This is a genomic window from Mesorhizobium sp. B3-1-9, from assembly GCF_006439595.1.
Classification (GTDB): domain Bacteria; phylum Pseudomonadota; class Alphaproteobacteria; order Rhizobiales; family Rhizobiaceae; genus Mesorhizobium.
This window is the reverse complement of record NZ_VFTJ01000028.1, coordinates 1-57,671: the sequence shown is the minus strand read 5'-3', so window position 1 is coordinate 57,671 and position 57,671 is coordinate 1. Positions and strand designations below refer to the sequence as shown.

At 64.3% G+C, this 57,671-nt stretch carries 49 protein-coding genes and 2 tRNA genes (1 of these 51 running past the window's edge); 32 read left to right on the top strand and 19 right to left on the bottom strand.

The window, feature by feature from the left end; all coding sequences use genetic code 11:
- The 6 genes in view from hydA to FJW07_RS29685 are tightly spaced (at most 7 nt apart) and all read left to right on the top strand, a layout consistent with a single transcriptional unit that may run on beyond the window.
- A protein-coding gene (gene hydA, locus FJW07_RS29710) for a dihydropyrimidinase (RefSeq protein WP_140859700.1) crosses the window boundary here: on the top strand, positions 1-715 show its 3' portion. The gene continues 716 nt to the left of window position 1, outside the view; the window shows 715 of its 1,431 coding nt (coding positions 717-1,431); its start codon lies off the left edge, out of view; its stop codon occupies positions 713-715.
- The gene (locus FJW07_RS29705) at positions 700-1,614 is read left to right on the top strand and encodes a nitrilase-related carbon-nitrogen hydrolase (protein WP_140859699.1); all 915 of its coding nucleotides are present in this window, start codon (positions 700-702) and stop codon (positions 1,612-1,614) included. Before hydA ends, FJW07_RS29705 begins: the two co-directional genes overlap by 16 nt.
- A 7-nt stretch (positions 1,615-1,621) precedes the next feature.
- Positions 1,622-2,941, top strand: coding sequence for a Coenzyme F420 hydrogenase/dehydrogenase, beta subunit C-terminal domain (locus FJW07_RS29700; RefSeq protein WP_140859698.1), 1,320 nt, complete (start codon positions 1,622-1,624; stop codon positions 2,939-2,941).
- Positions 2,938-4,098 carry an FAD-binding oxidoreductase gene (locus FJW07_RS29695; RefSeq protein ID WP_140859697.1) on the top strand — a complete coding sequence of 387 codons (1,161 nt, stop codon included), beginning with the start codon at positions 2,938-2,940 and terminating at the stop codon, positions 4,096-4,098. The genes FJW07_RS29700 and FJW07_RS29695 overlap by 4 nt, the downstream gene beginning before the upstream one ends.
- Entirely contained in the window at positions 4,095-5,378 is a 1,284-nt protein-coding gene (locus tag FJW07_RS29690; RefSeq protein WP_140859696.1) for a Zn-dependent hydrolase, read from the top strand. The genes FJW07_RS29695 and FJW07_RS29690 overlap by 4 nt, the downstream gene beginning before the upstream one ends.
- A complete protein-coding gene (locus tag FJW07_RS29685; protein WP_140859695.1) occupies positions 5,375-6,040 on the top strand; it encodes an isochorismatase family protein in 666 nt (221 codons plus the stop codon). The genes FJW07_RS29690 and FJW07_RS29685 overlap by 4 nt, the downstream gene beginning before the upstream one ends.
- On the opposite strand, the gene FJW07_RS29680 is transcribed toward FJW07_RS29685, so the two are convergent.
- Genes FJW07_RS29680 through FJW07_RS29640 form a run of 9 tightly spaced genes read right to left on the bottom strand, consistent with a single transcriptional unit; the run spans position 6,025 to position 17,326 of the window.
- Positions 6,025-7,515, bottom strand: coding sequence for a D-aminoacylase (locus tag FJW07_RS29680; RefSeq protein WP_140859694.1), 1,491 nt, complete (start codon positions 7,513-7,515; stop codon positions 6,025-6,027). The two genes, FJW07_RS29685 and FJW07_RS29680, sit on opposite strands and share 16 nt — an antisense overlap.
- An 11-nt stretch (positions 7,516-7,526) precedes the next feature.
- The gene (locus FJW07_RS29675; RefSeq protein WP_140859693.1) at positions 7,527-9,068 is read right to left on the bottom strand and encodes a trimethylamine methyltransferase family protein; all 1,542 of its coding nucleotides are present in this window, start codon (positions 9,066-9,068) and stop codon (positions 7,527-7,529) included.
- Between the two features lie 20 nt (positions 9,069-9,088).
- Positions 9,089-10,057, bottom strand: a complete 969-nt coding sequence (locus FJW07_RS29670; RefSeq protein WP_140859692.1) for a D-2-hydroxyacid dehydrogenase — start codon at positions 10,055-10,057, stop codon at positions 9,089-9,091.
- Positions 10,058-10,064: 7 nt separating this feature from the next.
- Positions 10,065-10,973 carry a dihydrodipicolinate synthase family protein gene (locus FJW07_RS29665; RefSeq protein WP_140859691.1) on the bottom strand — a complete coding sequence of 303 codons (909 nt, stop codon included), beginning with the start codon at positions 10,971-10,973 and terminating at the stop codon, positions 10,065-10,067.
- A complete protein-coding gene (locus FJW07_RS29660) occupies positions 10,970-11,557 on the bottom strand; it encodes a sarcosine oxidase (RefSeq protein WP_140859690.1) in 588 nt (195 codons plus the stop codon). Before FJW07_RS29660 ends, FJW07_RS29665 begins: the two co-directional genes overlap by 4 nt.
- The gene (locus FJW07_RS29655) at positions 11,558-14,413 is read right to left on the bottom strand and encodes a 2Fe-2S iron-sulfur cluster-binding protein (RefSeq protein ID WP_140859689.1); all 2,856 of its coding nucleotides are present in this window, start codon (positions 14,411-14,413) and stop codon (positions 11,558-11,560) included.
- Positions 14,410-14,676, bottom strand: a complete 267-nt coding sequence (locus tag FJW07_RS29650) for a sarcosine oxidase subunit delta (RefSeq protein ID WP_140859688.1) — start codon at positions 14,674-14,676, stop codon at positions 14,410-14,412. Before FJW07_RS29650 ends, FJW07_RS29655 begins: the two co-directional genes overlap by 4 nt.
- Before the next feature lie 2 nt (positions 14,677-14,678).
- Positions 14,679-15,920 (bottom strand): FAD-dependent oxidoreductase, encoded by a 1,242-nt coding sequence (locus tag FJW07_RS29645; protein WP_140859687.1) that lies wholly within the window; start codon positions 15,918-15,920, stop codon positions 14,679-14,681.
- Positions 15,921-15,928: 8 nt separating this feature from the next.
- On the bottom strand, positions 15,929-17,326 hold the full coding sequence (locus FJW07_RS29640) for an MmgE/PrpD family protein (RefSeq protein WP_246680900.1): 1,398 nt from the start codon (positions 17,324-17,326) through the stop codon (positions 15,929-15,931).
- Between the two features lie 170 nt (positions 17,327-17,496).
- On the opposite strand from FJW07_RS29640, the gene FJW07_RS29635 reads away from it, so the two are divergent.
- From FJW07_RS29635 to FJW07_RS29625, 3 genes are all read left to right on the top strand, one after another.
- Entirely contained in the window at positions 17,497-18,384 is an 888-nt protein-coding gene (locus FJW07_RS29635; RefSeq protein ID WP_140652546.1) for a LysR substrate-binding domain-containing protein, read from the top strand.
- Positions 18,385-18,568: 184 nt separating this feature from the next.
- The gene (locus FJW07_RS29630; RefSeq protein WP_140859686.1) at positions 18,569-20,224 is read left to right on the top strand and encodes an ABC transporter substrate-binding protein; all 1,656 of its coding nucleotides are present in this window, start codon (positions 18,569-18,571) and stop codon (positions 20,222-20,224) included.
- Positions 20,225-20,370: 146 nt separating this feature from the next.
- Entirely contained in the window at positions 20,371-22,788 is a 2,418-nt protein-coding gene (locus tag FJW07_RS29625) for an FAD-dependent oxidoreductase (protein ID WP_140859685.1), read from the top strand.
- A gap of 49 nt (positions 22,789-22,837) precedes the next feature.
- Here the strand turns inward: FJW07_RS29625 and FJW07_RS29620 are convergent, their stop codons facing one another.
- From FJW07_RS29620 to FJW07_RS29595, 5 genes are all read right to left on the bottom strand, one after another.
- The gene (locus FJW07_RS29620) at positions 22,838-23,755 is read right to left on the bottom strand and encodes an allantoinase PuuE (protein WP_246680899.1); all 918 of its coding nucleotides are present in this window, start codon (positions 23,753-23,755) and stop codon (positions 22,838-22,840) included.
- Between the two features lie 27 nt (positions 23,756-23,782).
- Positions 23,783-24,859, bottom strand: coding sequence for a histidinol-phosphate transaminase (locus FJW07_RS29615; RefSeq protein ID WP_246680898.1), 1,077 nt, complete (start codon positions 24,857-24,859; stop codon positions 23,783-23,785).
- 492 nt (positions 24,860-25,351) lie between these two features.
- Positions 25,352-25,609 (bottom strand): hypothetical protein, encoded by a 258-nt coding sequence (locus tag FJW07_RS29610; RefSeq protein WP_181181747.1) that lies wholly within the window; start codon positions 25,607-25,609, stop codon positions 25,352-25,354.
- A gap of 528 nt (positions 25,610-26,137) precedes the next feature.
- Complete coding sequence (locus FJW07_RS29605) at positions 26,138-26,332, bottom strand: hypothetical protein (RefSeq protein ID WP_140652541.1); 195 nt, start codon at positions 26,330-26,332, stop codon at positions 26,138-26,140.
- Between the two features lie 814 nt (positions 26,333-27,146).
- Complete coding sequence (locus FJW07_RS29595; protein WP_140648186.1) at positions 27,147-27,326, bottom strand: hypothetical protein; 180 nt, start codon at positions 27,324-27,326, stop codon at positions 27,147-27,149.
- 711 nt (positions 27,327-28,037) lie between these two features.
- Here FJW07_RS29595 and FJW07_RS32325 point away from each other — a divergent pair.
- The gene (locus FJW07_RS32325) at positions 28,038-28,169 is read left to right on the top strand and encodes a hypothetical protein (RefSeq protein ID WP_264295969.1); all 132 of its coding nucleotides are present in this window, start codon (positions 28,038-28,040) and stop codon (positions 28,167-28,169) included.
- Positions 28,170-28,375: 206 nt separating this feature from the next.
- Positions 28,376-28,528, top strand: coding sequence for a hypothetical protein (locus FJW07_RS31840; RefSeq protein WP_181182756.1), 153 nt, complete (start codon positions 28,376-28,378; stop codon positions 28,526-28,528).
- Positions 28,529-28,909: 381 nt separating this feature from the next.
- Here FJW07_RS31840 and FJW07_RS29585 read toward each other — a convergent pair.
- Positions 28,910-28,984: transfer RNA gene (locus tag FJW07_RS29585), tRNA-Asn, on the bottom strand.
- A gap of 208 nt (positions 28,985-29,192) precedes the next feature.
- Here FJW07_RS29585 and FJW07_RS29580 point away from each other — a divergent pair.
- The 9 genes from FJW07_RS29580 to FJW07_RS29540 all read left to right on the top strand — a co-directional run bounded on the left by FJW07_RS29580 (position 29,193) and on the right by FJW07_RS29540 (position 40,564).
- Positions 29,193-29,453, top strand: a complete 261-nt coding sequence (locus FJW07_RS29580; RefSeq protein ID WP_140646690.1) for a hypothetical protein — start codon at positions 29,193-29,195, stop codon at positions 29,451-29,453.
- A gap of 164 nt (positions 29,454-29,617) precedes the next feature.
- A tRNA-Cys gene (locus tag FJW07_RS29575) sits at positions 29,618-29,691 on the top strand.
- A 93-nt stretch (positions 29,692-29,784) separates the two neighbouring features.
- Complete coding sequence (locus FJW07_RS29570; protein ID WP_140646691.1) at positions 29,785-30,459, top strand: protein-L-isoaspartate O-methyltransferase; 675 nt, start codon at positions 29,785-29,787, stop codon at positions 30,457-30,459.
- A gap of 186 nt (positions 30,460-30,645) precedes the next feature.
- Complete coding sequence (locus FJW07_RS29565; RefSeq protein WP_140646692.1) at positions 30,646-32,028, top strand: TolC family outer membrane protein; 1,383 nt, start codon at positions 30,646-30,648, stop codon at positions 32,026-32,028.
- A 285-nt stretch (positions 32,029-32,313) separates the two neighbouring features.
- Positions 32,314-33,111 (top strand): PopZ family protein, encoded by a 798-nt coding sequence (locus FJW07_RS29560; protein WP_140783916.1) that lies wholly within the window; start codon positions 32,314-32,316, stop codon positions 33,109-33,111.
- Between the two features lie 235 nt (positions 33,112-33,346).
- Positions 33,347-36,130: a valine--tRNA ligase gene (locus tag FJW07_RS29555; protein ID WP_140783915.1), complete on the top strand. Its 2,784-nt coding sequence runs from the start codon at positions 33,347-33,349 to the stop codon at positions 36,128-36,130.
- Positions 36,131-36,492: 362 nt separating this feature from the next.
- Positions 36,493-37,722, top strand: coding sequence for an OmpP1/FadL family transporter (locus FJW07_RS29550; protein ID WP_140783914.1), 1,230 nt, complete (start codon positions 36,493-36,495; stop codon positions 37,720-37,722).
- Between the two features lie 291 nt (positions 37,723-38,013).
- A complete protein-coding gene (gene ilvD / locus FJW07_RS29545) occupies positions 38,014-39,738 on the top strand; it encodes a dihydroxy-acid dehydratase (protein ID WP_140783959.1) in 1,725 nt (574 codons plus the stop codon).
- Positions 39,725-40,564 (top strand): tetratricopeptide repeat protein, encoded by an 840-nt coding sequence (locus FJW07_RS29540; protein WP_140646696.1) that lies wholly within the window; start codon positions 39,725-39,727, stop codon positions 40,562-40,564. The genes ilvD and FJW07_RS29540 overlap by 14 nt, the downstream gene beginning before the upstream one ends.
- Before the next feature lie 323 nt (positions 40,565-40,887).
- Here FJW07_RS29540 and FJW07_RS29535 read toward each other — a convergent pair whose 3' ends face one another.
- The 4 genes from FJW07_RS29535 to erpA all read right to left on the bottom strand — a co-directional run bounded on the left by FJW07_RS29535 (position 40,888) and on the right by erpA (position 42,801).
- Positions 40,888-41,181 (bottom strand): hypothetical protein, encoded by a 294-nt coding sequence (locus FJW07_RS29535; RefSeq protein WP_140783913.1) that lies wholly within the window; start codon positions 41,179-41,181, stop codon positions 40,888-40,890.
- Positions 41,182-41,254: 73 nt separating this feature from the next.
- Entirely contained in the window at positions 41,255-42,049 is a 795-nt protein-coding gene (gene xth / locus FJW07_RS29530) for an exodeoxyribonuclease III (RefSeq protein WP_140783912.1), read from the bottom strand.
- A 7-nt stretch (positions 42,050-42,056) separates the two neighbouring features.
- Positions 42,057-42,449 (bottom strand): VOC family protein, encoded by a 393-nt coding sequence (locus FJW07_RS29525; protein ID WP_140652521.1) that lies wholly within the window; start codon positions 42,447-42,449, stop codon positions 42,057-42,059.
- A gap of 4 nt (positions 42,450-42,453) precedes the next feature.
- Entirely contained in the window at positions 42,454-42,801 is a 348-nt protein-coding gene (gene erpA, locus FJW07_RS29520; protein WP_140859683.1) for an iron-sulfur cluster insertion protein ErpA, read from the bottom strand.
- A 70-nt stretch (positions 42,802-42,871) separates the two neighbouring features.
- On the opposite strand from erpA, the gene FJW07_RS29515 reads away from it, so the two are divergent.
- The 12 genes from FJW07_RS29515 (at position 42,872) to FJW07_RS29460 (ending at position 57,599) form a co-directional block, all read left to right on the top strand.
- The gene (locus FJW07_RS29515; RefSeq protein WP_140859682.1) at positions 42,872-44,101 is read left to right on the top strand and encodes a deoxyguanosinetriphosphate triphosphohydrolase; all 1,230 of its coding nucleotides are present in this window, start codon (positions 42,872-42,874) and stop codon (positions 44,099-44,101) included.
- Between the two features lie 60 nt (positions 44,102-44,161).
- Positions 44,162-45,919, top strand: coding sequence for an arginine--tRNA ligase (gene argS / locus FJW07_RS29510; protein ID WP_140859681.1), 1,758 nt, complete (start codon positions 44,162-44,164; stop codon positions 45,917-45,919).
- A gap of 103 nt (positions 45,920-46,022) precedes the next feature.
- A complete protein-coding gene (locus tag FJW07_RS29505; protein WP_140859680.1) occupies positions 46,023-49,502 on the top strand; it encodes an SPOR domain-containing protein in 3,480 nt (1,159 codons plus the stop codon).
- Positions 49,503-49,634: 132 nt separating this feature from the next.
- Positions 49,635-50,654, top strand: coding sequence for a beta-N-acetylhexosaminidase (gene nagZ, locus FJW07_RS29500; protein ID WP_140859679.1), 1,020 nt, complete (start codon positions 49,635-49,637; stop codon positions 50,652-50,654).
- 61 nt (positions 50,655-50,715) lie between these two features.
- Positions 50,716-51,516, top strand: coding sequence for a ScpA family protein (locus FJW07_RS29495; RefSeq protein ID WP_140859709.1), 801 nt, complete (start codon positions 50,716-50,718; stop codon positions 51,514-51,516).
- A complete protein-coding gene (gene scpB / locus FJW07_RS29490; protein ID WP_095765016.1) occupies positions 51,513-52,268 on the top strand; it encodes an SMC-Scp complex subunit ScpB in 756 nt (251 codons plus the stop codon). The genes FJW07_RS29495 and scpB overlap by 4 nt, the downstream gene beginning before the upstream one ends.
- Before the next feature lie 179 nt (positions 52,269-52,447).
- The gene (locus FJW07_RS29485) at positions 52,448-52,666 is read left to right on the top strand and encodes a twin-arginine translocase TatA/TatE family subunit (RefSeq protein ID WP_027167260.1); all 219 of its coding nucleotides are present in this window, start codon (positions 52,448-52,450) and stop codon (positions 52,664-52,666) included.
- 83 nt (positions 52,667-52,749) lie between these two features.
- Positions 52,750-53,463 (top strand): Sec-independent protein translocase protein TatB, encoded by a 714-nt coding sequence (tatB, locus tag FJW07_RS29480; RefSeq protein WP_140859678.1) that lies wholly within the window; start codon positions 52,750-52,752, stop codon positions 53,461-53,463.
- Positions 53,460-54,323, top strand: coding sequence for a twin-arginine translocase subunit TatC (tatC, locus tag FJW07_RS29475; RefSeq protein WP_140652508.1), 864 nt, complete (start codon positions 53,460-53,462; stop codon positions 54,321-54,323). The genes tatB and tatC overlap by 4 nt, the downstream gene beginning before the upstream one ends.
- Positions 54,324-54,623: 300 nt before the next feature.
- Positions 54,624-56,135 carry a serine--tRNA ligase gene (gene serS / locus FJW07_RS29470; RefSeq protein WP_140859677.1) on the top strand — a complete coding sequence of 504 codons (1,512 nt, stop codon included), beginning with the start codon at positions 54,624-54,626 and terminating at the stop codon, positions 56,133-56,135.
- Between the two features lie 4 nt (positions 56,136-56,139).
- Positions 56,140-56,898: a 5'/3'-nucleotidase SurE gene (gene surE, locus FJW07_RS29465; RefSeq protein WP_140859676.1), complete on the top strand. Its 759-nt coding sequence runs from the start codon at positions 56,140-56,142 to the stop codon at positions 56,896-56,898.
- A gap of 47 nt (positions 56,899-56,945) precedes the next feature.
- A complete protein-coding gene (locus tag FJW07_RS29460; RefSeq protein WP_140859675.1) occupies positions 56,946-57,599 on the top strand; it encodes a protein-L-isoaspartate(D-aspartate) O-methyltransferase in 654 nt (217 codons plus the stop codon).
- The last annotated feature ends 72 nt before the right edge of the window (positions 57,600-57,671 follow it).

Genomic DNA, 57,671 nt, shown 5'->3' with positions numbered 1-57,671 from the left:
CTCGTCCTGGCAGTCGGCCGAGGAGGTGGCGCGGGCAAAGATGCGCGGCGTCGACGCTATCGCCGAGACCTGCCCGCAATATCTCTTTCTCGGCGCGGCCGATCTCGATCGCCCGGCAATCGATGCGGCGCGCTTCGTCTTCTCGCCGCCGCCGCGCTCGCCGCGCAGCCATGAGCATCTGTGGCAAGAGCTGATCAATGGCGGCATCGACCTGTGGTCGTCCGATCATTCGCCATATTATTTCGCCGACAAGATCGGGCACTCCGAAACACCCGGTTTCACCACGACGCTGAGCGGCATCCCAGGCATCGAGACACGCCTGCCGCTGCTGTTTTCGGAAGGGCTGCTCACCGGCCGCCTGGCGCTCGAGCGCTATCTCGACCTCACCTCGCGCAATGCAGCCTCGATCTACGGCTTCGCCGATCGCAAGGGTCGCATCGCCATCGGGCTCGACGCGGACCTGGCGCTGTGGGATCCGACGGCGCGCTGGACGCTGGGGCACAGGGCGCTGCACTCGCGCGTCGACTTCACGCCCTATGAGGGCAGGGTTGTCACCGGCAAGCCAATCACCGTCCTGGTGCGCGGCGTACCGGTGGTCGCCGACGGCAAGCTGCAGGCCGAACCGGGCTTCGGGCGTTTTGTGGCACGGACCGCCGCCGATCCGGCGCATCTCAGAAAACCAGTCGAGGATTGGACACCATGGCTCGATGCCTGACCATCGCCGTTTGCCAGACCGGACCGATCCAGCGCAGCGCCACGCGCGCCGAGACGGTTGGGCGGCTCGTGGATCTCCTGGAGAGAGCCGCTTCCGGCGGCGCCGAGATCGCGGTGTTTCCCGAAATGGCGCTCACCACTTTCTTCCCGCGTTGGCGCATCGACGACCAGGCCGAGATCGATGCCTTCTTCGAAGCCTCGATGCCAGGGCCGGAAACGCGGCGGCTCTATGATGCCGCCGCGCGCCTGAAGGTCGGCTTCGCGCTTGGCTATTGCGAGCTGGCGCAGGAAGAGGGCCGCACGCGCCATTTCAATACAATGGATCTGGTCGGGCCGGACGGTGCCTTCATCGGCCGCTACCGCAAGATGCATGTGCCGGGTTCGAGCGAGCCGGAGGCGGGCACGACCACGCATCTCGAACGACGCTATTTCGAGCCGGGCAATCTCGGCTTTCCGGTCTTCGACTATCGCGGCGTTCGTGTCGGCCTCGCCATATGCAACGACCGCCGCTGGCCGGAAACCTATCGCATGCTCTGTCTCAACGGCGCCGAGGTGGCGTTGCTCGGCTACAACACGCCGCTTTTGCTCGACGAAGCGCCGGCTCTGGCGCATCTGAGAATGTTCCACAACCATCTGCCGATGCAGGCCGGTGCCTACCAGAACACGCTCTGGGTCGCCGCCGCGGCAAAGGCGGGTCTGGAAGACGGGCAGGCGCTGATCGGCGGCTCTTGCATCATCGCGCCGACCGGCGAGATCGCGGCACTCGCAATGTCGCTCGACGACGAAGTCATCGTCCATCGCGCCGATCTGGACCTGATCGAGACCTGCCGGAAAGTGAATTTCAACTTCGCGCTCTATCGCCGCCCCGATCAATACAAGCGCATCTCGGAACCGGTCTGAGACCGCGATGGGCCTCGTGGAAACCGGTCACAACCAGTCCTCGATGCCGCCGTCGGTCGATCCGCTGACGCTCGGCGGGATCGTCGGGAACGGCCTTTGCATCGGCTGTGGCCTCTGCCGCTCGATCGCCGTTCCCGGCGACGTCGAGATGGTGATGACGCCGGAAGGGCGCGAGCGGCCCGTGGCGTTGCAGGAATTGGACAAGTCGACATTGACGAAGATCAACGCCGTATGTCCGGGAACGCGCATCGCCGGTCCGCCACCAGCGCAGATGAATGACGCCACGTTGGCGGACACGGTTTGGGGATCGGTCGAACGGCTTGTGCTCGGCTCCGCTGGAAATCCCACAGTGCGGTTTATCGGCTCCGGCGGCGGTGCGCTGACGGCGCTCGGACAGTTCCTGCTCAGTTCGGGACGGGTCAAGTTCGTGCTGCATGTCGCGGCCTCGCGTTCCATGCCGATGCGCACGGAACGCAAGCTGAGCTACGACGCCGCTTCCGTGCTCGAAGGCGCCGGCTCGCGCTATGGGCCGGCGGCGACGCTGGTGGATTTCAACGCCATTCTCGACCGCGGCGAGCCTTTCGCGCTGATCGCCAAGCCCTGCGACATCACCGCCGTGCGCAATCTGGCGCGGCTCGATCCGCGCGTCGACGAGCAGATGCGCTATGCGCTCGCCTTCGTCTGCGGCGGCGCCTCGGAGCTGACCAAGTCGGAACAGGTGCTGCAGCGTTTTGGCCTCGGCGAGGAGGAGCTTGCTCTGTTCCGCTACCGGGGCCATGGCAATCCCGGACTCAACCGCATCGAAACCAAAGACGGCCGCGCCTTCGAGATCAGCTACCGGCAGCTCTGGGAGGACGAGGACAAATGGATGATCCAGCCGCGCTGCAAGATCTGCCCCGACGCGATCGGCCAGGTGGCGGATATCGCGGTATCGGATTCCTGGCTGAATGGCGGACCGGCTGTCGAGGATGAGCCGCTCAACGGTATCATCGTGCGCACCAAGCGCGGGCGGGAGCTGTTCGACGCGGCTGTCGAGGCCGGCGCGGTGCAGATCAAGCGGGAGAGCGGGATCGCCGAGATCAGCGAGTTGCAGTCGCATCAGGTGCGCAAACGCCGCGCGGTCTGGGCGCGGCTGAAGGGCATGGAGATCGCCGGCAAGCCGGTGCCTTTCGTCACCGGTCTCGCCTTGCGCGAATGCGCGTCACAGAATTCAGCGGCCGAGAATCTGGCCGAGGGACGTGGCGCCCGCGATCGAGCCCGGCGCGGCCGCCTGGGCGAGCCGCCTGCGGTGCAGCGCGAAACAGTTTCAAAGGATGGGCAACCATGAGCGAGCAGACCGAGGTGATCGTCATCGGCGGCGGCATGGCCGGCGCCGGTGCTGCCTTCGAGATTTCACGCACTTCGAAAGTCGTGCTGCTCGAGCGCGAGAGCCATTGCGGCTACCACACCACGGGACGTTCGGCCGCAAGCTTCACCGAGAACTACGGCAATGGCGTCATCCGCCGCATCGTGCTGGCAAGCCGGGCGTTTCTCACCGAGCCGCCGACAGGTTTTTGCGATTATCCGCTGCTCAGCAAGCGCGGCATGATCACCGTGGCGCGGGCCGACCAGCTCGACCTGCTGCGCGAGGATCTGGAGGCGGCGCAGGCGCTGGTGCCATCGATCGTGGCGATGACGCCGGCCGAAGCGATCGCGCGCGTGCCGGTGCTGCGCCAGGACTATATCGCCGGCGCCTATATCGAACCGCATTCGATGGACATCGACGTCAACGGCCTGCATCAGGGGTTCTTGCGCGGAGCGCGGGCGCGCGGCGCCCGCATCGTCACCAAGGCCGGCGTGAGAGCCATCGGCAGGCAGGGCGGGCAATGGCGGGTCGAGACGGAAGCGGGAACATTCCTTGCGCCGTTGATCGTCAACGCGGCCGGCGCCTGGGGCGACGAGATCGCGGCGATGGCCGGAGTGCATCCGGTCAGCCTGCAGCCGAAGCGCCGCACCGCCTTCAACATTCCGGCGCCGGCCGGTCTCGACATTAGCGACTGGCCGCTGGTCAACGATGTCGGCGCGGAGTTCTATTTCAAGCCGGATGCCGGGCAGCTCTTCGTCTCGCCGGCCGATGCGACAGCGTCGGCGCCGATGGACGCCTTTGCGGAAGACATCGATGTCGCGATCGGCGCCGAGCGTCTCGAACGGGCAACGACGATCGAGGTGCAACGCGTTTCGCGTTCCTGGGCGGGTTTGAGGACGTTCGTCGCCGACGGCTCGCCGGTGGTCGGTCCGGACGACGAGTTTCCGGATTTCGTCTGGCTGGTCGGGCAGGGTGGCTACGGCATCAAGACCTCGCCGGCGCTGTCGCGCGTCTGCGCCAGCCTGATCGCCGACGGCAGCCTGCCGGACGATGTCGCGAGGCAAGGCGTTTCGCTTGCGGAACTCACGCCGCATCGGCTGCGCGGCACCGAGGACGAAGCTCGACAGGTCGCTTCATGAGCAAGGCCGCACTGGCGGCCGGTGGCAAACTGGCGGTACGCATCCTGGACGCGCTGGCCGAAGCTACGACGGACGCGCCGGGAATCACGCGCGTCGCTTACGGACCGGGCGAGCGCTTCGCCCACGATCTCGTGCGCAACGAGGGGGAAAAGCTCGGCGCTGTCGCTCGCGTCGACGCAGCCGGCAATCTCTATCTGACGCTGAAAGGCCGTGACCCGGATTTGCCGGCGATCGTCATCGGCTCGCATCTCGACAGCGTGGCGCATGGCGGCAATTTCGATGGCGCCGCCGGCGTCGTGGCGGGGCTCGCGGTAATGGCCGAACTGGTCGGGCAAAATATCCGCTTGGCGCGCGATCTCATCGTGCTGGCGACTCGCGCCGAGGAAGCGGTGTGGTTTCCGCTCTCCTATCCCGGCAGCCAGGCGGTGCTTGGCCTGCTCGATCCGCAGGCGCTCGAAGCCAGGCGTTCCGATAGCGGCCGCACGCTGGCCGAACATATGCGCGAGGAAGGTTTCGACCCAGACGCCGTGCGACGCGGCGTGCCGGGCACCGATGCAGGCCGGATCGCTGCTTTCGTCGAGGTGCATATCGAGCAGGGACCGCGCCTGGTCGCCGCCGGAGCGCCGGTCGGCATCGTTACGGGGATCGCCGGCGGCTTCCGCTATGTCGACGCGAAATGTCTTGGCGCCTATGCCCATTCCGGCGCCGAGCCGCGCTTCGCCCGCCATGACAGCGTGCTGGGCTTTGCCGATCTGGTTGCCTCGCTCGAAAACGAATGGGACGCGCTCGAACGCGACGGCCACGAGGCGACGATCACCTTTGGCCGCGTGCAGTCCGATCCGACACAGCATGGCGGCAGCCGGGTGCTGGGCGAGCTTGGCTTCACGCTCGATGTGCGCAGCGCCGAGCCGGCCGTTCTGGAGTGGATCGAAAATCGGCTTCAGACCATTTTCGCCAAGGTGGGCGCCACGCGCGGCGTCACCTTCGAGCCCGGGTCCCGCTTCACCTGGGAACCGGCGACCATGTCGCCGGACCTGATCGGCAGGCTCGACCGTGCTGCCACCGAACTGCAAATGCGCGCCCCGCATGTGCCGAGCGGGGCGGGGCACGATGCGGCCACCTTCGCCGGCGCCGGCATTCCGACCGCGATGCTCTTCGTGCGCAACGAGAACGGCAGCCATAATCCGCATGAAGCGATGGAGATCGCCGACCTCGATCAGGCGATCCGGCTGCTCCTGCGTTTCGTCACCGATTTCGACAACTCACCGGACCACCCATGAACCTCGCCAGGACTGCCTTGCTCGTCATCGACCTGCAGAATGAATACCGTCGCGGCGCGGCCTGGCCGGTCGTCGGCTACGACGCCGTGCTCGCCAACGCCGCCGCCCTGATCGAAGCCGCGCGCAAGGCGGGCGTGCCCGTCATTCACGCCCAGGCCTGGGTGAAGCCGGAGGAACGCGACGGCTATGCCCGGCAGGAAGAGATCCTGACCGAGGAATTCCGCTCGGCGGTCGCGGGCAGCGACGGCGCAGCGATCTGCGCCGAGGTAGCGGCGCAGGCCGGCGACATCGTCATCCACAAGCAGTGGCCGAGCGCCTTTCGCCGCACCGAGCTTTCGCAGCGGCTCGCCGTGCTCGGCATCGAAAACCTCGTCGTCGCCGGCGTGCTGACCGACAGCTGCGTGACCGAAAGCGTGTTCGACGCGGTTTACCAAGGGTTCCGTGCATGGCTGGTCAAGGAAGCCTGCGGCAGCATGACGGAGGCGATGCATCGCACCGGCATGCTCGACATGGCGAACCGGCTCTATGGCGGCGGTATATTGCATCTGCCCGAAGCCTTGAAGGCGCTGGCCGGCCAGTCCTTCGATGGCTGGCGCTGCACGCGGCCGGTGGAGTTCGCCTACACGCTGGAGAGCGTCGACCGGATTTACGAGGCGCTGTGATCGGCGCCGCAGCCGCACGCGCCTCTGACGACCGTCTTTGAAGCCGAAGGCTTGAGAACCGCGCCCGGCAGCGCTCCGGTCGCCCTGCCGCCGCGCCAGACCGATACGCCGTTGACGAAGACATGTTCGATGCCGGCGGCGGGTCGGCGCGGCTCCTCGAAAGTGGCGCTGTCGATGATCGTCTCGGGATCGAAGATGACGAGGTCGGCGAAATTGCCTTCCGCCAGGATGCCGCGCTCTTGGATGCCGAATTCACGCGCGGGCAGGCCGGTCATTCGGAACACGGCCTCCTCCAGGCTAAATAGCCCGATGTCACGCGCGTAGTGCCCGAGCACGCGTGGAAAGGTGCCCCACAGCCGCGGATGCGGATGGATGTCGTGCGGCAGGCCGTCGGAGCCGATCATGGTGCGCGGATGCGCGATGATGTCGCGGACGTCGTCCTCGTCGAGCTGGAAATAGACAGCACCCGCCGGCAGCAGACGCTCACCGGCCTCACGCTCGGTGCAGTTCCATTCGCGGGCTATGTCGGCGATCTCGCGCCTGGCCATCTCCGGATGCGGATCGGACCAGGTGACGAGGATCTTCAAGCCGGTGTCGCAGCGCTCCAGCCGTAGCACGGTCGAGCTCGCGGCGTAGGGATAGACGTCCATGCCTATGTCCATCGTCTCGCGCGCCTGGTCGATCCTTTCCAGCGAGGGCCGGCTCTTGCCGAAATTGGCGCGGCCGGTGCACTGGTGATGCGAGATGAACAGCTTGCCGCCGGCATGATCGGCAATGTCGATCGCTTCCTCGATCGCCTCGTCCATCGTCTCGAAATAGTTGCGCGTATGAGTGACATAGGGACCGCCGAGGCTGGCCGCCGTGGCGGCTAAGGCCTTTACTTCGTCGGTCGATGAGTTGACGGCAGGCGGATAGTCGAGCCCGGTGCTGAGGCCGAAGGCGCCCTCGGCCATCGCCGCGGCGACCGCTTCCTGCATCGCCACCGTTTCCGCTTCGTTGGCCGGCCGATCGGTCACCGGCATGCAACGCTGGCGCAAGGTGGTGTGGCCGACGAGCAGGGCGGCGTTGGTGGCGATGCCGCGGCGCTTCAGCTCCGCGACATAGTCGGCGAAGCGGTCGAAACGGAAGTTCTCGCGGCCGCCGACCAGCGTGAAGGGTGGCGGCGGCGTCTTGTCGAGCAGCAGCGGTGCCAGGCTGACGCCGCAATTGCCGGCGATCACCGTCGTCACGCCCTGGCTGATCTTCGGGTCCATGCCGCGCGGTGCCAGCAGCGCGCCGTCGTCATGGGTGTGCACGTCGATGAAGCCGGGTGCGACCACCTTGCCCTTTGCATCGATTTCCTCGATGCCCTGCGCGTCTTCTAGCCGGCCGATGGCGGCGATCCGGCCCGTCGTGACGGCGATGTCTGCCTCGAAGCGGTCAGAACCGTCTCCGGAAATCAGCGTTGCGCGGCGGATGAGGAGATCATAGGGCATTGGGCGGCTTCCTAGCTTTCCGGGTTGGCGGCGATCTCCTCGCGGCGGCGCGCGACATAGGCGTCGAGCTCTTCGCGGATCGCGGGGTCCATCACCGGTTCCTCGTAGTCGTGCAGGGCCTGCTGCCAGAGCTCTGTCGCCCGCTCCAGCGCATCCTTACCGCCCGCTTCCTGCCACGCGCCATGGTTCTGCCAGTTGGAAAGCATCGGCTGGTAGAAGGCGGTGGTGTAGCGCGACATGGTGTGCTCGGCGCCGAAGAAATGGCCGCCGGCCGGCACCGACTTGATCGCCTCGAAGCCGAGATCGTCTTCCTGGAACGGCAGCGGCCGCAGGAACTCCATCATGTTCTGCAGGATCTCGACGTCGAGCACGAGCTTTTCGTAGGACGCTGTCAGCCCGCCCTCCAGCCAGCCGGCCGCGTGGTAGATCAGGTTGGCGCCGCCGAGCACCGCGCCCCATGTGGCCATCTCGGTCTCGTAGGCCGCCTGCAGGTCGACGACGTTGGAGGCGTTCGCGTTGGAGGTGCGATAGGGCAAATTGTAGCGCCGCGCCAACTGGCCGGCGATGATGTTGGCCTTGGCGTTCTCCGGCGTGCCGAAAGCCGGCGCGCCGGACTTCATGTCGACATTGGAGGTGAAGGCGCCGTACATCACCGGCGTGCCGGGATTGACGAGCTGCGTCAGCACGACGCCGAACAGCGCTTCGGCGTTCTGCTGGCAGAGTGCTGCGGCCAACGTCACCGGCGTCATCGCGCCCATCAGCGTGAAGGGCGTGACGGTCACCGGCTGGCCGTGCTCGGCCATGGCGATCAGGCCTTCGGCCATCGCGTCGTCGAACAGGCGCGGCGAGTTGATCGAGATGATCGTCGTCACGCCGGGCGAAGTTCGCATCTCCTCGACGCTGATGCCGCGGGCGATCGCCATCATGTTGATGCCGTCCATCGCCCTGGCGCGGCCGATCGCGGTGCAGTGGAAGGAGAGGTCGCTGAGCGTCAGATTGGCGTGGTAAGTGTCGAGGTGACGCGCATTGGCCGGCAGTTCCATCGGCGCCACCACCTGGTTGCCGATGATGTGGATGGCGTTGAAGTGGTGCGCCAGCCGGATGAAGTTCTGGTAGTCGGGAAGATTGCCCTGGCGGCGGCCATTGATGCGGTCATGCACGTTGGGCGGGCCGGCGACCAGCCCGAAAACCAGCGAATTGTCACCGAGATGGACCTGCTTCTCCGGGTTGCGGCTGGTCAGCGTGAAGGACGACGGCACGTTGCGCAGGGCCTCGGTCACCAGGCTTTCATCGACCCTGATGGTCTTTTCCTCGCGATCGACGATGGCGCCGGCAGCGGCGAACAGGTCCATCACCTTCTCGCTCATGACGCGGATGCCGAGCTCCGACAGGATGCGCATCGAGGTCTTGTGCAGCTGTTCCATGCGCTCTTCGTCGAGAAGCTGCATGGGCGGGTAGGGGTTTTTCACGCTCTGCCAAGGCAGTTGCGCGATGCCACCACCGCTGCGCCCGAGTTTCGATCGGCGACCGCCGCCACGCCTGTCCTGTGACATAAGTTTGTTCCCTTCCGGCTTCAGTACCCGCGTTCCGGATTGACCACGTTTTCCAGCGGCTGGCCTTTGCGGTAGCGCGCCAGATTGTCGGCGAACATGCGCACCGATTTGATGTCCCAGCCGTCATAGACCGCCGCGCAATGCGGCGTGACGGCGACGTTCTCGTAAGCCCAGAGCGGATGCCCGGCCGGCAGCGGCTCGGTGGCGAAGACATCGAGCGCCGCGCCCTTGATCCGCCCGCTGTCGAGCGCGTTGAGCAGTGCGGCTTCCTCGACGACGCCGCCGCGCGAAATGTCGATCAGCACGGCGGACGGCTTCATGGCGGCAAAGGCGGCCTCGCCAAGCAAGCCGCGCGTTGTGGGCAGCAATGGCACGCAGCAGACGATGAAATCGGCACGGCCGATCAATACCAGCAGCGCATCGGGGCCATGCACCTCGTCGAGCGCGGGCATCGGCTTCGGCCGCGCGCGGATGCCGAGCGTGCGCATACCCATTGCCTGCCCGCGGCGCGCGACGGCCTCGCCGGTCTTGCCGAGACCGAGGATGAGGACTGTCTTGCCCTCGATCGGCTCGACGCGGCCGCCGCCCCATTGGCGGGCTTGCTGCCGGCGCTCGAAACCGCGCAGGTCGAGCGAGAAGGAGAGCATTGCGCCGAGCACATATTCGGCCAGCATGCCGGCCGCGACACCGGCCGAATTCGTGACCGTCACATGCGCAGGATCCCAACGCCCGAGATGGTCGGTGCCGGAGCCGCCGATCGACACCCATTTTACCGTCGGGCTCTCGACGAGCGCCTGGCGCGGATAGCGCGGCGTGCCGTCGAAGCGGATCGAATAGACCACTTCCGCGGCGGTCCGCTCGATAAGCGCGGGAAGGCCGGCATAGGTGTCGCAGGCATGCACATCGAGGTCCGGATGCGTTTCGGCGAGCACGGCAAGCGCGCCGGCCGGCTTGTCGGTGTGCAGGATGACGGTTGGGCGCGCCGACATCGCGACCTCACTTGCGGCCGATATGGTCGGCGGCGCTGCCGAGGGCGGCAAGCAGCGCCTGGCCGTTTTCCAGCGTCGCGTTCTCATGCGGCGCGCGCAGGTTCAGCCAGCGCCGGTCGCCGGACTTGACCGCAAGCACCGCCTTCATCGCCGGGATCAGCCCGGCGTCCTGGATCACCTTCCGGAACGCCTTGATGGCGGCATCCGCTTCGGCGACGTCCTCGCCCTTCCGGGCCGCGTCATAGAGGTGGCGGATGGCGGCGGCGTTCAGATTGACGGTCGCCGAAATGCAGCCGGCCGCGCCGCTCGCCAGACCCTTGGTGAGCTGCGCCTCGGAACTCGGAAAGACAGAAATACCGGGCGCGGCGGCGATAACGGCGGCCGTGTTGTTCCAGTCGCCGGCGCTGTCCTTGTAGGCGACCACAGTGTCCGGAAATGCCTTGCTCAGCCTTGCCGTCAGGGCCGGGCTGACCGGCACGCCCGAGTTCTGCGGGATGTGATAGAGGATCACGCGCATCGAAGGTTTTGCCACCTTCTCGATCAGCTCGCTGTAGTAACGCGCCTGACCGTTGTCGCCGGCGCCGGTGTAGAAGAAGGAAGGCAGCACCATGACCGCGGCGCAGCCGAGGCCAACGGCATGGGCCGACAATTCGACCGTTTCCGGCAGAGCGGTGACGCCAGTGCCGGGCATCAGCCGGTCCGGCGCGATGCCGGCCTCGACCAACCATTCCAGCGCCTGCATGCGCTCGCGCAGGGAGACAGACAGCGCTTCGCCCGTCGTGCCGAAGGGCGAGAGGAAATGCGCGCCCTGGCCGAGAACCCATTTGGCGTGGGATATCCAGAGATCGCGCGCGATGCGGCCGTCGTCTTCGAACGGCGTCAGGATCGGGGCGATGGTTCCTTGGAGGCGAGTCATGAATGTCCTCTATGCTGGTCTGTGTGGCCGGCCATCGCTGCGACGGCGCGGGCGAAGTAGGCCGAGGCGGTGATGTCGAAGAGTATGTCGAAACCTGCCGGCGAACGGAACGTCACGGCCTCGATATGGCCGACGCGCGTCTGTGCGATATCATCTGCACCGAATTTTTGGGGTCTCAGGTCCAGCGCGCAAAGTCCGCTCATCGCTTCGGCAAGGCGAGGACCGGAAAGGCGCATCCACGCCCAGCCTTCCTCGCGCCATGACGAATAGCCTTTCCGTGCAACCGCAGCATACCAGGTGTTTTTGACGTCGGCGACCGTCTCGCCGGCGTCCTCGGCGAGAAGCAGGATGTCCTCGTTGCCGAGGCGCAGGACCCGCATGCCGCGGTGGTCGCCGATGCGATTGACGGCCGGGAGCGGAATCCCTTGCGCGGCGAGCCAGGCGGCGCTGCCACCGCCTTTCAGGCCGAAGCGCGGCTTGTCTGTAAGATCGCTCAGCGCGGCCGCGCCGGAAATCAGCTTCGTGCCGTCGGCCGCGCCGCCGGGCATGAAGGGGTAGACGCGTGTCGCGGTGCCGGCGGCCATCTAGATCTCCTGCCGCGCGTTGGTCGGGTCGAAGAAGGTGTGAGCGACGACCGGCGCCTCGACCAGCTCGCCATTGCGGCACTTCACCGTCACGCGGCTGCCTTCCGCCTGGTCGTCGACATGGACATAGGCGAGCGCGATATGGCGCCTGAGCGACGGCGAGTATCCGACCGATGTGATCTGGCCGACAGGGGCGCCGCCGCGCAACACCAGGCAGCTTTCGCCGGGAATGTTGCGGCTGCCGGCGGGGAATTGCAGGCCGACCAGCTTGCGGGTCTGCCCGAGCCTTGCGCGCATCTCGATGGAGCGCTTGCCGACGAAGAACGGTTTCTTCTTCGAGACCGCCCAACCGAAGCCCAGCTCGTCGGGCGTGGTGATCGCATCCGTGTCCTGGCCGATCAGGATATGGCCTTTCTCCAGGCGCAATATGCGCGACGCCTCCAGCCCATAGGGACGCAGGCCGTGCGGTCTGCCCGCCGCCATCACCGCGTCCCAGAGGCTGGGCGCCAGGCTCGAAGGGCAATGCAATTCGTAGCTTAGCTCGCCCGTGAAGCCGATGCGCATCACCCGCACCGGGACGCCGGCGACGGTGCCGTCGCGGCCGCTGAGATAAGGGAAGGCGTCGCGGCTGAAATCGATGTCGCCGTCAAGCGCCTCAAGCACCAGGCGCGCCTTGGGTCCGGTGACGTTCAGGCCGGAAAACGCGCCGGTGAGGTTGAGCACGTCGACCTTCAGGCGCCACTCGGCGTTCCAGAACAGCATGTCGGCATAGACGCGCGCCACGGCCCCGGTGGTCGCCGTCACATAGAACCGGTCCTCAGCCATCCGGTAGGCGACGCCGTCATCGATCACCGAGCCCATCTCGTTGAGCATCAGGCAGTAGCGGACGCGGCCGGTGGGCTGGTTGGCATGCGCCATCGTGTAGAGGCGGTCGAGAAATTCACCGGCGTCCGGCCCACGGATCTCCAGCTTGCCGAGCGTCGAGACGTCGAGCAGGCCGACGCCTTCGCGCACGGCGAGTATTTCCTCGCGGACAGCTTCCTCGGCGCTGCTTGCAGCGCCGTAATAATAGGGCCGCCACCATGCGCCGACCGGCTTCATCGCAGCGTTCAGCGCGACATGCTTCGCATGCAGCGCCGTGCGGCGTTCCAGCACCTCGTGGTGGCCGGCGAGCACGCCGAGCGTTTCCGGCCCCACCGGAGGACGCGCCGTGGTGATGCCGATCTCGCAGACCGTCCGGGCGGTTGCCTCGGCGACGATCCGGGCGGTCGCCAGGGCCGAATGGCGACCCTGGCTCGGGCCCATGCCGACGGTGGTGAAGCGCTTGACCAGCTCGATCTCGCGATAGCCGTCCTTGGTCGCGTTCTGCAGATCCTTGACCTGGAGGTCCTCGTCGAAGTCGACGAAGTCGCGTCCCTTGGGATCGGCGGCGACCGGCTGCACATAGCGCGGCCGAGCGCTCTTCGGCGTGACCGGAGGTTCTGCCGCCACCGCATGGCCGAGCCGCGAAAGCGCGGTTGCAGCCGCGCGCCGGCCGCTGGCAATTGCGTCCTGCAACTCGTCCGTTCCGGCAACGGCGCCGGCGAGTTGGACGGGACCTTCCGGGAGCGTGATCGTCATCGTTTGCAAGCCGGCATCGTAGCCGACCTTGCCGCCGGCCTGGCACGGCAACTGCCATGCCGGCGCCTGGCCGGTCGAAACAGCCAGCAGGTCGCAGGCGATCCAGCTTCCGCCGACACGGACGCGGGCAAGATGGCGGTTTCCGGCCATGCCTTCCGCCGCCTCGACGGTTGCGCCTTTCCGGATGGCGACACCCCTGCCGCGGAGTTCGGCCTCCAGCGGGCCGGCATCGCCGGCCGGTCTCGGATCGACGAGCTCGACGACCGATACGCCTGCGTCCAGCAGATCGAGCGCCGTCCGGTAGCCGTCTTCATTCGCGGCCAGCACCACGGCGCTGTGACCGGGCCGCACGCCATAGTACCGGATCAGCCGCTGGGCAGCGCCGCCGAGCATGATCCCCGGCAGGTCGTTGTTGCGGAAGACGGCCGGCTGCTCGATGGCGCCGGTCGCCAGGATCACCTCGCGGGCACGCGTGCGATGAAGCCGATTGCCCTCGATCAGCGGCAGCCAGTTGTCTTCGTACCAGCCATTGCAGACGGTGCCGGTCAGCACCTTGAGATTGGGCAGCGCCTCTAGCCGCGATGACAGGCCGGAGAGGATGGCTGGATCGCAGCGGCCGCAACTCAGCGAGCCACCGATCTCGGGATTCTCGTCGCACAGCACAACATCGGCTCCTGCCTCCGCGGCGGCAATCGCGGCGCTCAGTCCCGCCGGGCCGGCGCCGACGACGAGAACATCGCAATGCAGGTGCGCCTTGTCGAAATGCCGATGCGGAGCCTTGGTGTCGACCACGCCCAGGCCTGCCTTGCGGCGGATGATCGGCTCCCAGAATTTCAGCCAGCTGTCGCGGCGCGGACCCATGAAGGCGCGGTAGTAGAAGCCGACTGGCAGGAAGCGGCCAAACCAGTCGATCACGGCGTCGTGGTCGCGTTCGAGCGAGCCGTTGACGTTCTGCGCGCTGACCCGCAGCCCTTCGCTGATCGGCGTGCGCTCGGCGGCGACGTTCGGTTCGGACGGAAGCTGCACCAGCGCGTTGGCGTCGGCCCCGGTCATCGACAGGATGCCGCGCGGGCGATGGTATTTGAACGAGCGCGACAGCACCCATTGACCGGAAGCGGCGAGCGCGCTGGCGATGCTGTCGCCTTCGTAGCCCTCGAAGGGCTTGCCCTCGAAGGTGAAGCGGATGCGGCGGCTTCGATCGATCCGGCTTCCGAAAGGGGCGGGCAGCCGGTTCATGCGCGGTCCCGCTGCTCGGAAGGGTCGAAGGTGCGGATGATCTCGTTGCTGACGAGATCGCGCTCGGCCAGGAAGAAATAGTTGCTCGGCACGTGCCGCCACCACTCGACCACGATGCCTTTGCGGTTTTCGGCGCGGAACAGGTGCCGCGACCATTCCCTGTCTGCGGTGTCGTTCGGATCCGGCCTCGCGCGCACCGGTCCGAAGGACTGGAACTCGTCGATGTTGCGCCGGCCATTCATCGGGCAGGTCAAAAGCTTCATCGTCAATGGCTCGCCGCGGTCGCGCCCATTTCATTGAGCAGCCTGAAGGTCTCGAACCGCTCCAATGCAAATGGCTTCAGGATGTCGGGCACACGACCGTCGGCGATGGTCTGGGCCATGCGCTTTCCAGCGACCGGCGTCGCCTTGAAGCCCCATGTGCCCCAGCCGCAGTCGAGCCACAGATTGGCGAGCGGGCTCGCGCCCATGATCGGGCTGTAGTCCGGGGTCATGTCGGTGATGCCGGCCCATTGCCGAAGCAGGCGCACGCCTTGCAGGAAAGGAAAGAGGTGGACGGCGCCTTCGGCGAGGTGCTCCTTCATGTCGAGTGTCGAGCGCGTCGAATAGAGCTGGTAGGGATCGGAGCCGCCGCCGATGACGACCTCGCCGCGCGACGACTGCACGAGATAGGTGTGCAGCGAGACCGACGAGACCAGCGTGTGCAGCCAGGGCTTCAAGGGTTGCGTCACCATCGCCTGCAGCGGATAGCAGCGGATGGGAAGCTCGACGCCGGCCATCAGCGCCACGTCGTAGTTCATGCCGCCGGTGGCGATCAGCAGCTGGCCGCAGGCGACGCGGCCCCTGTTCGTCTTGACCGCCTGAATACGGTCGCCGACGACGTCGAAGCCCTGCACCTCGGTACGCTGGTGGATTTCGACGCCGCGCCGCGACGCCTGGGCGGCGTAGCCCCAGGCGACGGCGTCGTGGCGCGCCGTTCCGCCGTCGGCATGCCAGAGCCCGCCGAGGATTTCGAGCGGGCCGCCATAGTCCATATTCAGCAGCGGGCAGAGTTCCTCGACGCCCTTCTGGTCGACGACCTCGGTGCGCGTGCCCATGTGCTTGCCCATTTCGGCGCGCATGTGGAAACTGCGCATCGTCGCCTCGCTATGCGCAAGCGTGAGCTGGCCGCGCTGCGAGAACATGACGTTGAAGTCCAGTTCTTGCGACAGGCGCTCGAACAGCTCGACGCCCTCCTTGTAGAAGGCGATGCCTTCAGGCGTGATGTAGTTGGAGCGGATGGTGGTGGTGTTGCGCGCCGTGTTGCCGCCGGCGAGGTAGCCTTTCTCCAGCACCGCAACACTCTTTATGCCGTGATATTTGGCAAGATGATGCGCGCAGGACAGTCCATGCCCGCCGCCGCCGATGATGACGACATCGTAGGCCGGCTTCAGCTCGGGCGTGGCGGGGATGTCGCCGCTGACCGGATAGTCCCAGCTGAGACCGTATTTCAGAAGCCTGAGGGGCATTGCACGGCTCAGCTCAAAGTCTTGGGAGGATCGTAGAGCAGCGCCGAGAGATCGGAGAAGCGGCTGTCGCGGTCGTCGAGCGAGAGCACCGCGTCGCGGATCGCCGCGGCGCGGCCGGATCCGAGCACAGGTGCGGCGAACTCCATGTATTTGGCCTCGACGTCCTGCGCCGTCATCGGTGCCTCAGGGCCGCCGCGCGCATGCACGTCGCCCGACGCCAGCACGCGTCCGTCCGTCGTCGAGATGACGACGTCGGCCCAGCGGCCGGCCGGGAAGCGGGCGCTGTGGCGTTCGGATTCGGTCACCGCGATGCGGGTGAGCATGTCGGCGACCGCGGCGTCGGCGAGCCCGGCGCCGGAAATATGCTCCAGTCCGATGCGCCCATGGATGATGAAGGTCGCGACGGCGAAGCGCAGGCTGTACTGCGCCTTCGAGGTCGTGTCCGGCATGCCGTCGAACAGCGTGGCCGCATAATGGAAGCTGTTGACCTGGACGCGGGCGATGTCGGACGGAGCGAGATTGTGCGCCAGGCAGAGTCCGCGCACCGCGTCGATCGCCGCATGCGCCCAGCGGCAGATCGGGTAGGGTTTTACATATTGGTGCAGCACCTGCCAGAAGACGCCGAGATCCTGCCAATGCGTCGCGACGTCAGGCGCCTCCACCGTGATCGCTGGCGCGCCGGTGAAGCCGCGCTCGGCAAGCACCGTCGCCGAAAGGCCGATGAGGGCGCCGAGACCGGAGCCGTCATGCAGCATCGTCGGCGTGGCGATCTCGCGCATCATCTGGCTGCGCGGGCCGTGATACTCGGCAATGCCGAGCGCCTCGCGCAATTGCGTTTCGTCGAGCCGCCGCAGGCGTGCCGCGACGGCGGCCACGCCCAAGGCATTCCACGCGCCCGAGGTATGGTAGTCGCTCACCGTCGCATGCAAGGCGATGCCGGCCCGGCCGGCGACTTCGTAGCCGACGACCAGGGACGCCAGCGCCTCCGGCCCGGTAAGGTCGGGCCTTGCTTCCGCGAGCGCGGCAAGCGCCGGCACGACCGCGACGCCGATATGGCCCTTGGTCGGGCTGTAGCCGTCGTGGCCGTCGAGATTATCGGTCTGCGTGGCGACGGCGTAGGCCGCGCCGGCGATGCTGGCGCGGCGTCCGTCGAACAGCATGCGGGCCGAATATTGCGGATCGCTTGAACCATAGAGCAGCACGGCGGCGTCGCGCGCGATCCGGCCCGCGTCCATCGGCCCGGCCGCGATGGCGATGCCGAGTGTGTCGAGCAGCAGGTAACGCGCCTGTGCCAGCACCGGTTGGGGAAAGACGGAAGCGGGGCGCCGCAGCACGAAATCGGCGAGGCGCGTGAACGTATCGGAACTGACGACAGGCCCCTCACGCCGGTATGACGGCACAGCCACGCGCTAATCTCCCCTGTCTCTCCACAACATCAATAAATTGGGTTCATCGCGCAAGCACGCGATTAGTTTGGCGGCTTTGACCAAAAATATTGATGCCATGTCGCTTGTCTGCGATTGAATGGCCGGTTGCCCATGCGATAGCTATGGCGATCGTGGAGCAGGAGACCCGGATGAAGCCGCCGCCACCGTTGAATTATATCCGCTCGTTCGAGAGCTCGGCCCGCCATTTGAGCTTCACCACGGCGGCCAAGGAGTTGGGCTACACGCAAGCGGCGGTCAGCACGCATGTGCGTGCCCTTGAACATTATATCGGCCGGCAGCTGTTCATCCGCTATCCGCGCAGTCTGAAGCTGACCGAGATGGGGGAGGCGTTCCTGCCGACCTTGCGCCAGGCGCTCGACCAGATCGACCAGGCGACCGAGGCGATCGTCGCGTCCTCGCGCAACCGCACGGTGGTCGTTTCCTGCCCGATGAGCCTTGCCGAGAACTGGCTGGCCGGTTGCATGGCCGCCTTCCGCAAGAAGCACCCTGAGATCGAGATCGTGCTGCACGGCACGATCTGGGAAGACTTGAGCGAGCAGATCGCCGACATCACCATCTCGACGCGGCGCTTCGACGACAGGCCGCCTTCGGCAATCCCGCTCTGGAACGACGAACTGGTCCTGCTTTGCGCTCCCGCCGTGCTCGAGGGCGAGCATGCGCTGAAGACGCCGCAGGATATGCTCAAGGTGGACTGGATCTTCGTGCATGGCCGCCAGGAATATTGGCAGGTGGTGACCGATGCGCTCGGCGTCGACCTGGAGGACCACGACAAAGGCCTGTCGACCAATGCTTCCAACATCGCGCTCGAGCTTGCCGCCATGGGGGCCGGCCTCGTCGCCACGCAGCGCTCGCTCGCGCATGCCTATATGCGCCGAGGGCTGCTCGTCGAGCCGTTTCCGGTCCGGCCGCCAAGCCCCTGGAACTACTATCTGACCGAGAGCCAGCTTTCCAAGGGAAACATCGCGCGCACGGTCAAGGAATGGATCCTGTCCAGGGCCAGGGAAGACGCTGCCTGAACGCGGCAGCGTCATCGCCTTCAAAAATTTGACGGGCCAATGGCATTGTTTTTTTAGGCCTTTAAGGCCGGCTTTCTGCGGTTTGTGAAAGGCCGAGCCCTTCCGGGATTTTTGCATCGCCCCTAACATGCGTATCCGCAAGGGGAATGTAACGGGCGGAAAAGCCCTGAACCGGAGAACAACGATGACAATGTTCAAGAGCAACGGTGACCGCGTCCCGACGGTCATCGAAAGCTACGCAGCCGAAGTCAAAAGCGGCCGGATGGACCGCCGCGAATTCCTGGCCATGGCGAGCGTGATGGGCGCTTCCACGGCGCTGGCCTACTCGATGGCGGGGATCGAGCCGGCCAAGGCCGCGGCGATCGTGCCCGGCAAGAAGGGCGGCATCCTGAAGATGCAGATGATCATCAAGGACATGAAGGATCCGCGCGCCTGGGACTGGTCGGAAATCGCCAATGTCATGCGCCAGTGCAACGACTACATGATCCGCTACACCACCGACTTCACCTTCGAGGGTCATCTGGTCGAGAGCTGGGAGGTGAGCGACGACGCCACCGAATACACGCTGCATCTGCGCAAGGGTGTGAAATGGTCGAATGGCGACGACTTCAACGCCGACGACATCGTCCATAATATCGAACGCTGGTGCGATAAGGCGGCCGAGGGTAATTCGATGGCCGGCCGCATGGGCTCGCTGATCGATCCCGCCACCAAGAAGGCCGCCGCCGGCGCCATCGCCAAGCTCGACGACCACACGGTGAAGCTGAAATGCAACCAGTCGGACGTCACCATCATCCCGGGCTTTTCCGATTATCCGGCGGTCATCGTCCATCGCGACTTCGACAAGAACGGCGCCGACATGCTCAAGACGCCCGGCACCGGCCCGTATGAACTGATCTCCTACAAGGTCGGCGAGTCGGCTTCGGTGCGGCGGCGTAAGGACTTCACCTGGTTCGGCGGCGAGCCCTATCTCGAAGGCGTCGACTGGACCGACTACGGCTCGGATGCGTCCAACCCCGCCATCGGCAGCGCCTTCGAGGCCGGCGAGATCGATTGCAACTACCAGACCGTCGGCGGCACCGTCGACCTCTATGACAGCATGGGCCTGGTCAAGGAGCAGGTGGTCACCGCCGGCACGATCGTGCTGCGCACCAACGTGACCAACAAGCCCTATGACGACAAGCGGGTGCGCAACGCCATCCAGCTCGCCGTCGACAACGAGACCGTGCTGAAGCTCGGCTATAGCGGCCTCGGGCAAGTTGCCGAGAACCACCATGTCTGCCCGATCCATCCGGAATATTACGCGCTGCCCAAAATCCCGCGCGACCTCGCCAAGGCAAAGGCGCTGATGGCCGAGGCCGGCCAGACGGACCACGAGTTCGAGCTCATTTCCTATGACGCCGACTATGTGAAGGATCCGGCCGACGTCGTCGCCGCGCAGATGCGCGGCGCCGGCTTCAAGGTCAAGCGCACCATCATTCCAGGCTCGTCCTTCTGGAACGACTGGACGAAATATCCGTGGTCGACCACCGACTGGGGCATGCGGCCGCTGGGCGTGCAGGTGCTGGCGATCGCCTATCGCAGCGGCGAGGCGTGGAACGAGTCCGGCTACGCCAATCCCGACTTCGACAAGAAGCTCAACGAGGCGATGGCCATCGCCGACCCCGAGAAGCGCAAGGAACTGATGAAGGACGTCGAGTTCATCCTGCAGGACTCAGGCATCCTCGTCCAGGCGTTCTGGCGCTCGCTCTACCGTCACCACGCCGCTTATGTGAAGAACCTTGGCATGCATCAGACGTTTGAACTGCAGCTGGACAAGGTCTGGCTGGACAAGGCCTGAAGCGATCAATCGCGACAAGTATCTCAGGGGCGTGTTGCGCCCCTGAATTCGCCGGCGACTGTGATTGCCCAGTCGGCTAAACCAACTCGCAGAGCGTTTCGAAAGAACGCGAGACAAGTCGCCGAACAAAGGGAAGAAACCTCGATATGCGTACTCATGCACAAGCCGTTGTCATTGGCGGCGGTCTGATCGGCTGCTCGATCCTCTATCACCTCGCCAAGTTCGGCTGGACGGATGTGGTCCTCCTGGAGCGCAGCGAGCTGACTTCCGGTTCGACCTGGCACGCGGCCGCCAACATCCACGGCCTGCATGATTCAACCAATATCAGCCGCCTGCAGCATTACACGATGGCGCTCTACAAGGAGCTGGAGGCCGAGACCGGCCAGGGCTGCGGCATCTTCCAGCCGGGCTCGCTCTATCTCGCCCAGACGGAGGCGCGCGAGCATCAGCTGAGGCTGCAGGAAGCCAAGGCGCGGCGCTACAAGATGAATTTCTACGAAGTCGGCCGCGATGAAGCCGAGCGGCTGCATCCGCTGGTCGATTTCGACGGCATTCGCTGCATCATGTATGAGCCGGAGGGCGGCAATGTCGATCCGTCGGGGGTGACGGCGGCCTATGCCGCGGGTGCCCGCCAGCGCGGCGCCGAGATCCATCGCTTCACACCGGTCACGGCGACCGAGGCGCAAGCGGACGGCAGCTGGATCGTGCGCACGCCGAAGGGCGACATCCGCACGCAATGGGTGGTCAACGCCGCCGGCCTGTGGGGCAGGGAGGTCGCCGCCATGGCCGGGCTGCAATTGCCGCTGATCCCGACCGAGCACCAGTATTTCGTCACCGAGACCATTCCCGAGATCGCCTCGATGGGCCGGCGCCTGCCGTCGGTCGCCGATCGCGACGGCGAGTATTATCTGCGCCAGGAAGGCCTGGGGCTGCTCATCGGCGCCTATGAGCGCAACATGAAATTCTGGGCCGAGGACAGCACGCCGATGGATTTCGGCCACGAGCTGTTTCCCGACGACCTCGACCGCATCGAGGAAAACATGATGCGCGCCGTCCAGCGTGTCCCGGCCGCCGCTACCGCCGGCGTCAAGAAGGTGATCAACGGCCCGATGATCTGGTCTCCCGACAGCGCCGTGCTGTTCGGGCCGGTGCCGGAGCTCAGCAACTATTTCTGCTGCAACGGCATCATCCCGGGCTTCTCGCAATCGGGCGGCATGGGCAAGCTTGCGGCCGAATGGATGATCGAGGGCGAGCCGACGCTCGACATGTTCGGCTGGGACATGGCGCGCTTCGGCCATTGGGCCGGCAAGGCCTTCACCAAGGCCCGCGTGCAGGACCAGTACAGCCACCGTTTCAAGATCCATTTCCCGAACGAGGAGCGCGCCGCCGGCCGTCCGGTGCGGACCCGTCCGGTCTACGAGATGCAGAAGCAAATGGGCGCCGTGTTCGGCCTCAATTTCGGCTGGGAACATCCGCTGTGGTTCGCCGCGGAAGGCGAGCCGCGCGAGGAGACGATCGGCTTCACGCGCCAGAACTGGTGGGCGCCGGTCGGCCGCGAAGCCCGCATGCTGCGCGAGCATGCCGGCATCATCGACATCTCCAATTTCGCCAAATACGAGGTGAAGGGGCCGGACGCGGAAGCCTGGCTGAATGCGGTCTTCGCCAACCGCATGCCGACCAAGGTCGGCAACTCCTGCCTGACGCCGCTGATCGGCAAGCGTGGCGGCATCGCCGGCGACTTCACCGTGACGAGGCTGGCGGACGACGAGTTCATGGTGATCGGCTCGGGCATGGCCGAGCGCTTCCACCAGCGCTTCTTCAAGTCCGTGCCGCTGCCGGCGGGCACGACCTTCCGCTCGCGCACGGAGGAGCTTGGCGGCTTCAACGTCGCCGGCCCGAAATCGCGCGAATTGCTGCAGCGGCTGACCAATGACGACCTGTCGAGCGAGGCCTTCCCGTTCATGCGCTCGCGCCAGATTGCGGTCGCCGGCGTCGATGTCGTGGCGCTGAGGGTCTCCTTCACCGGCGATCTTGGCTGGGAGCTGCATTGCCAGGCAGCCGATCAGGTCGAGCTCTATCGCGCGCTGCTCAAGGCAGGCGCGGAAGTCGGCGCCGGACCGGTCGGCTCGCGGGCACTGATGTCGCTGCGCGTCGAGAAGGGCTACGGCAGCTGGAGCCGGGAATATTCGCCGGAATACTGGCCGCAGGAGGTCAAGCTCGACAGGCTGATCAAGACGGACAAGGAATTCCTCAACCGCGAAGCCTATCTCGCCGTCGCCGACAAGCCGGCGCGGGACGAACTGATCATGCTTTCCGTCTCGGCCAAGGACGCCGACGCCACCGGCGGCGAGCCGATCTTCCTGCCGGACGGCACGCCGATCGGCCAGGTGTCGTCCGGCGCCTATGGCTATTTCGTCGATCAGTCGCTGGCGATGGGCTACGTCAAGGCGGGAACCGCCAAGGCGGGCGACAAGGTGACCGTCGCCATCCTCGGGCGGCCGCATGACGCGGTGCTGCTCGCGCATCCGCCGTTCGACCCGGAAGGCAAGCGGCTGCGGGCGTAGTGGCCGCTATTGCTTGAGAATTGGCCGGCGGCGACGTGCCGCCGACGGCTCAGCCGCCGAACCGGCCCAGCCAGTGGCGGGCGAGGTCGGAGCGGCGGCAGACCCAGATGTCCGGATTCGACGTGACCTTGTCGAGGAAGCGCTCCAGCCCGATCATGCGACCCGGCCGCGCCGCCAGCCGGCAATGCAGCGACACCGTCATCATGCGCGGGGTCTTCTGGCCTTCCTTCAGAAGCCAGTCGACGCCGTCGCTGACATATTCGAAGAACTGGCTGCCCGTCTCCAGGCCCGAACCGCGCGAAAAACGGCTGTCGTTGTTGTCGAAGCTGTGTGGCACGACAAGGTGCCGCCTGGCGCCGACGTCGACGAAATAGGGCAGGTCGTCATTGTAGTCGTCGCAGTCGAACAGGAAGCCGCCATGTTCGACCACCAGCCGCCTCGTGTTGAGGCTTGGCCGGCCGGTGTACCAGCCCTGCGGATCGAAGCCGGTGACCTTGCGGACCGCATCCACCGTCATGGCTATATGCTGGCGCTCTTCCTCTTCGCTGAGCGGCGCGTAGTCGATCCAGCGCCAGCCATGGCAGACAATGTCGCTGCCAAGTGCCGCGATCGCCTTGCCCGCGGCCGGATTGAGCTCCACCGCGCGCCCGACGACGTAGAAGGTCGGGATCACACCCTTGTCCTGGAACAGCGAGATTAGCCGCCAGACGCCGACGCGCGAACCGTACTCGTAAAGCGATTCCATGTTGCGGTTGCGCAGACCGGGTGCGGCGGGCGCCACGGCGAGGTCGGAGAGGATCGCTTCGGAGACGCCGTCGCCTTCGCCGATGCTGTATTCGGCGCCTTCCTCATAGTTGACGACGATGTTGAGCGCCAGTTTCGCGCCGCCGGGCCACTCAGCCTGCGGAGGCTGCTCGCCATAGCCGATGAAATCGCGGGCAGGCAGATACGGCATATGTGACGTCACGTCTTGAAAATCCCCTCGGATGGAGCCCTACCAGCATTGCCGGCCGCGCATGGCGGTCAGGGCGCGCAGCGTGCGGTCCATGACATCCTGCGGCCCGACCGTGATGCGCAGGCAGTCGGTCAGGCCGTAACCGGAGAGGCCGCGCGTGATGATATCGGCGCCGCGCAAAGCGTTGTCGGCGGTGGTGGCTGCCGCCGCGTCGGCAAAGCGGACCAGGACGAAATTCGTCCGGCTTTCGGGAACCTCGTATCCGGCGGCCCGCAAGCCCTGCGCGAAGCGGTCGCGGATATCGGCGGTGCGCGCCACGATGCCGCGCGTATAGGCCTGGTCCTCGACCGCCGCGACACCCATGGCGAGGCTCACCGTCGAGACCTGGTTGGAATTCTGCATCTTGCGCACTTCGGCGGCGACCTGCGGCGCGAACAGCCCCCAGCCGACGCGCGCGCCGGCCAGCCCGTAGGCCTTGGACAAGGTGCGCAGGACCACGGTGTCGCCGCGCCCGGCCAGCGCAAAGACGGCTTGCGGATCCTGGTCGTCGAATTCGCCATAGGCTTGGTCGATCACCAGGAGAACGTTGCCGGGCAGCGCCGCGCGCAGGCGCAGCAACTCGGCGTTCTTGATGCGCGTGCCGGTCGGGTTGCCCGGGTTGCAGACGAAGACGACGCGCGTTGTCGGCGTGAGAGCCGCAAGGATGGCATCGATCGACACCTCGAAGCCGCGCTCCGCAGCCTTGACGTAGGTCGCCCCGACGCGCGCGGCCGCCGAGGCGGCGAAATTATAGGCATAGTCCGTGCCCAGCACCTGCGTGCCCGGACCGGCGAAGGCCGCTAAGGTGCAGGCGATCAGCTCCATCGAGCCCGCGCCGCACAGGACAAGATCGCGCTCGACCCCATAGGCCCTGGCGATCGCATCGCGCAGCAAGGTCCAGTCCGGGTCGGGATAAAGGTGGCTGCGCGCCACGGCGTCCCGGCCGGCCTCGATCGCCTTGGGGCTGGGCGGGAAGGCGCTCTCGTTCTGGGCCAGCGTCGGCCGATCATACCCGCCGAAATTCGCCAGCGCGAAAGCGGACATGGCCTCGATATGGGCGGTGGCTTTCAGGGGCACGGCATAAAGGTCCGGCTATCGGCTTGTCGGCAAGGTTTTCCGCAATGAGGCTAAGGCAGGGCGGCCAACCCGCAAAGCAAAATTCGCCGGCACAATGACTATGGGAATTTGGCCCATGCGGGGTGTGGAGGCAGCGGCCGACTAGGCTCTCTTCTCTCGACTAGCGGGGCCAGCCAGCTTTATTCGCTATCAGCACGATCGAGACCGTCATCAAAAGCACGATGAATGTCCAAATCACCATGTTTGCGGACAGGCGCCAGCGGCGACCTTGTCTCATGCGTTTTCGCCAACGATCGGCTTGATTGGCGCCCTCGTATTTTCCCAAGCTATCCCCACGGCCGCAGCCTATCGCAAGCAGGAGCGATTGTAGCTTGCTGCACGGAGGCGGAATAGTGGGGAGGAATGAGGCGGCCCAACTGGGCGCCTCGCGGGGTATTGGCCGCCGGTTCCGATTCCCCGCCATGCGCTGCTCAGTGTTTTAGCCAGAGATGGCTAGATGTCGTATCGGGGGACCAGCTTCGGCGATCGCAGTTCCTGGGCCATCTTTGCCGCTTGGAAGACCGTCATAAGAACGTAGGTCGTTTCACCTTCGGTCGAGTTTATGGCCAAGACCACGCGGCCAATCTCGTCGCTCATGGCGCACGACCAATCCTTGACTGCAATTGCCCGTTTTCCCGCCATGTGCCCCTGCCTTCCTTTCGGGAGGTTATTTGGCGTCGTGAAGACCAGCAATTTGGACTGAATGCCCATTCCGTTGGGCCTAACGTCGGTCTCTACCCTTGTTTGTCTTCAACTCATGAGCAATCGAAATGCCCGTCGTCGGATTGGCGAATTGCGGTGGCTAATGATCAAAGCCAGCGCTCCTGGATTCAGCAATCCGAGGCCGGCTGCAAAAGGAAAAGGTGCAGTGTCACCGTAATTCCCTCAGCCTCGCGTGCCGGCTCTTTCGTCCCGAAACGAGACACATCTGAGGCGAGTGTTGCCGCAGAGCTACAGCGCAGCATCCGGATTTTGTTCTACAAACGAGGTTGCGTAGGGTTTCCTGGACACGGCGGACCGTCTGGAACTAGGGGCGCAAGCATGAGGGAGATGGCCCGCCGGCTTCGGTCGGCGGGTCTTTCTTTAGCTATCGATCTCCAGTGGGCTTATGCCCCGGCTGCACATGCCAGATGACTTGGCGATTCGAGAGCGGCTTTGGGAACAGGGTGCAGGGCAAGACCGGCGCGCCGCCACCCAAGTGGCTCGCCAAGGAAGGGCGAGGAGATGCTGCGCCACGCCTCACTGCGGGATTCCGCGAAGATTAGCCGGGTCACCGCTGAGAGAAATGGCTGGCGTGGAAAAGGTCCGCACCAAAACGCTACGCAGGTGCGGACCCTGCTCTTTTCCGCTGAACGCGGGCTCAGGCGAGCCGTAGTTCAGCGCCCGGAGGATGTTAATGATTGCGCGCCCCGGAATATGCGTCACTTCCTTCATTGTGAGTATCTGATGCATCTTTCCGACGAAGCAGCCCGACAGCCTGTTGGGGTAGGAAGCGGACGGGCCGCCGGGCCTAACCGGCCAAGGGCTGGAGGCCGGCTGAGTCGTAGCGTAATATTAGCGGCTGCGCATAAAAACCCTGAGCTGCCATTTTCCCCAGTTTTAGCCGCTGTCAGAAGTGCGGCAGCCGAGAGTGAATGAGCGCGCAGCTATTTCACGCGACCGGCGAGCAGGCCCATACGATCCGCTTTCGGCGGCTTGTCGAAATCCGGCGGGAGAAGCGGGTGATCTGGCGCGATGAGCAAAGGACAGCAGGAGCGGCCCGGCAGGCTGGCAGCTGCCAGCAAACGCCGGGCCTAGCCGATGGGTCTCGGGGGCGAGACACGGCACCGGCTAACGACAGCCAGCGCGCTAATTCCCGCGCCGTCTGGCTCTTGATCCTGGCACGGTTTCACACGGATTTTCGGCCAATCTGGCGAGCCGCCGATCTCTCAGCCACAGGGATTTCTTGCTTTCCCGTCTCTCATGGCGAGCATCAAAAGCGGCCGATTGGCCTTGCATCGATGCGATGGCATAGTCGGCTCTGTTGGTTCGATAGTCTTCCTTTTGGATGGTCATTGGTATTCCTCCCGCGGGGGCTTTCCCTCCATAAAGCGGATCGAGGCCAATGGCCGCCAATAAATCGCAGGAGTCTACAAATTGAGGATTGTATTAAAATGATACACACCCGCGCTGGCAGCAATCTAAAGCGGGTGGCTGCGGCTTCATTCCTGTGATGAAAAGGGGCCGGAGCGAGACGATGGCCCCTCGGCTATCGCTTTAGCAAATCGCGATTGATGGTGATGGTAGGTGGCCTCCACCCGCCCGGCATATCCAAGGATGCCTCACGGAAACTTCGCTCGACGTCGGCGGTATAGGTGCCGTCGTTTTCGAAGCGGTCCCAGAGGATGAAGCCAGTGATGAACGCGATCACTATAAGGGGCCAGCGCATCGGAACCTCCCTCAAAGTCCCGAATGGCATTATCTGCCTGCGGCAGGACAAATACAAGCAGTTGCTAATATTCAGCCCGCGAAGGCGTGGACGGTGTTGAGGCCCAAGGTTGAAATAGCCACGATCTGGCATCTTTCCTGCATTGGACCCTTTCGAGAGCGGAAAGGGATGACGAGATGCGGATACATACTCGGCCGAGCCGAAGGGCTGGCGCGTCGAAATGCATATTTTCGGGGCCACTACCGATCGATAGTGTGCAGGTGGAAGAGGAAGGCGTTATTATAATCTCTGTGACTGCTGATGACATCTACACAAAGAAATCCAAGCAGCACTACGAGATAGCCCTGACAAGAGAGGAACTCAGACTGCTTGCCGCTGCCGCGCTCGAGCTGCCCCGAGATCGGGTGTCATGAACTGAGCCGCCTCAAAATAGGACGGGGTGTGGGGGCGTGCGGCCTGGCGGGCAAGCGCCTATGTCATCAAACGGGATGTGCGGGAGGGCAAATTTCAAACTGAGACACTACCCATCGTCTCTGGATCATGTCGGCTTGTCGACCCGTGGCGTCTTTCTCTTTGGCGGAACGTAGGCGGTCACCAGTCTGACCTTATCGGCGTTCACAGTGACCGGCACGCCGAGATTGACCGTCACTTTGCCCCTCATCGACGCGGGTAAACGTTTGGTCAACCACCACCGTGTATTAGAATTCTCTAATGCGATTCACCCTGGTGCTCTTTTGTTGGGCTGCATTCTTCGGCTGGGATTTAGCCGCCAATGATGGTGAATTCGTGCTCGCGATCGGCCATGGGGTTTTTCGGCTCATCCGTATGACGGGGCTGGTCTGACTGCCGGTAGCGCACCTGCTTCTTAAACTCGTGCCGGCAGAACCGGCATATTCGCGCATCTGCCTTCACAATCTCAGCGCAGTCGGGACACTTCTTTTCCAAGATTGGGCCGAAGATTTTGGAGCGCGGTATCGCCTCAATTGTCCGCACCGTTTGATCAGGCTTTCAGCGTGGGTTTTCACCGCCAGGCAAGGAGCGTGTCAGCGATGCCCAACGAAATGAAGGTTCTTTTGCGGGATAATGTCACGCTTCGCGACGACCCCGGTCCGCCGCTTGATAAGCGTTATAAGACCGTGACGGTTCACACGAAGCACGAACCCTTCATCTTCGTTGGCGAGGGCGACACGGCACGTGTTTGACTACATTCGCCGGGCTCACGCAAAAAGCGGCGCATCTCAGAAGCTGAAGGGCTGCCACGCAGCGATCAAGGCAGACAAAGGAGCGAGGGCTGAAATCTATTTGCTTCGTCAGCCCAGGGCTAGACCGACCGAAATCCCGACGCCGATCGCGATGCCGGTTGTCAAGTTTCCGGCCAAGCGGAGCGCGCAGGATATCGCGGCGGCGCGCCAATTGCCTCTCGGCAGAGTTCTCTGCAGGTTGATCAGCTCGTCAAAAACGTGGTCCATCGGAATTTCTCTCCTTCGCGTAGATCGGCGCCTAGCGGAGTCGAGTTGTGTAGATATGCTGTAGATCAGCCATTTTTCGGCCAATCCTGAAAACTCTGTATCCCTTGGAAATTTTGGCTCCCCGGGCCGGATTCGAACCAGCGACCAACCGGTTAACAGCCGGTTGCTCTACCACTGAGCTACCGGGGAACGGAGGCTCTGACGTGAGTGGCGCAGCCTATAGCAAACACCTTTCGGCTTTGCAAAGCAGCAATTCGCAATTTTTCTCCAGTTTTTAATGCGGCTATTTGTGCCATCGTTCAACATGCCCACATATGAAGGGCTTCACACCGGCACGGAACAAAGCGGCCGGTTGGCCTTTGACATGGCATTGGCGGCAGATGGGATTTGATTTTGAATGACGGCAGCTGACGACGACAGTGCCCCGGCGCGGAAGATTTCGGTTTTCGGCCGCGAGTTCACCATGCCGCGCTCGCGCGGCTGGCGAATCGCGATCGGCATGCTGCTCACCCTTGGCGGGATTCTGGGCTTTCTGCCGATTCTCGGCTTCTGGATGGTTCCGCTCGGTCTCCTGGTGCTGTCCTACGAATTCGCCATGATCCGGCGCCACCGGCGGCGTTTCGTCGTCTGGTGGGAACGCCGGCGCCGGCCCGACTGAGCGCCTGCGGCGGCTCCGCCGCGGCGATGCTGGACCCATGACAACCGATTGGTAATCACCACTTTGGCTGCTCGATACGAAAGCGTCGGGAATGACGCGCGAGCGCTTGACGACCTTTGAGCGCCAACATAATGAGTTCGCTCGGAACGCCGGGAGCATTGCGAGGCCTCGTGGCGGAGTGGTTACGCAGAGGACTGCAAATCCTTGCACCCCGGTTCGATTCCGGGCGAGGCCTCCAGATGCTTGCGGGCTCCAGCGCAACCGCGCCGGAGCAGGGGTTCCAGTCGAAGTTTTGGCCGCGCGCCTGGCGCGGGGAGCGGATTGTTGGGACATGAACGCTGATTTCTCCGAACGCCGCGTGAAGATGGTCGACGGCCAGGTCCGCACCACCGATGTCACCAGCGCGCCGCTCATCGAGGCGATGCTGACCGTCCCGCGCGAGGCCTTTGTCGGCGCCGGACAGCGGGATCTGGCCTATATCGACGAAGACATCCGCATTTCCGATGGCGCGAATGGCGGCGGCGCACGCTACCTGATGGAGCCGTCGCCGCTCGCCAAGCTTTTGCAGCTGGCTGAAATCGACGCGAGTGATTCGGTGCTCGATGTCGGTTGCGGCACCGGCTATTCCGCCGCATTGCTGTCCAGGCTCGCGCGCTCGGTCGTCGCGCTCGAGAGCGATCCCGCGCTGGCGGAGGCCGCCAAATCCACGCTTTCCAGTCTTGGCTGCCAGAACGTCACGGTGGTCACCGGGCCGCTGCCGCAGGGGCAGGCCGCCAAGGGGCCCTACAACGCCATTTTCATCGGCGGCAGCGTCGAGGAAGTGCCGCCGGCATTGCTCGACCAGCTTGCGGAAGAAGGCCGCCTGGTTGTGGTCGAAGGGCGGGGCAACTCTGGCGTGGCCCGTCTGTTTTTCAAGGCAGGAGGGGTTGTAACCGGAAGAAGGGCCTTTAATGCGGCAATTAAGCCACTACCGGGCTTCGAACGTGCTCACGCGTTTGAATTCTGAGCGTTTTTGCCTTGCAGCGAATGCGCTGTCATGATCGCTTGCGCCTGACAATCGTTGCTGATTTGGTTAACCGGGTGTTTTCGGGAGGCCGACAGCGGGGGAACGATAAACAACGCGGCGCCGGCCGATCCGTATGGGTAGGCTGACGTGGCGTGGTTCCCATGCAAAACGAATGAGGGAAATAACGTGCCGCCTCTACGCAAGAGTGTTTTAGTAGCTATCCTTGTTTCGGCCACCGCGCTTTCGCCGTTGGCCGCCTCCGCTGAAACCATTACGGGCGCGCTCGCCAAAGCCTACCAGTATAACTCCCAGTTGAATGCTGCCCGCGCTGGCGTGCGCGTCACTGACGAGGGCGTAGCCATTGCCAAGTCGGGCTGGCGTCCGACCGTCACCGGTTCGGCCAACATCGACTACACCAATATACATGGCTTTGGCACCAGCAGGAGAATAACGACGGGCAGCTTCGGCGTGCAGATCAACCAGACGCTGTTCGACGGGTTTCAGACCAAGAACAATGTCGCCGCCGCCGAATCGCAAGTAAAGGCTTCGGTCGAAAGCCTGCGCAACACGGAAGAGAACATCCTGTTCAACGCGGCCAGCGCCTATATGGACGTGATTCGCGACCGTCAGATCGCGGTGCTGACCGAGCAGAACCTGCAGTTCCTGACCGAGCAGGCGCGCGCCGCCCGCTCGCGCTTCGAGGTCGGCGAGGGCACCCGCACCGACGTCGCCCAGGCCGATGCCTCCCGCGCGACGGCCGTGGCGCAGTTGAGCGCCGCCCGCGCGACGGCGCTGGCAAGCGCCGCAACCTACCACCAGATCGTCGGCGACGAGCCTGGCAAGCTCAAGGCAGCCTCGCCGCTTGGCAAGCTGCTGCCGGGTGGCGTCGATTCGGCCTTGGCCATCGCTTCCGCCGAACATCCCGCCATTCTGGCCACACAGCATCTCGTCGATGCCGCCGCCTTTTCGGTGAAGTCGTCGGAAGGCGCGCTGCTGCCGCAGGTGACGGCCTCGGCCGGCGTTTCGGACGACTACAGCCACACCGTTCCCAGTTCCATCAGCAGCCCCAACGGTAGTTCGACATCGGCCAATATCGGCGCTTCGCTCACCATTCCGATCTATTCGGGTGGCCGGACCTCGGCGCTGGTGCGGCAGAGCAAGGAATCACTGGGCGAGGCGCGCATCCAGGTCGATGTCAGCCGCGACCAGGTGCGCCAGGCCGTGGTCTCGGCCTGGACGCAATATGTCGCCGCGCGCCAAAGCGTGGATGCCAACAGGCAGGTGATCGATGCCGCGCAACTGGCGCTCAACGGCGTCATCGAAGAGCGCAATGTCGGCCAGCGCACGACGCTGGATGTGTTGAACGCGCAGAACGCGGTCATCACCGCCAAGATCAACCAGGCCAGCTCCGAACGCGACGTGGTCGTGGCGAGCTATGCCATCCTGTCGGCGATGGGCCGGCTGTCGGTCGATCGTCTTGGGCTGGCGGTCACCAAATACAGGCCCGAAGAGCATTACAACGCCGTCAAGGACAAGTGGTTCGGACTGCGCACGCCCGACGGACGCTGATTTCCGGTATGCTTCCAGCAAGCGCCGCGTGTCCGATGGACGCGCGGCGTTTTTCTTTGTCGATGGCACGGGCTCGTCGGGCCGCGAACCGCCTAATCTGTTGAAATCCAACGCGTCCCCAGATTGGGGATTCTCGGATGACGATAGGTCGGTTACGCTGTCGCCATTGATTCGAATTCCGACCCGGGCAGGAACGGAATTCCTGAATGGGTCAAGTTCTTGAACGGGTCAGTTCTTGGACAGGGTCGAGTTCTTGGGCAGGTCACTGGGGCGGCGGATGTGACGATGGCGACGGCAAGCAGCGCGCAGCGCGAACCTTCCATGGAAGAGATACTGGCTTCCATCCGAAGGATCATCGAAGACAGCGACACCGGGCGCAAGCAGCCGGCCGAGGCTGGTGAACTGCGCCAGGATCTGGAGCCGGCCGCGGTTAGCGTACCCACGGTCGAGGTCGACGCCTTTCGTTCCGAATTGCATGCCGACGCCGGCCCGCGCAAGCCAGCGACGCTGGCGGAGGTCCAGGCCCAGCTGGCCGCGGCCGATCCGGCGGTCGCACGCGCCGAGGCTCGTCGAGAGCCGGTCAAGGCGGCTCTGGCCGCGGTCGATCCCGAGGGCGCCGAGCCGAGCGCGCAAGCGGCCACGAGCAGGCCGGCCGCGGCAAATGCGACGCAGTCGGCCGAGACCATAGTCGCCGATTGGCGGCGCGAAATAGCGGCGGTCGGCGGCAGCACGGTTACCGCGAGACCGGCCGTCCGGGTCCCGGAAGCCGCGCCGAGGGTCGAGATCGAGAAGCAAGAGCCGGCGTTTGAAGCTGCCGCGCATGCCAGCGCTCCCCGGGCATCCGAACCGGAGACACAGCCGGCCCGGCCCGCGATCCTTTCCGAGCATACGGGCCGGCAGGTTGCCGCGGCTTTCGGCGAGCTTTCCGATGCTTTTGCCAGCCGCGGCAAGAAGAGTTTCGACGAGATGGCCGAGGAGATGCTGCGGCCGATGCTGCAGGATTGGCTCGACAACAACCTGCCGACGCTGGTCGAAAGGCTGGTGCGCGAGGAGATCGAGCGCGTGGCGCGCGGGGCGCAGTAAGCTGCCGCAACATGCACGCTGAAAAGCGCCGCCTTCGGGCGGCGCTTTTGCTTTGGGACCCGCTGCGCCCTTGCAGTCGACATGCATCAGGCGAGCCGCCATTGCGGCACCGGCCGGGATTGTCGCCGGTCGCGGCATGCCTATCTGTAAGAGCGATCGCAGTTCTCGCGGTTGACTCGGCCAAGACCTTCCGATTTACACCGGACGCTTGTTCCCGACAGTTCGGACCTCCTCCATGCTTGATAAGACCTACGACGCCAAAGCCGTCGAGCCGAAGATCGCCAAAATCTGGGAAGAGGCGGATGCCTTCCGGGCAGGCGCCGGCGCGGAAGAGGGGGCCGAAGCCTTCACCATCGTCATCCCGCCGCCGAACGTCACCGGCTCGCTGCATATGGGCCATGCGCTCAACAACACGCTGCAGGACATTCTCGTGCGCTTCGAGCGCATGCGCGGCAAGAACGTGCTTTGGCAGCCCGGCATGGATCATGCCGGCATCGCCACGCAGATGGTGGTCGAGCGCCAGCTCATGGAAAAGCAGATCCACCGCCGCGATCTGACGCGTGAGGAGTTCATCGAGAAAGTCTGGGAGTGGAAGGCCGAATCGGGCGGCGCGATCTTCAACCAGCTGAAGCGGCTCGGCGCCTCGGCCGACTGGTCGCGCGAACGCTTCACTATGGATGAAGGCCTGTCCAAGGCGGTGCTGGAAGTCTTCGTCACGCTCTACAAGGAAGGCCTCATCTACAAGGACAAGCGCCTTGTGAACTGGGACCCGAAGCTGCTTACCGCCATTTCCGACCTCGAGGTCGAGCAGCATGAGGTCAACGGCAATCTCTGGCACTTCCGCTACCCGATCGAAGGCGAGGCGTTCGACCCTGAGAACCCGAAGACGTTCATCACGGTGGCGACGACGCGTCCCGAGACGATGCTCGGCGACACCGCCGTGGCCGTGCATCCGGACGACGGGCGCTTCACCGATCTGGTCGGTCGCAACGTCGTGCTGCCGATCGTCGACCGCAAGATTCCGATCGTCGCGGACGAGTATTCCGATCCGGAGAAAGGCTCCGGCGCGGTCAAGATCACGCCGGCGCATGACTTCAACGACTTCGAGGTCGGCAAGCGTCACAAGCTGCCGGCGATCAACATCCTGACGGTCGAAGCGGACCTCAAGCTCAAGGACAATGAGGATTTCCTCGCCGGTCTCGAGGTCACGCCGGAGCGCCAGGCCGTGTGGGACGAGCTGGACGGGCTCGACCGCTTCGCGGCGCGCAAGAAGATCGTCGAACTGATGGAGGCCGGCGGCTTTCTGGAAAAGGTCGAGCCGCATCGCCATGCCGTTCCGCATGGCGACCGCGGCGGCGTGCCGATCGAGCCATTCCTGACCGACCAATGGTACGTCAACGCCGCCGAGCTCGCCAAGCCGGCGATTGCCTCGGTGCGCGAAGGCCGCACCAATTTCGTGCCGAAGAACTGGGAGAAGACCTATTTCGACTGGATGGAGAACATCCAGCCCTGGTGCATCTCGCGCCAGCTCTGGTGGGGGCACCAGATCCCGGCCTGGTACGGGCCGGACGGGCATGTCTTTGTCGAAAAGACCGAGGAAGAGGCTTTAGCCGCGGCGATCGAATATTACCTTGCGCTGGAAGGGCCGTGGAAGGCCTGGGTCGAGGACAAGCTGGAAAACTTCCAGCCGGGCGAGATCCTGACCCGCGACGAGGACGTGCTCGACACTTGGTTCTCGTCGGCGCTGTGGCCGTTCTCGACGCTCGGCTGGCCCGATCAGACGCCGGAGCTCAAGACCTATTACCAGACCGACGTGCTGGTGACCGGCTTCGACATCATCTTCTTCTGGGTCGCCCGCATGATGATGATGGGCCTGCACTTCATGGACGAGGAGCCGTTCCACACCGTCTATGTGCATGCGCTGGTGCGCGACAAGAACGGGCAGAAGATGTCGAAGTCGAAAGGCAACGTCATCGATCCGCTCGACCTGATCGACGAATATGGCGCCGACGCGCTGCGCTTCACGCTGACCGTCATGGCGGCGCAAGGGCGCGACGTGAAGCTCGATCCGGCCCGCATCGCCGGCTACCGCAATTTCGGCACCAAGCTGTGGAACGCGACGCGCTTCGCCGAGATGAACGAGGTCGCGCGCGACGACGAGTTCTGGCTGAACGACGCCAAGCTGCCGGTCAACCGCTGGATCCTGACCGAGCTGACGCGGGCGGCGCGCGCTGTCACCGAAGGCATCACCAGCTACCGGTTCAACGAAGCGGCGGGCGCGGCCTATCGGTTCGTCTGGAACCTGTTCTGCGACTGGTACCTGGAACTGTTGAAGCCGGTGTTCATGGGCACGGACGAGGCCGCCAAGGCCGAGAGCCGGGCCTGCGTCGCCTTCGTGCTGGACGAGATCTACAAGCTCCTGCATCCGATGATGCCGTTCATGACCGAGGAACTGTGGGCGCAGACCGCTGGCGAGGGCAAGCAGCGCTCGTCGCTGCTTTGCCACGCCGCCTGGCCGTCGCCCGACTTCGGGGACGAAGAGGCCGCCGCCGACATCAACTGGCTGGTCGACCTCGTTTCGGGCATCCGCTCGGTGCGTTCGGAAATGAATGTGCCGCCGGCGGCGATCGCGCCGCTGATGGTGATCGGCGCCAACACGCTGACGCAAGAGCGGCTGGAGCGTCACGCCCAGGCGATCAAGCGGCTGGCGCGCATCGGCGATATCGCGCTCGCCGATGCACCGCCGAAGGGCTCGGCCCAGATCGTGCTCAACGAGGCGACGGTGAGCCTGCCGCTCGGCAGCCTGATCGACCTCCAGGCCGAGGCCGCGCGGCTGCAGAAGGAACTGGCCAAGGTGACCGAGGAGATCGCTCGCCTGCACAAGAAGCTGTCGAACGAAAAGTTCGTCGCCAATGCGCCGGAAGAGGTGGTCGAAGCCGAGCGTGAGAAACTCGCCGAATATCGCGAGGCGCAGGAGAAGCTTTCGGTGGCTTTGACCAGGGTCCGCAACGCTGGCTGAGCGGCAAGATTCGGCCTCGCTCCAAAGGCGCTTTCCGGTACGTTTGCTGCCTCGAAAATGGGCGTGCCGCTACGTTAATTTTGACGTAAACGGAAAGTTTGCGCCCCATTGTTGCCATAATGTAACAATGCGGCCCGCGAGCGCTAAAATCGGCTGTTTTTGCCCTGTTTTGGGTAGTTTCTTCGGATTTTTTCGACCGTTCGACCCCGGTTGGCGCGATTCAGGCGCCGATTGCGGTGCCAGCCACCATGGCGAAAATACGTGCTGTCAAGATGTACATGTACAGCTCTTGAAATCGTTGTTGCGTCGTTAACCCGAATTGGTTCTAGCTTGAGCCACTTGTATTTCGGGGAGGGATTTCCATGAACATCTTGCGGCTCAAAGCTCTGGCGGGGGCAGGCTGCTTTTCGATCGCGTTGATCGGCGCGGTGATGCATCCCGCGCATGCCGGCGGCCTGGAGCGCGGCGGCTACGACATCGACCTGCTTTTCGATCCGGCGCCGGTCGCGACTGAGGCTGAAGCGACCTATGTGATGCCGGATCGCAAGTACAAGAATGCGAAAGGTCCGGGAGGGGCCGATCTTAGTCCCCTCGGCTTCAGCACCACGGCCGACGGCGCGGAGCCTTATTGGGTGCCGCGCATCGGCGTCAAAGCCCAAGTTGTCCAAGGCGTCGACTGCATGGTCGATTACTCGCAGCCTTGGGGCGCACATACCGCGCCAGGTAGCACGTGGAGCGGGGCGTTTTCCAATATAGAAACCGATATCAAGAGCAATAACTACGCAGGTACCTGCTCCTACAAGTTTGATGTCGGTAAGGGTCAACTCCGTTTTATCGGCGGTTTGTTCTACCAGGATATCTCGGGCTTTAAGGAGAACTTGATATCCCTAGGCGGCGCAGTTGGTCGCGTCGATCTGGACGCAAGTGGTTGGGGCTGGCGCACCGGAGTGGCCTACGAAATCCCCGAGATCGCACTTCGGGCCAGCTTGGTCTATAATTCACAAGTCAAGCTCGACAATATCTCCGGTACACTCACGGCACCGGTTTTACCCACTGGCTCTGCGCCGATCTACGGCAGCACACAATACATGCCGGACTCTGTGGAATTGAAATTGCAATCCGGTGTTGCGCCGGGCTGGCTAGCTTTCGGTTCGATCAAATGGGTGAACTGGAGTGTGCTGCAAAGCGTTCCGATCTGTATAGTGGGCACTCCTTCCCAGTTCTGCGTGACGAATGGTCTGGGAGAGACGACATCGCTAGACCTGATGTATCGTGACGGCTGGACTGTTTCGGGTGGTATTGGCCATAAGTTCAACGATCAGTGGAGCGCCGCCGCTCAGCTCAGTTGGGATCGTGGCACTTCGCATGGCTATGGCGCCCAGACTGATACTTGGACACTTGGCGGTGGAGTCGCTTATACACCGCAACCCAATATCGAGGTTCGTTTGGCTGGCGCGATCGGTGTGTTGACCAGCGGTCATTCCGGCATATTGATTGGCGAAAACGATAAGATTGTTGGTGCAGACGCCAGCTACGATTTCGGCAATGATCTGATCACCGCAATTTCGGGCGGGATCAAGATCAAGTTCTAAGTTTCTGAAAATTCAACAAAAAAGGCCGGGCAATGCCCGGTCTTTTTATTTGCAAGGCTGATGCTTTGGCTTCGCCCTTCCGCCCGCTGTTGCAGATTCGCCGCGCAACCGGCACCCAATATGATTGTGACGTTTTGGCAACAGTTTATGAACAACCCCCGCGCTAAAAGACTTGCCGAGGGAACTGCCCATTTCCCGCCATAAACCCGGAGCACCCGAGATATGTCCCGAGATGCGTGCCAGGTTGGCGCGGCGAGGGGACCGGCCGCGGGGTGTGCGGCAAGGACGATGATGGACGCCAAGGCAATCTCCAAGGCCAAGCTGCCCAGCCGCCACGTGACCGTTGGTCCGGCGCGCGCGCCGCATCGTTCGTACCTCTATGCCATGGGCCTGTCGGCGGCCGAGATCGCGCAGCCTTTGGTCGGCGTCGCCAGCTGCTGGAACGAAGCGGCGCCCTGCAACATCTCGCTGATGCGCCAGGCGCAAGTGGTCAAGAAGGGCGTTGCGGCCGCCAACGGCACGCCGCGCGAGTTCTGCACCATCACCGTCACCGACGGCATCGCCATGGGCCACCAGGGCATGAAGTCGTCGCTGGTGTCGCGTGAGGTGATCGCCGATTCGGTCGAGCTCACCATGCGCGGCCATTGCTACGATGCCCTTGTCGGGCTCGCCGGCTGTGACAAGTCGCTGCCCGGCATGATGATGGCGATGGTGCGCCTCAACGTGCCCTCGATCTTCATCTATGGCGGCTCGATCCTGCCCGGCAGCTATCGCGGCCGGCAGATCACCGTGCAGGACGTGTTCGAGGCGGTCGGCCAGCATTCGGTCGGCACGATCAGCGATGCCGAATTGCTCGAGATCGAGCAGGCGGCCTGTCCTTCCGCCGGTTCCTGCGGCGCCCAGTTCACCGCCAATACCATGGCGACCGTTGCTGAAGCGATTGGCCTCGCGCTGCCCTATTCCTGCGGCGCGCCGGCGCCCTACGAAATGCGCGACCGCTTCAATTTCGCTTCGGGCGAAAAGGTGATGGAGCTGATCGCCAAGAACATCCGGCCGCGCGACATCGTCACGCGCAAGGCGCTGGAGAACGCGGCGACCGTGGTGTCGGCCACCGGCGGCTCGACCAATGCGGCGCTGCATCTGCCGGCGATCGCGCATGAGGCCGGCATCAAGTTCGACCTGTTCGACGTGGCGGCGATCTTCGAGAAGACGCCCTACATCGCCGACCTCAAGCCGGGCGGCAAATATGTCGCCAAGGACATGTTCGAGGCCGGCGGCATTCCGCTCCTAATGAAGACGCTGCTCGACCATGGCTATCTGCATGGCGACTGCATGACGGTCACTGGCCGCACTTTGGCCGAAAATATGGAGCACGTTTCCTGGAATGAGAGCCAGGATGTTGTGCGTCCCGCCAATCGGCCAATCACCAAGACAGGCGGCGTTGTGGGCTTGAAGGGCAACCTTGCCCCCGAAGGTGCGATCGTGAAGGTCGCGGGCATGTCGGAACTGAAATTCTCCGGTCCGGCGCGTTGCTTCGATTCGGAAGAGGAGTGCTTCGAAGCGGTCACGCAGCGCAACTACCGCGAAGGCGAGGTTCTCGTCATCCGCTATGAGGGGCCGCGCGGCGGTCCGGGCATGCGCGAGATGCTGTCGACGACGGCCGCGCTCTACGGCCAGGGCATGGGCGGCAAGGTGGCGCTGATCACCGACGGGCGCTTCTCCGGCGCCACGCGCGGCTTCTGCATCGGCCATGTCGGGCCGGAGGCGGCGGTCGGCGGGCCGATCGGGCTGATCAAGGATGGCGAAGTGATCTCGATCGACGCCGTGAAAGGCACGATCGAAGTGGCCCTGTCGGACACCGAGCTGGCGGCCCGGGCAAAGAGTTGGAAGGCGCGCAAGACCGACTATCAGTCCGGCGCGATCTGGAAATATGCGCAGGCCGTAGGGCCGGCCCGCGACGGCGCGGTGACCCATCCGGGCGCCGCAGAAGAAACGCACTGCTATGCGGACATCTGAGGTGTTGAGGTCGTCTGTCTTTTCGGCACTGGTCGTGATCGCCGGTCTTGGCGCGACCTTGGGCGCCGTCGGGCAGGCCATGGCCTTCGACGACAAGGTGTTCGACGACAAGACCGGCGTGAAGCCGCAGTCGAGCCCCTGGGCGGTGTTCCAGTTCGGCTTCTCCGCCTACAAGAGCGGCCATAAGGAACAGGCGGTCGAAGCCTATAAATACGCCGCCGAGAACGGCCAGATCGGCGCCACCTGGAAGCTTGCGCGCATGTATGCCGAAGGCGACGGCGTGACGCGCGACGACTACGCCGCCTTCAAGTTCTTCTCGGAAATCGTCGATCAGGATGTCGAGCCCGGCTCGCCGGAAGAGAGCTATGTGTCGGACGCGCTGGTGGCGCTGGGCGACTATCTGCGCAAGGGCATTCCCGGCACGCCGGTCGAGGAGAACGACGTCGCGGCGCAGGAATACTACATGCGCGCCGCCGCCAACTACCGCAATCCGAACGCCCAGTTCGAGATCGGCCAGATGTTCCTCAAGGGCGAGGGCGGCGTGAAGGCCAGCGTCAAGCAAGCCGGCCGCTGGCTGCAGCTCGCGGCCGAGAAGGGCCATGCCGGCGCGCAGGCGACGCTCGGCAACCTCCTGTTCCAGAGCGGCAAGGTGGTGCGCGGCCTGGCGATGATGACGGCCGCACTCGAGCGGGCTCCGGCGGCCGACCAGCCCTGGATCCGCAACATGCAGGAAGAGGCGTTCGCCGCGGCCGGCGAGGCCGATCGCCGGACCGCGATCTCGCTCGCCGACGATATCCTGACCAAGGGCAACAACGGCGACCAGTAAGCGCAGGTTGGCGATAGCGTGCATGGCAGCTTGGCGCATGCAATGGCTAATGCAGCGCTGGTCGACCCCCACTCCGTCTCGGCTTCGCCGAGCCACCTCTCCCCCGATCGACGGGGTAGAGGAAAGGCGCCAAGCTTTTTTGCCGTCAACGCCCGTCCGGCAACGCTCCCTTCCTTTCCCTCCGGAGGGGGGAAAGGTGGCGCTGCGAAGCGGCGACGGATTGGGGGAACCACCTGGCAATCAAGCCTCGGCCTGATCAGTCGCGCCAGTCACAGAAGATGTGTGCATAGCGTAACCTGGATGGTGGGGAGATCAACGAAGCCTCAGTTCTCGGTCGGCTCCGTCGGCGTCTGGCCGGGCGTCGGGGTGGAAAGCGACGTCGGGTGCGGCTTTGGCGCTTCGCCCGGACATTCGTCCTTAATCCTGGTCCAGGACGTGTTGTTGAGAACCATGTCGCAACGGGCGAGGTAGCTCTCGCCGGCCAGCATCAGGCACGCCGTCTCGCCGACGTTGAAGGATTTGCCGTTGGCAAGACAGGTTGGCGCCGCCAGCAACGGCGTCGGCGCGGCAAGCGCCAAGGCAAGCCCGACCGGCCCAAAAAGAAATCGGATCGCCATTCAACCCCCACAGCAAGCCCGCATCAAAGACTGGATTTGTGGCGATACTGGGGTCCGGGAGCCTGGCAACGTCTCAGGCGGGCTGCAGGCTGAGCTCGATGGCGACCGGCACATGGTCGGACGGTTTTTCCCAGGCGCGGACATGTTTTTCCACCGAGGCCGACGCAAAACGGTTGGCGGCTTCGGGTGACAGCAGCAGGTGGTCGATGCGGATGCCGTTGTTCTTCTGCCAGGCGCCGGCCTGATAGTCCCAGAAGGTGTAGACGCCGGCCGAGTCGGTCACGGTGCGCACCGCTTCGGTGAAACCGAGATTCTTCAGCCGGCGGAAGGCTTGCCTCGTCTGCGGCTGGAACAGCGCGTCACCCAGCCAGTTTTCGGGAAACCGGGCATCGGCGGGTTCGGGAATGACGTTGTAGTCGCCGGCCAGCACCAGCGCCTCCTCGAGCCGCAGCCGTTCCTGCGCCCAACGCTCCAGCCGCGCCATCCACGCCAGCTTGTAGGAAAACTTCCTCTCATCGTCGATCGGGTTGCCGTTCGGCAGATAGAGCGAAGCGACACGCAAGGCGCCCTGGTCGGTGGAAAAAACGCCTTCGATGAAGCGGGCATGATCATCCGCATCGTCGCCAGGCAGGCCGCGATTCACCTCGTCGAAGGGAAGCTTCGACAGGAGAGCGACGCCATTAAAACTCTTCTGGCCGTTGGTCTCGACATTGTAGCCCAGCGCCTCGATCTCGGCGCGCGGGAACTGGTCGTCGACCGTCTTGATCTCCTGCAGGCACACGATGTCCGGCGCGCTTTCGGTCAGCCAGTGGGTGAGGTTGCCGATGCGGGCGCGAACGCCGTTGATGTTCCAGGTGACGATCTTCATGAGGACCTCAATGCTCTTCGGACGGCAGGCGTTCGACGAGGCCGATCGTATTGCCTGCGGGGTCCTTTAGAAAGGCCATCCATTCGCTTTCCCCCGCCGGACCGAACTGCCCCTCGGTGTCGCGGTGGACGAGCGTCGGCGGCGCGGTGAAGGGAATGCCCGCGGCTTTCGCCTCCGCGTGGAAGGCTTCGAGGCCGGCGATGTCGAAATAGACGGTGCCGCCCGGAACGCCGTCGGTGAAGAGCAGACGCACATCACCGGCCATAATGAAGGCAATACCGGGCGGGTCGTAGCGGGCATGCAGGTTCAGACCAAGCACGTCGCGCCAGAAAGCAAGCGTCGCATCGAGGTCGCGGCCAGCCGAGAGCGCGACCTGACGGACCGCGCCGACGGCAGGCATTGGGCTATATGGAGAAGCTGGTGCCGCAGCCGCAGGAGGCGACAGCGTTGGGGTTCCTGATTTGGAAGGACTGGCCCATCAGGTCATCGACGAAGTCGATCACCGAGCCGCCCATATAAACCAGCGACAGGTCGTCGATCAGGATCGTCGCGCCATCCTTCTCGATGGCGACATCGTCATCGTTGCGGCTGCCGACGAGATCGAATTTGTAGGAAAAGCCGGAGCAACCGCCGCCTTCGACGGAGACGCGCAAAGCCGTCTTGCCCGGTTCGCCGGCAACGACCCTGGCGATCCGCTTGGCCGCGGCATCGGTCATTTCGACCTTCATGGCAGTCTTGGCATCCGCGCCCATCGGCGTCACCTTGCTTTCGGTTTCACATGATAGGTATGAAGCGGGCGTGGCCAAGTCAACTGGTGGATCAATGGACGAGCGGCAGGGCAAGGATGCTCTCGGCGACATCGGGTTCGGCTATCGGCCGCGCGCGGTCTATGCGAGCGATCCGGCGCGCTCGCGCGGACGCCTGTTCGAGGAGGCCGAGAGTCCGACCCGCACGCCGTTCCAGCGCGACCGCGACCGCATCATCCATTCCACCGCATTCCGCCGACTGAAGCACAAGACGCAGGTGTTCGTGGCGCATGAGGGCGATCACTTCCGCACGCGGCTGACGCATTCGATCGAGGTGGCGCAGATCGCACGAGCACTGGCGCGGGCGCTGCGCGGCGACGAGGACCTCGCCGAAGCAGTCGCCCTTGTACATGATTTCGGCCACACGCCCTTCGGCCATACGGGAGAGGACGCGCTCAACGAGAAGATGGCCGCCTGGGGCGGCTTCGACCACAACGCCCAGTCGCTGCGCGTGGTCACGCGGCTCGAGCGGCGCTATGCCGAGTTCGACGGTCTGAACCTCACCTGGGAAACGCTGGAAGGGCTGGTCAAGCATAACGGCCCGTTGACCGATGCGAGCGGGAAGGGGCTCAAAGGTCCGGTGCCGCAGGCGATCCGCGACTATTCCGAACTGCACGACCTCGAGCTCGACCGCTTCGCCGGCATCGAGGCGCAGTGCGCCGCGATCGCCGACGACATCGCCTACAACACCCATGACATCGACGATGGCCTGCGCGCCGGACTGCTGACGCTGGACATGCTGCAAGGCGTCGGCCTGCCGGGCTCGATCCTGGACGGTGTGCGCGCCAAATATCCTCAGCTCGACGATGTCCGCACCGGCCACGAACTGTTGCGCCGGCAGATCACGCTGATGGTCGAGGATGTCATTACATCGACCGCTGCCAACGTCGAGCGTCTCAAACCGGACAGCGCCGATGCGGTGCGCGCGGCGGGCGAGACCCTGGTGACCTTTTCGCCAGGGATGGCCGCGGCCGAAAAGGAATTGAAGGCTTTCCTCTACAAGCATCTCTACCGGCACCCGGAAGTGATGCGGGTGCGGGCCGAGGCCGAGCGCATCGTGCGCGAGCTGTTCGACGTCTATTTCGCCGATCCACGCGCCATGCCCGATGGCTGGCGCGAAGGGCTCGACAGGGCCGAGGATCGCATCAAGGCGCGCAGCGTCGCCGACTTCCTGGCCGGCATGACCGACACCTATGCGCTCAAGGAACATCGGCGCCTGTTTGACCATACGCCCGATTTGAGCTAGGGCGAGCCTCGATTTTGCCGGCCACGCTGCCGGTCGTCTCTTAAGCCCAGAGCATATCCAATGAATATCTTCGCCGATTTCAACGCGCGGATCGTAAAGGCCGTCGAAGCCCTTGATCTCAAGGACAAGGAGGGGGATGCGCTCGACCTGTCGCGTGTCGCGGTCGAGCCGCCGCGCGATGCAAGCCATGGCGATCTCGCTACCAATGCGGCGATGGTGCTGGCCAAGCCCACCGGACAGAACCCGCGCGCGCTTGCCGAAAGACTGGCCGAAGCGCTCCGCGCCGATGCAGACGTCGCCTCGGCCGAGATCGCCGGGCCGGGCTTCGTCAATCTCAGGCTCAAGGACGCGTTCTGGCACGCGCATCTGACGACGTTGCTCGGCGAGGGGCGTAACTATGGCCGCTCGACCATCGGCGGCGGCCGCAAGGCCAATGTCGAATATGTTTCGGCCAACCCGACCGGCCCGATGCATGTCGGCCATTGCCGGGGCGCCGTGGTCGGCGACACCTTGGCCAATCTGATGGCCTTCGCCGGCTACGACGTGACCAAGGAATATGTCATCAACGACGCCGGTTCGCAGATCGACGTGCTCGGCCGCTCGGCGTTCCTGCGCTATCGCGAGGCGCTCGGCGACGACATCGGCGAGATCCCGTCCGGTCTCTATCCGGGCGACTATCTGGTCCCGGTCGGCCAGGCGCTGGCCAAGGAATTCGGCCGCGGCCTGCTGCAGATGCCGGAAGATGAAGCGCTGGCGATCGTCAAGGACCGCACCGTCGACGCGATGATGGCGATGATCCGCGAGGATCTGGCGCTGCTCAACGTGCATCACGACGTGTTCTTCTCCGAGCGCACGCTGCATGCCGACAACGCCAAGAGAATCCGGGCGGCGATCGCCGACCTGACGCTCAAGGGCCACATCTACAAGGGCAAGCTGCCGCCGCCCAAGGGCGAGAAGCCGGATGACTGGGAAGACCGCGAGCAGACGCTGTTTCGCTCGACGGCGGTCGGCGACGACATGGACCGGGCGCTGGTCAAGTCCGATGGCACGTTCACCTATTTCGCCGCCGACGTCGCCTATCTGAAGGACAAGGTCGAGCGCGAGTTCGTCGACCTGATCTATGTGCTCGGCGCCGACCATGGCGGCTATGTGAAGCGGCTGGAGGCGCTGGCGCGGGCGGTTGCAGGCGACACGGTCAAGCTCACCGTGCTGCTTTGCCAGCTCGTGAAACTGTTCCGCGACGGCGAGCCTGTCCGGATGTCGAAGCGGTCCGGCGATTTCGTCACCCTGCGCGATGTGGTGGAAGAGGTCGGCCGCGACCCGATCCGCTTCATGATGCTTTACCGCAAGAACGATGCGCCGCTCGATTTCGACTTCGCCAAGGTCACGGAGCAGTCGAAGGACAATCCGGTGTTCTATGTGCAGTACGCGTCGGCGCGCTGCCATTCCGTCTTCAGGCAGGCGAGCGAGCAGCTCGGCGAGGCGAATTTCGACCGCAACCGGCTGGCGGCTTCCGTGGCTGCGCTGACCGACGAGGGCGAAATCGCGCTGATCCGGAAGCTGGCTGAATATCCAAGGCTGATCGAATCCGCGGCGCTTTCGCTGGAGCCTCACCGGCTCGCATTCTACCTCTACGATCTGGCTTCCGGCTTCCATGCACAGTGGAATCGCGGCCACGACAACCAGGACTTACGTTTTGTTAAGGTTAACGACCGAGAATCAACCTATGCCAGACTAGGGCTGGTGCAGGCTGTTTCGGATGTTTTGACTTCCGGCCTGACGCTGATCGGGGCAGACGCGCCCACTGAAATGCGTTAGGTTTAACTAAAAAACCTGTCACCTTTTGCCCACATTGCGCTGGTAAGGGCCAACCCTGCGCGACGTCCATGGCGTCCGACTGTGTGCGAGTTCGGGAACAATAATGGCAGACAGAACCCCGCTGAAAGTAGCCGACCACAACGACATCGCCGATGATGATCCGTTCGCGGAACTGACCCGGATCATGGGTTTCGACCCGCGCCAGCCGGTGCGGCAGCCGGCTCCTGCGGCCGAGAAGGCCGCGCCGGTCAATCAGGCTCCAGCGGCGGACGATTTCGACATCGACCTCGAAAAGGAGTTGATGGGAGAGTTCGATTCCGTCGAGGAAAGCGAGCCGGTCGCTCAGCAGGCTGCCCTGCATCAGATCGGCTATGAGCCGGCTTTCGAGGCCGCAAGCGCCGCCGCGAATGACGACGAGCTGACTGCGTCCTTCGAGCAGGATTTCGTGTTCGACGACGCGGCGGATCATGCCGATTTCGCCGTGGCCCATGTCCCGGAGGCGGATTTCGCGCCGGAGCCGGAAGCCGCGCCGGAGGCGCATTTTGCAGCGGAGCCGCATTTCGCGCCGGAGCCACAGGAAGCTCCCGAGCCGGAAGTCGCTTTTGACGATGATTTCGACAAGGCCGTCGCCAGTTCGCTGGATGCCTCGCCGCTCGAAGACGAACTTCCGATCGATCAGGAAATGGCGGCTTCGCTGGACCAGGATTTCCAGCTCGACCATCACGAACCCGCCAATCTCGACTATCACGAGCCGGCTGACGTCCGTCAGGCCGCCGTCGAAGCCGTGCAGGCCGCGAGCGATGAGGCGTTCAACGCCGATTTCGACAATGCCGTCCAGATGTCGCTCGAAGACGAGCTGTCGTTTGAGAGCCACGAGCCGGAGCAGCAGGCGCAAGCCGTCGAGCCGGTCGAAGTCTCCGCGGCCGATCCGCTGATTTCCGAGGACGATTTTGCCGGTCACTTCGACCAGACGATGACCGATGTCGATGTCAATCTCGGCCAGGCTCAGGGTTTTCAGGAGCCGGAGCCGGCAGTTGACGATGACCCGGCGCCGATGGTCGAGGTGCCGACCGAGACGGCCCATTTCGCCGCCGAGCCGGAGTTCGCCGCGCCTGAACCTGCCGCCGCGCTGACCCTTGATGACGATTTCGAACTGAGTTTCCGCGATGCGCTGAACGAGGAGCCGCAAGCTCCGGCCGTCGAGCCCGCCGCCGCGCTGCAGCCGGCCGCGGTCGAGCCGGCTCCTGTCGTCGCCGCTCCGGTTCCGCCTGTCGCCGCCGCGCTGGTTCCGCCTGTCGCCGCCGTCGAACCGGCGAGGCCGGCGGCCAGCGAACGAAGCCTGGAAGACGAGCTCAATGCGCTGCTCGGCGCCATGACCGCGCGACCGATGCCCGCGGTCAAGGAGCCCGCTCCCGCGCCACGTCTGGTTGCGGAACCCGCAGGCTACGCTGGCGGGAAGGCGGCGGCCGATGATCTCGACTGGGATCTCGACGAGCACCAGTCGGCGCAGAACGGGAAGGGCGCTCAGCCGCCAGAAAGCGATATGGACGACCTGCTTGCCAGCGAACTCGATCGCCAGGATTTCTCAAGCTCGGCCAAAACCGAGGTCGATGTTGATTTCGATGACGATTTCGGCGCTGCTTTCGTCAAGAGCATCGAAGCTGAACAGGCAGCTGCCGCCACGGCAAGGTCTCCGGTAAATTCCTCCGATTGGCTGCATTCGACGCCTACGGAATCAGGCAAGTCGTGGAGCCGCTCGACCCCGACCTCGGCTCCGCCGGTGCAGGCTTCGTTTGCCGCGCAGCCGGCGCCCTCGGCTCCGGCGCAGATGGCGGCGCCTTCAGCGCCAGTGCAGATGGCGGCGCCGGCCTACCGCAGCGAACCGGCAACGGATTATTCCGCCTATGCCATGCCGGCGCAGCCGTTTGCGCCTTCGTCGCCGCCTCGCCAGCACGAAGATGTGCCGGATGTCGAGACGGTCGATGTGCCGGAGCGCGTGGTCGCGCTCGCGGACGACCTCGACATTCCGGAGCTCAGCTTCGAGGAAGATCAGCCGGCGGCGGCCGCTTATGACGATCTCGATGCGGAATTCGCCAGCCTGCTCACCGACATGAATGCGACGGAGATCGCGTCGGCGCCCGCGCAGAACCGGGGCTATGATGACGAATCCTACAGCGCCGGCTTCAACGGTTATGACCGTCGCGACTTACGCACCGAGGCTCCGGCGGCTCCGATGACCCCGGCTTCGTTTGCCGTCGCCAACGATTACGACGCCGACGGCCTGCCCGGCAGCCGGCCGGTTTCGCAGGCGGAGGATTTCGCCGCCGATGAGCTCGACTACGATCCCGAGCTCGAGGAAGCGATGGCGATCCCGGGGCTTGCCGAGCGCGAGGCGGCGCAGCCGCGCCGGCGCGGCGTGATGATCGCGGCGCTGGTCGGCGCCGTGGTGGTTCTCGGCGGCCTTGGCGCGCTGGCCTTCTCCTTCGGCGGCAAGGGCGGCAGCGAGGCTCCGGTTATCGTCAAGGCCGACAATTCGCCGATCAAGGTGAAGCCCGAAAATCCGGGCGGCACGGTGGTGCCGAACCAGGACAACAAGGTTTATGACGCGGTGGCCAAGGGCGGCGGCGCGGCCAAGCCCGCCGAGCCGGTGCAGCAGAAGCTGGTGAACACCACCGAGCAGCCCGTGGACCTGGCATCGAAGGAACCGCCGCCGAGCCGGGTCGTCGATCTCGCGCCCAACGACAACGACGCCGCGGCCGGCACTGACGCCGCCGACGATTCAGCTGCAGCCCTGCCTGGCGTCGCGCAAGCGACCGTGCCGCAAAGCGCGCAACCTGCCGCGCCGGCAAGCGCGCAACCTGCCGCGCCGGCAAGCGCGCAGCCGGCAGCGCCGGCGCCGAAGGCGGAAGACCGCATCGCCCAGGTGCTGCAGCAGGATGCCGACAACACCGTCAACAACGACGTCGTCGCCGTCGCGCCGCGCAAGGTTAAGACCATGATGGTGAAGCCGGACGGCTCGCTGGTGCCGCGTGAAGACCCGGCCCCGGCCGCGCCGAAGGTCGCGGCGGCCGAGCCGAGCGATCCGTCGCCGCAGCATGTCGCGCCGGCCTCCGACGGCCAGCGGACAGGAACCGTGGCTTCCGACGCGGACCAGGCCGATGCGCCTGCCGTCAAACCGGTGAAGCCCGCGAAGAAGGTTGAAGCCAAGGCTCAGTCGGCCAACACGCCGGCGGTGGTGCCGGTGGCGCCGGCGCGTCCGTCCGACCAGCCGGTCGATATCGTCGGTGAGGTCAAGCCGGACCAGGTCGCTTCGATCGATCCGGCGGTAGCTGCCGGCGGCGGCTCGTGGTCGATGCAGATCGCCTCACAGCCGACGGTCGAAAGTGCGCAGTCGACCTATCAGGACCTGCAACGCCGCTACGGCAGCGTGCTCTCCGGCCGCACCGCCAACATCGTCAAGGCCGAGGTCGCGGGCAAAGGCACCTTCTACCGCGTCCGCGTTCCGGCCCAGTCGCGCAACGATGCGATCAACCTTTGCACCAGCTACAAGGCGGCCGGCGGCAACTGCTTCGTATCGCGCTGACAGGTTTCAGCCTCCAAAGCCGGCGCCGCCGCAAGGCCGCGCCGGCTTTTCGTTGTGGACGGTTGTGGGCTTTGGCTGGTCGGAGGGCAGGGGTGATTCCCTTTGCCCGCCCAAAGCCTTAAGCTTTGGTGCATGAGCGAATCAAAATCCATGATCCTCGGCTGCGCCGGGAAATCCCTCGCCGAAGACGAAATCCGCTTCTATCGCGATGAACGTCCCTGGGGCTTCATCCTGTTTGCGCGCAATATCGGCGAAGCCGGGCAGATCCGCGACCTTGTCGCCTCGATGCGCGACAGCGTCAGCCGCCCGGATGCTCCGGTCTTCATCGATCAGGAAGGCGGCCGGGTGCAGCGTCTGCGCCCGCCGCTGGCGCCGAACTATCCGGCCGGGGGCGCGCTTGGCGCGTTGTGGCGCGACGATCGCGAGGCCGGCCGCCGCGCCGCCTGGCTGATGGCGCGGCTGCATGCCTTCGATCTCTCGCGCCTGGGCGTCACCGCCGACTGCCTGCCGGTGCTCGATGTGCCGGTCGAAGGCGCCAGCGACGTCATCGGCGCGCGCGCCTATGGCAAGGAGCCCAATGCCGCGATCGAGCTTGGCCGGGCTTCTGCCGAGGGGCTTATGTCCGGCGGCGTGCTGCCGGTGATGAAACATATTCCCGGCCACGGCCGCGCCTTTGCCGACACGCATTTCGCGCTGCCGACCGTCGATACGCCGCTGGAGGAGCTCCGCCGGCATGATTTCGCCCCGTTCAAGGCGCTCAGGGAGCTGCCGATGGCGATGACGGCGCATGTCGTCTACAGCGCCGTCGATCCCGATAATCCGGCGACCACATCCGCCAAGGTCGTCGATCAGGTGATCCGCGGCGAGATCGGCTTCGACGGGCTGCTGATGAGCGACGACACCTCGATGAAGGCACTTTCTGGGGATTTCCCGACAAAGGCGGCCGCGATCCTTGCGGCCGGCTGCGATCTCGTCCTTCATTGTAACGGCGTTTTCGAGGAGATGTCGGGGATCGCCTCGCGCACGACGGCGCTGTCGGGCAAGTCCTTGGCGAGAGCCGAGCGGGCGCTGACCTATATAAAGGATCGCGACGTCGCCGACGAAACGGCGATACGCGCAGAATTCGCCACCTATTTCGAAGCGGTGGCCTGAACCGAAGGACGAAGGGCAAGTGGCGGAGACATTGGAAGGCAAGGCCGCGAAGGCCGCACCGATGGACCGTCTGTGGGCCGAGAACGACGATTCACGCCTGACAGGCGACCCGTCGCTGGTCGTTGATGTGGCTGGTTTCGAAGGTCCGCTCGATCTTCTCTTGCATCTAGCCCGCAACCAGAAGGTGGATCTGGCGCGCATTTCGATCCTGGCGCTCGCCGAGCAATATCTGGCCTTCGTCGAGAAGGTGCGGGCGCTGAGGCTCGAGCTTGCCGCCGACTATCTGGTGATGGCGGCGTGGCTCGCCTTCCTGAAATCGAAGCTGCTGATCCCGAAGCAGCCGGGCGAAGAGGGCGAAAGCGGCGAGGAACTCGCGGCGGTGCTGCAATTCCGGCTGAAGCGGCTGGAAGCCATGCGCGACGCCGCGGCGCGTCTGGTCAACCGCAACCGTCTCGGCCGCGACGTCTTTTCGCGCGGCCTGCCGGAAATGGTGATCATCGAGAAGCGCAACAGCTTTTCAGCCTCGCTCTACGATCTGCTCACCGCCTATGCGCAGCAGCGCCAGAAGCAGGCGATCAACAATGTGACGATTGCCAGGCGCGCCGTTTGGTCGTTGAAGGATGCGCGTGAGGTGCTGGCGCGGCTGATCGGCTCGGTCGGCGACTGGACGTCGCTCGACAGCTTCCTGATCGAATACCTGGCGGCGCCGGAAGAGAAGCGCACGGCGATGGCCAGTTCCTTCGCGGCGACGCTGGAAATGGTGCGTGAGGGCAAATTGGACATGCGGCAGGATCAAGTGTTCGCGCCGATCTATCTGCGCGGCCGCGCGCAAGGGGTAAGGGCAGTCGAGGTGGTATCATGAGCGAACGCGCCAACGCTTCGGTCATTCCGTTCAAGGTCGAGGACGAGCCGGAAGACGAGATGGCGGAGCAGGGTTCCATCGAGAACCCGGCCGAGCGGCTGCAATTGTCGGAAGCCGTGCGCATGGCAGAGGCGATCATTTTCGCCAGCGCCGAGCCGGTCAGCGAAAAGCAGCTTGCCGCGCGCCTGCCGGAAGGCGTGAACATTGCCGCCGCAATGGCGGATCTGCAGGAAATCTATGCCAAGCGCGGCGTAAACCTGGTACGGGTCGGCGATGCCTGGGCTTTCCGCACCGCAGGTGACCTGGCTTTCCTGATGAGCCGGGACTCGGTCCAGCAGAGAAAGCTTTCGCGCGCGGCCCTCGAAGTGCTGGCGATCATCGCCTATCACCAGCCGGTGACGCGCGCCGAGATCGAAGACATCAGAGGCGTCGAGACGTCGAAAGGCACACTCGATACACTGCTCGAAACGGAGTGGGTCAGGATGCGCGGCCGCCGCCGCACGCCCGGACGGCCGGTGACCTATGGCACCACCGACGCTTTCCTGGATCATTTCGCGCTGGAAGAGATCCGCGATCTGCCCGGCATGGAGGAGCTGAAGGGCGCTGGCCTGCTCTCGACGCGCATGCCGGCCAATTTCTCGATGCCGGTGCCGCCGGCCGATCCCGATGCGCTCGCCGAAGACGAGGACGCGCTGACCGATATCGACCTCGAGGAACTCGGGCTGTTGACGCCGCGCGTCACCGACGAGTGATCATCAAATCGCCGCGAATGGTCTATTAGCAGAGGCTGCGCGGATTGGTAGCAAGCCGCTCACGCCGAAAGTGCGTGACATCCGCTAGCCATTTTATCAACTTCCTAGCGGTTGTGTTTGAATCCCCGAGCGAAAACGCATAGATCATCGCCAGGGAAAACATTCGAGAGAGAATAGCAATGGGTTCATTTTCGATTTGGCATTGGATGATCGTGCTGGTCATCGTGCTTCTGGTGTTCGGCCGCGGCAAGATCCCGGAACTGATGGGCGACATGGCCAAGGGCATCAAGAGCTTCAAGAAGGGCATGGCCGACGACGACGCCGACGACAAGCGTACCGTCGAACATCGCGCTGACGAGACTGTTTCGCCGGCCAAGGAAAAGGTCAGCAAGAGCTGATCCCGGTTGTTGGTTTGAGCATGCCGTTGTCCCAAAACCGCTTCGCATTTTTGGGCGGCAGGCACTCGTCGGAATAGATTGTCATGTTTGAAGTCGGTTGGAGCGAACTGCTGGTGATCGCGGTCGTCATGATCGTGGTCGTCGGGCCTAAGGATTTGCCCAACATGCTGCGCACCTTCGGTCGCACCGCGGCGAAATTGCGCGCCATGGCCGGCGACTTCCAGAAGCAGTTCAACGAGGCGCTGAAGGAAGCAGAGCTCGACGACGTGAAGAGTTCCATCGATAGCTTGCGCGGCCTCAATCCGCTGAACGAGGTGCGCAAGCAGCTCAATCCGTTCGAGCAGGCCGCGGCCGACGTGCGGGCCGGCGTCGACACGATGATGAAGCCGAAGCCGGCCGCCGATCCGACAGCACCGGCGGCAGAGACTCCGCAGGCCGCCGAGCCGCTCAAGAACGGCGCGACGGACATGCCCGGCGCCAACGGAACCGAGGCTGCCTCAGCCACTCCGGTCTTCCCTGCCATGACCGACGCCTCCGTCACCGCACCGGTTTCCGAGACCGCCGCGCCGGCCCGGCCGGCGAAAAAGGCTGCGGCCGTCAAGGCAAAGACGACTGGCGCCACGGCAAAGGCAGTTGCGGCAGCGAAGGCACCGGCCGCAAAGGCGCCGGCCAAACCCTCATCGGCCTCGGTTAAAGTCGCCGCGCCCGCCAGGAAGGCGGCGCCCAAGGCTGGGGCAAAGCCAGCCACGGCGAAGAAGGCAACCGACAGCAAGAAGATGGCGGGCGACACCAAGTGAGCGTTTCGGACAAGGAAAAGGAAGAAATCGAAAAATCGTCCGCGCCGCTGATCGAACACCTGATCGAGCTGCGCCGCCGCCTGATCTGGTCGCTGGGCGGCTTCTTTGTCGCCTTTCTCGTCTGCTTCTTCTTCGCCAAGCGCTTGTTCAACCTTCTGGTCGTCCCTTTCAAATGGGCGACGCAGTGGGCAGGCCTCGACCCGCACAAGGTCGAGCTGATCTACACCGCGCCGCAGGAGTTCTTCTTCACCCAGGTGAAGCTTGCCATGTTCGGCGGCATGGTGATCGCCTTCCCGCTGATTGCCACGCAGATCTACAAGTTCATTGCGCCGGGCCTCTACAAGAACGAGCGCAGCGCCTTCCTGCCGTTCCTGATCGCCTCGCCCATCCTGTTCCTGATGGGCGCCTCGCTGGTCTATTTCTTCTTCACCCCGATGGTGATGTGGTTCTTCCTGGCCATGCAGCAGACCGGCACCAACGACCAGGTGCAGATCTCCCTGCTGCCGAAGGTGTCGGAATATCTCAGCCTGATCATGACGCTGATCTTCTCGTTCGGTCTGGTGTTCCAGCTGCCGGTGGTGACCAGCCTTTTGACGCGCGTCGGCATATTGTCGTCGCAGGCGCTGGCCGAGAAGCGCAAATGGGCGATCGTCCTTTCCTTCGTGGTCGCCGCGGTGCTGACGCCGCCCGATCCGATGAGCCAATGCGGCCTCGCCATCCCGACCATCATCCTCTACGAGGTTGCCATCTGGTCCTCGCGCATGATCGAGCGCGCCCAGGCGCGCGACCGCCTGGCGCGCGAGCAGGCGGAGGCGGGGAGTTCGGTTTCGAGCGACACGCCGGACACCTCGGCCTCCTGACCTAAACGGTGCCGCCTGGGGCAGGAAATCGCAGCGGTCCATTTACCCGCCGTCTTGCATCGACGACGGATGCGGTTTACGCCCTCGATCCTTAAAGCGCGTCGCGTCGAAACGGATTCACGCGACGCGCTTTAGGTCGTTGCTTGATGCATGTCGTTGTCGCAAAACCGAGGTCACTTTTGCGCGACATGCATTAAAGCGCGCGACGCGGTTTAAGTCTCTATTTTCATTTTCATGCATGTCGTTTTCCCAGAACCGCTGCACACTTTTGGGCGACATGCATTAGTTTGAGGATCGACCATGCTTGACATCAAATGGATTCGCGACAACCCCAAGGCCCTTGTCGAAGCGCTGGTGAAGCGCTCGTGGCCGGCGGATGAAGCGCAGTCCACGGTCGACGATCTGATTGCCAGGGACGAAGCGCGGCGTTCGCATCTCAGCGAGCTGCAGGTCAAGCAGGAACGCCGCAACGCCGCCTCGAAGGAGATCGGCAACGCCATGCGTTCAGGCGATTCAGCGCTCGCCGAGAAGCTCAAGGGCGAGGTCAGCGAGATCAAGGCGTTCATCCAGAATGGCGAGGCGCGCGAGCGCCAACTCGACGAGGCGCTGGACGACGCGCTGGCGGTTCTGCCCAACGTGCCGCTTGACGACGTGCCGGTCGGTAAGGACGAGCACGATAACGTCGTCAAGCGCATCGTCGGCGAGGTGCCGACGCGTCCGAACTGGGTGAAGGAGCATTTCGAGATAGGCGAAGCGCTCGGCATGATGGATTTCGAGCGGGCGGCGAAATTGTCCGGCTCGCGCTTCACAGTGCTGAAGAGCCAACTGGCGCGCATGGAGCGGGCGCTCGGCCAGTTCATGATCGACCTGCACACGACAGAGCACGGTTATGAAGAGATCATCCCGCCGCTGATGGTCAATGCTGATACCATGTTCGGTACTGGCCAACTCCCGAAGTTCGAAGGCGATCTTTTCAAAACGGAAAAGTCGGCGTCTATCGAAGATTTGCGTCCCACCATGGCTCGAGCGACCCAAGAATTCCTGTCGGATTACCGACGGAAATACCCGCAGGGGAACTTTCCGCCAATCGAGCAAATGAGAGAGGAGCAAATTCAATATGTTGGACAAGCGATAGAGAAGTTCCTTGGGATAGAACTTCGACTGTACGATCGCGACCCACACGAACCAATTGACGCTCCCATTCCTTTCTACCTCATTCCGACGGCCGAAGTGCCGCTCACCAATCTCGTGCGCGAAGAGATCACCGCGCATGAGAAACTGCCGCTGCGCTATGCGGCGCTGACGCCATGCTTCCGCTCGGAAGCCGGCTCGGCCGGCCGCGACACGCGCGGCATGCTGCGCCAGCACCAGTTCTACAAGGTGGAGCTGGTCTCGATCACCGACCAGGAAAGCTCGCTCGCCGAGCATGAGCGCATGACTGAATGCGCCGAGGAAGTGCTGAAGCGGCTCGGCCTGCCGTTCCGCACCGTCACGCTCTGCACCGGCGACATGGGTTTCGGCGCGCGCAAGACCTACGACATCGAGGTCTGGCTGCCGGGGCAGAACGCCTATCGCGAAATCTCGTCCTGCTCGGTCTGCGGCGATTTCCAGGCCAGGCGCATGGATGCCCGCTACAAGGACAAGGACGGCAAGGGCAATCGCTTCGTTCACACGCTCAACGGTTCGGGCACCGCAGTCGGCCGGGCTCTTATCGCCGTCATCGAAAACTACCAGAATGAGGATGGCAGCGTAACCATTCCTGAAGTGCTCCGGCCTTACATGGGTGGTCTCGCCAAGATCGAAGCGAAGTGACTTGATGCGCATCCTGCTGACCAACGATGACGGCATCCATGCCGAAGGGCTGGCGTCGCTCGAACGCATCGCCCGCACGCTGTCCGATGATGTCTGGGTGGTCGCGCCGGAGCAGGACCAGTCCGGCTATGCGCATTCGCTGTCGATCTCGGAGCCGCTCAGGCTGCGCAAGATCGGCGAGAAGCACTACGCCGTGCGCGGCACGCCGACCGACTGCGTCATCATGGGCACGAAAAAAATCCTGCCCGGACCGCCGGATCTGATTCTGTCCGGCGTCAATTCCGGCGCCAATATCGCCGACGACGTCACCTATTCGGGCACCGTTGCGGGCGCCATGGAAGGCGCGCTGCTCGGCGTCCGCTCGATCGCGGTGAGCCAAGCCTATTCCTATGTCGGCGAGGATCGCGTCGTGCCTTACGAGACAACCGAGGCGCTGGCGCCGGCGCTGCTCAAGCGGCTGGTGGAAACGCCGTTGCCGGACGGCGTGTTGCTCAACGTCAATTTCCCGAACTGCGCGCCGGACGAGGTGGAGGGCACCGTCGTCACCGCGCAGGGCAAGCTGGTGCACAGCCTTTGGGTCGACGAGCGGCGCGACGGGCGCGGCCTGCCTTACTACTGGCTGCGTTTCGGCCGCGAGCCGGTCGAAGGCAAGAAGGGCACGGACCTCCACGCGATGCGCAACCGGCTGGTGTCGGTGACGCCGCTGCAACTCGACCTCACCGCCCATGAACTCCGCGACCAACTGACCAAGGCGCTGTCATGAACAAGGCGTTGGCATGAACAGGGTTTTGGCATGAACACGGTTTGGGCATGAACACGGGCATGGACGACCGCGAAGGTTTCGCCGCTTTCCTGCTCAGGCTGCGGGGCAGGGGCACGGCGCCGAAGGCGCTGGTCGCGGCCTTCGAGGCGACGCCAAGGCGTGGTTTCCTGTCGGCCCAGTTCCATGCGATCGCCTGGTCGGAGGGCATGCTGCCGATCGAATGCGGCGAGGCAATCGAGGGCGCCGATCTGCAGGCGGCGGTGATCGCAGCGCTTCACATCGAGCCGGGCAATCGCGTGCTCGAGATCGGCACCGGCTCGGGTTACACGGCAGCCGTCATGTCGCGGCTTGCGGCGCGCATCATCACCATCGACCGCTACAAAACCCTGACCGAGCAGGCCAAGCAGCGCTTCGAGGCGCTTGCCATCAGCAATGTCATCACCCGCCAGGCCGATGGCTCCAACGGCCTGCCCAATGAAGGGCCGTTCGACCGCATCGTCGCCTGGGCGGCCTTCGACAACCTGCCGCGCTTCCTGCTCGACCAACTGTCGAGCGGCGGCATCGTCATCGCGCCGATCGGCCCGGAGGAGGGCGAGCAGGTGCTGGCCAAACTCACCAAGGTGGGCAGCCGCTTCGAGCGCGAGGACATCGGCATGGTCAGGCTGCAGCCGATCCTGCGCAGCATCGCCGCGGTGATCTAGGCCGTAGTGACGATTTAAGGAATTGGGATTCCCACAGGCCGGCAAATCAGATTCAACACTGATTTTTGGGGA

Bases quoted from the DNA above. Each gene is read 5' to 3' on its own strand.
- FJW07_RS31840 (WP_181182756.1), top strand. From the start codon at position 28,376: ATGCCCAACGAAATGAAGGTTCTTTTGCGGGATAATGTCACGCTTCGC.
- FJW07_RS29700 (WP_140859698.1), top strand. From the start codon at position 1,622: ATGGGCCTCGTGGAAACCGGTCACAACCAGTCCTCGATGCCGCCGTCG.
- argS (WP_140859681.1), top strand. From the start codon at position 44,162: ATGAATATCTTCGCCGATTTCAACGCGCGGATCGTAAAGGCCGTCGAA.
- FJW07_RS29705 (WP_140859699.1), top strand. From the start codon at position 700: ATGGCTCGATGCCTGACCATCGCCGTTTGCCAGACCGGACCGATCCAG.
- FJW07_RS29550 (WP_140783914.1), top strand. From the start codon at position 36,493: ATGAACATCTTGCGGCTCAAAGCTCTGGCGGGGGCAGGCTGCTTTTCG.
- FJW07_RS29460 (WP_140859675.1), top strand. From the start codon at position 56,946: ATGAACACGGGCATGGACGACCGCGAAGGTTTCGCCGCTTTCCTGCTC.
- surE (WP_140859676.1), top strand. From the start codon at position 56,140: ATGCGCATCCTGCTGACCAACGATGACGGCATCCATGCCGAAGGGCTG.
- FJW07_RS29605 (WP_140652541.1), bottom strand. From the start codon at position 26,332: ATGAAGGAAGTGACGCATATTCCGGGGCGCGCAATCATTAACATCCTC.
- FJW07_RS29645 (WP_140859687.1), bottom strand. From the start codon at position 15,920: ATGCCCCTCAGGCTTCTGAAATACGGTCTCAGCTGGGACTATCCGGTC.
- FJW07_RS29560 (WP_140783916.1), top strand. From the start codon at position 32,314: ATGGCGACGGCAAGCAGCGCGCAGCGCGAACCTTCCATGGAAGAGATA.
- FJW07_RS29595 (WP_140648186.1), bottom strand. From the start codon at position 27,326: ATGCGCTGGCCCCTTATAGTGATCGCGTTCATCACTGGCTTCATCCTC.
- FJW07_RS29495 (WP_140859709.1), top strand. From the start codon at position 50,716: ATGGACCGTCTGTGGGCCGAGAACGACGATTCACGCCTGACAGGCGAC.
- FJW07_RS29635 (WP_140652546.1), top strand. From the start codon at position 17,497: ATGAAGCCGCCGCCACCGTTGAATTATATCCGCTCGTTCGAGAGCTCG.
- FJW07_RS29630 (WP_140859686.1), top strand. From the start codon at position 18,569: ATGACAATGTTCAAGAGCAACGGTGACCGCGTCCCGACGGTCATCGAA.
- FJW07_RS29570 (WP_140646691.1), top strand. From the start codon at position 29,785: ATGAACGCTGATTTCTCCGAACGCCGCGTGAAGATGGTCGACGGCCAG.
- nagZ (WP_140859679.1), top strand. From the start codon at position 49,635: ATGAGCGAATCAAAATCCATGATCCTCGGCTGCGCCGGGAAATCCCTC.
- FJW07_RS29670 (WP_140859692.1), bottom strand. From the start codon at position 10,057: ATGTCGGCGCGCCCAACCGTCATCCTGCACACCGACAAGCCGGCCGGC.
- FJW07_RS29685 (WP_140859695.1), top strand. From the start codon at position 5,375: ATGAACCTCGCCAGGACTGCCTTGCTCGTCATCGACCTGCAGAATGAA.
- FJW07_RS29665 (WP_140859691.1), bottom strand. From the start codon at position 10,973: ATGACTCGCCTCCAAGGAACCATCGCCCCGATCCTGACGCCGTTCGAA.
- FJW07_RS29655 (WP_140859689.1), bottom strand. From the start codon at position 14,413: ATGAACCGGCTGCCCGCCCCTTTCGGAAGCCGGATCGATCGAAGCCGC.
- FJW07_RS29555 (WP_140783915.1), top strand. From the start codon at position 33,347: ATGCTTGATAAGACCTACGACGCCAAAGCCGTCGAGCCGAAGATCGCC.
- serS (WP_140859677.1), top strand. From the start codon at position 54,624: ATGCTTGACATCAAATGGATTCGCGACAACCCCAAGGCCCTTGTCGAA.
- FJW07_RS29525 (WP_140652521.1), bottom strand. From the start codon at position 42,449: ATGCCTGCCGTCGGCGCGGTCCGTCAGGTCGCGCTCTCGGCTGGCCGC.
- tatB (WP_140859678.1), top strand. From the start codon at position 52,750: ATGTTTGAAGTCGGTTGGAGCGAACTGCTGGTGATCGCGGTCGTCATG.
- xth (WP_140783912.1), bottom strand. From the start codon at position 42,049: ATGAAGATCGTCACCTGGAACATCAACGGCGTTCGCGCCCGCATCGGC.
- ilvD (WP_140783959.1), top strand. From the start codon at position 38,014: ATGGACGCCAAGGCAATCTCCAAGGCCAAGCTGCCCAGCCGCCACGTG.
- FJW07_RS29485 (WP_027167260.1), top strand. From the start codon at position 52,448: ATGGGTTCATTTTCGATTTGGCATTGGATGATCGTGCTGGTCATCGTG.
- FJW07_RS29675 (WP_140859693.1), bottom strand. From the start codon at position 9,068: ATGTCACAGGACAGGCGTGGCGGCGGTCGCCGATCGAAACTCGGGCGC.
- FJW07_RS29580 (WP_140646690.1), top strand. From the start codon at position 29,193: ATGACGGCAGCTGACGACGACAGTGCCCCGGCGCGGAAGATTTCGGTT.
- FJW07_RS32325 (WP_264295969.1), top strand. From the start codon at position 28,038: ATGCGATTCACCCTGGTGCTCTTTTGTTGGGCTGCATTCTTCGGCTGG.
- FJW07_RS29535 (WP_140783913.1), bottom strand. From the start codon at position 41,181: ATGGCGATCCGATTTCTTTTTGGGCCGGTCGGGCTTGCCTTGGCGCTT.
- FJW07_RS29680 (WP_140859694.1), bottom strand. From the start codon at position 7,515: ATGCCCTATGATCTCCTCATCCGCCGCGCAACGCTGATTTCCGGAGAC.
- FJW07_RS29625 (WP_140859685.1), top strand. From the start codon at position 20,371: ATGCGTACTCATGCACAAGCCGTTGTCATTGGCGGCGGTCTGATCGGC.
- FJW07_RS29610 (WP_181181747.1), bottom strand. From the start codon at position 25,609: ATGGGCATTCAGTCCAAATTGCTGGTCTTCACGACGCCAAATAACCTC.
- FJW07_RS29515 (WP_140859682.1), top strand. From the start codon at position 42,872: ATGGACGAGCGGCAGGGCAAGGATGCTCTCGGCGACATCGGGTTCGGC.
- FJW07_RS29695 (WP_140859697.1), top strand. From the start codon at position 2,938: ATGAGCGAGCAGACCGAGGTGATCGTCATCGGCGGCGGCATGGCCGGC.
- FJW07_RS29660 (WP_140859690.1), bottom strand. From the start codon at position 11,557: ATGGCCGCCGGCACCGCGACACGCGTCTACCCCTTCATGCCCGGCGGC.
- FJW07_RS29505 (WP_140859680.1), top strand. From the start codon at position 46,023: ATGGCAGACAGAACCCCGCTGAAAGTAGCCGACCACAACGACATCGCC.
- FJW07_RS29540 (WP_140646696.1), top strand. From the start codon at position 39,725: ATGCGGACATCTGAGGTGTTGAGGTCGTCTGTCTTTTCGGCACTGGTC.
- erpA (WP_140859683.1), bottom strand. From the start codon at position 42,801: ATGGGCGCGGATGCCAAGACTGCCATGAAGGTCGAAATGACCGATGCC.
- FJW07_RS29650 (WP_140859688.1), bottom strand. From the start codon at position 14,676: ATGAAGCTTTTGACCTGCCCGATGAATGGCCGGCGCAACATCGACGAG.
- FJW07_RS29690 (WP_140859696.1), top strand. From the start codon at position 4,095: ATGAGCAAGGCCGCACTGGCGGCCGGTGGCAAACTGGCGGTACGCATC.
- scpB (WP_095765016.1), top strand. From the start codon at position 51,513: ATGAGCGAACGCGCCAACGCTTCGGTCATTCCGTTCAAGGTCGAGGAC.